The organism is Leifsonia sp. 563, assembly GCF_040545055.1.
GTDB lineage: Bacteria > Actinomycetota > Actinomycetes > Actinomycetales > Microbacteriaceae > Leifsonia.
This window is the reverse complement of the sequence record NZ_JBEPLE010000002.1, coordinates 342807-400477: the sequence shown is the minus strand read 5'-3', so window position 1 is coordinate 400477 and position 57671 is coordinate 342807. Positions and strand designations below refer to the sequence as shown.

The window sequence follows — 57671 nt, the reverse complement described above, 5'->3', positions numbered from 1 at the left end:
GCCCGCGGGCGTGCGGTGGAGGCGGCGAGACGCTGGTCGGTCGCGGTCACTTGTTCAACCTCCTCGCGGCGATGCGGCGGCTCCACAGCCAGAAGGCGACGAAGAGCGCAGCGAGGTACACGACGTGGACGACCGACAGCCAGAGCGGCTCGCTCATGCCGTAGGTGAACACGCGGCTCAACTCGGTGGAGTGCCAGAGCGGTGAGATCCACCCGATCCACTGGAGGAACCACGGCATGGAGGACAGCGGGAAGAACGTCCCGGAGAACAGGCTCATCGGCAGCAGCACGAACCGCATCAGCATGGCGATCTGGCCGGTGTCCTGCTCCAGCGTCGCCACGTACGCCATGATCGGCGCACCGAAGGCGAGGCCTCCGAGGGTGCCGACCAGGATGCTGACCCAGCCCCACGGGCTCGGGACCGCGCCGAACAGCACCATGAACGCGAAGTAGATGGCGCTCGTGCCCAGGATGCGGGCGACGACGGCGATGACGACGCCGTCGATGATCTGGCCCGGAGAGATCGGCGAGGCGTTGATGCCGTAGAAGGTCGGGTTCCACTTGAACCCGAGCATGATCGGGTAGGTGAACTCCTCGCTCGCCACGGTGACCGCCGCCGTGCAGAGGAGCGCAGGGGCGACGAACGCGAGGTAACTCACGCCGTCCACGGCGTTCGGGCCCATGTTGGCGCTGACCAGGGAGCCGAGCCCGAGGCCCATCGCGAGAAGATAGAGCAGCGGGTTGCCGAACCCGGTGACCAGCACGGTCTGCAGGTACGAGCGCATCACCCGGAAGCGGTGCTCGGCCACGTACCAGGCGCCGAAGCGCCGTGGCCGTGCGGCAGCGGCGAGCGCCTCCCGCGCCTCGGCGCGGGTCTCAGGGCCCGGATCGCCGGCCGCTCCCCCGGCGGGGCCGACTGCAACGCTCATTCGATCAGGCTCCGTCCGGTGAGCCGGAGGAAGACATCCTCGAGGCTCGACCGTCGCACCAGGCTCGTCAGCGGGTGCAGTCCGCGCTCGGCGATGCGGACCAGCTCGGCCTCGCCGTCGTCGCTATAGACGAGGATGCGGTCGGGCAGCACCTCGATGCGGTCGCCGATGCCGTCGAGCCGCTCCGCGACCTCCGCATTGCGCTCCGAGCCGAAACGGACCTCGAGCACCTCGCGGGTCGAGTACTCGCGGATGAGGGCCGCCGGAGAACCCTCCGCCATGATGGTGCCCTTGTCGACCACGACCAGGCGGTCGCAGAGCTGCTCGGCCTCATCCATGTAGTGGGTGGTCAGCACCAACGTCGTGCCCTGCTCCTTGAGGCGGAAGAGGCGGTCCCAGAGGATGTGGCGCGCCTGCGGGTCGAGGCCGGTCGTCGGCTCGTCGAGAAGCAGGATGCGCGGGTCGTTGATGAGCGCGCGGGCGATGGTGAGCCGGCGCTTCATCCCGCCCGAGAGGTCGTCGACCTTCGCCTTGGCCTTGTCCTCGAGCTGGGCGAAGGCGAGGAGCTCGTCCGCCCGAGCGCGCACGCGGGAGGACGGCAGGCCGAAGTAGCGCCCGTAGACGATGAGGTTGTCGCGCACGCGGAGCTCGGTGTCGAGGTTGTCCGCCTGCGGCACGACGCCGAGCTGCGATCGGATCTCCGGCCCGTACGTGTCGGGGTCGAGACCGAGGATGCTGAGCGAACCGGCGGTGCGGGTCGAGACCGCGCCGATCATCCGCATCGTGGTGGACTTGCCCGCGCCGTTCGGCCCGAGGAGCCCGAACGACTCCCCCGGCTCCACCTCGAAGCTGATGCCGTCGACGGCCGGGAAGTCCTTGTACTTCTTGACCAGGTCTCGGGCGGCGATGACGGGCGTCGGCATAGTTCAGCACTGTAGCCGCGACCGGGGACATTGGGAGGGGGTGGCGAAAGTCAATCCAGGTTGACGTTGCACGTGGGGTCAACTATGGTTGACGCCATGGACTCCGGAACACTGCAGACCCTCGCCGGCGACGCCGACTCCGACGACCCGATCGTCGCCCTCCGGGCCATCGCGAAGATGCACCGCGAGCTCGACCGCCTCGAAGGTGTCGCGGTGCGGCGCGCCCGGAACGCCAACGCGACCTGGCAGCTGATCGCGCTCGCCCTCGGTGTCAGCAAACAGGCAGTTCACAAGAAGTACGGTCGGAGTTAGCGCAAAGCAACGATCCCGACGCCCCTCCTCCTCCCCCGAACGGAGACACCGTCATGTCCACCACGTCAGCACCCGCCCGCCGCCGTCGCGGCTTCGGACGGCCCACCGACGACGCCGGCCCCCGCGCGCGGTTCTCGCAGCTGCTCCCGTACCTGCTGGAGCACAAGCGTGTCCTCGCCTTCGTCATCGTGCTCAGCATCCTGGGCGCCGCGGCGAGCCTCGCCCAGCCGCTCCTGGTCAGCCAGGTCATCGAGGTGGTCGGGAAGCAGGAGCCGCTCGGCGGCCTGGTCTGGGGGCTCATCGCCCTCGTGGTGATCTCCGGGATCATCTCGGGGTACCAGCACTATCTGCTGCAGCGCACCGGCGAAGGCGTCGTGCTGTCGTCTCGGCGCAAGCTCGTCGGGCGGCTGCTGCGGCTGCCGATCAGCGAGTTCGACACCCGGCGCACGGGCGATCTGGTCTCCCGGGTCGGGTCGGACACCACGCTGCTGCGTGCCGTCCTGACGCAGGGCCTGGTCGAGGCGATCGGCGGGGCGCTCACGTTCATCGGCGCCCTGATCGCGATGCTCATCATCGACCCGGTGCTGCTCGGGCTGACCGTGCTCGTCGTCGCGGTCTCGATCGTCGTCGTCGTGCTGCTCTCCGGCCGCATCCGCGTCGCGAGCCAGAAGGGGCAGAACAAGGTCGGCGACCTGGCCGCCGCGGTCGAGCGCGCGATCAGCTCGGTGCGGACCATCCGCGCCTCCAATGCCACCGAGCGCGAGATCGCGGCGGTGGACGAGGACGCGACCGGAGCCTGGCGGATGGGCATCCGGGTCGCGAAGATCTCGGCGCTCGTCGTCCCCGTCGCCGGCATCGCCATGCAGGTGTCGTTCCTGGTCGTGCTCGGCGTGGGCGGGTTCCGCGTCGCCAGCGGGGCTATCACGGTCGCGAACCTGGTCGCGTTCATCCTGTTCCTGTTCATGATGATCCTGCCGCTCGGACAGGCGTTCGGCGCCATAGCGGCGGTCAACTCGGCGCTCGGGGCGCTGGGCCGCATCCAGGAGATCCTCGACCTGCCGACCGAGGACCAGCACGACCGCGACATCGCTCCGCTGGCCCTGACCGTCGGTGCCGCAAACGAGGCGCTCGCCCCGGAGGCGCCCGCGATCGAGTTCGTGGATGTGCGGTTCGCGTACCCGGAGAGCGCCGCGCCGGAGGATACGGCGGATGGGTCCCGCCCGGCCAGCGGCGGCGGCCAGCAGCCGACGCCCGAGCAGCCGACACCGGAGCGACTCGCGTTCGAGGCGCTGACCGGAGCGGACGTCGTCGCCGAGGCGGAGGCTGCGGCCGGAGCCGGCTCGGACGAGGGCACGCAGCGGCACGGCGGAGTGCTGCAGGGCGTCAGCTTCCGGGTTCCGCGCGGCAAGCGGACGGCGCTCGTCGGGCCGTCCGGTGCGGGCAAGTCGACCATCCTCGCGCTGGTCGAGCGGTTCTACGACCCGCAGGCGGGCGAGGTGCGCTTCGGCGGGATGGACGTGCGCACCCTCGACCGCGTCTCCCTCCGCTCCCAGATCGGCTATGTCGAGCAGGATGCGCCCGTGCTGGCCGGCTCGCTGCGCGACAACCTGACGCTGGCGGCGCCGGACGCGACCGACCAGGAGTGCGTCGACGTCCTGCACGCCGTCAACCTGACCGAGGTGCTGGAGCGGAGCGAGCTCGGCCTTGGCGCACCGGTCGGCGAGGACGGCATCATGCTCTCCGGCGGCGAGCGACAGCGTCTCGCGATCGCCCGTGCGCTGCTTGCCGCTCCGCCCGTCCTGCTTCTCGACGAGTCCACGTCGAGCCTCGACGGGCGCAACGAGCAGCTCATGCGGGAGGCGATCGACGCCGTTGCGGAGGACCGCACGCTGCTCGTGATCGCGCACCGGCTGTCCACCGTGGTCGACTCCGACCAGATCGTGGTGCTCGACCACGGTCGCGTCATCGGCAGCGGCACGCACTCCGAGCTCGTCGAGACCACGCCGCTCTACCGCGACCTCGCCAAGCACCAACTCCTCGTCTAACCTCCACCCCGCCCCGACGCCAACAGCTCCTGAGTTTTTCCGCCCAGATCGACCGAAAAGGGCGAAAAACTCAGGAGCTGTTGGCTTGGGGGGCGGTCAGGCGCGGAGGTGGTAGCGGAGGGACGCGAGCTCGGCGCGGAGGGCGGCCGGGACACGGGAGCCGAAGCGGGCGAAGAACTCGTCCGTCAGATCGCACTCGGCGAGCCAGCTCTCCAGGTCGACCTCGAAGAGTGCCTCCACATCCTGCTCCGGGAGATCGAGTCCCTCCAGGTCCAGCTCCTCCACCACCGGCAACTGCCCGATCGGTGTCGTGACGCTTCCCGCACTCCCCTCTACACGCCGGGCGATCCACTCGATCACCCGGGCGTTCTCGCTGAAGCCCGGCCACAGGAAGCGCCCGTCGTCCCCCGTGCGGAACCAGTTCACCTGGAACACGGCCGGCGCGTGCTCGCCGAGCCGCTCCCCCATCTCGAGCCAGTGCGCCCAGTGGTCGGCCATGTTGTAGCCGCAGAACGGCAGCATCGCGAACGGGTCGCGCCGCAGCTCGCCGACCGTCCCCTCGGCCGCGGCGGTGCGCTCCGACGAGATCGTCGCCCCGATGAACACCCCGTGACGCCAGTCGCGCGCCTGCGCCACAAGCGGGACGTTCGTCGCACGCCGTCCGCCGAACAGGATCGCGTCGATCGGCACCCCGTCGAAGGCATCCCAATCGTCGGCGATGGACGGGCACTGCGCGGCGCTCACGGTGAAGCGGGAGTTCGGATGCGCGGCCGGGCGACCGCTGTCGGGCGTCCAGTCCTTCCCCTCCCAGTCGATCAGGTGGGCAGGCGGCTCGTCGGTCAGCCCCTCCCACCAGACGTCGCCGTCGTCGCGCAGTGCCACGTTGGTGAAGATCGTGTTGCCCCACAGCGTCTCGACCGCCGTGCGGTTCGTGCTCTCGCCGGTGCCCGGCGCGACGCCGAAGAAGCCCGCCTCCGGGTTGATCGCGCGCAGCCGGCCGTCCGGACCCGGGCGCAGCCAGGCGATGTCGTCGCCGATCGTCTCGACCGTCCAGCCCGGGATGCTCGGCTGCAGCATCGCCAGGTTCGTCTTGCCGCACGCCGACGGGAACGCCGCGGCGAAGTGGAAGACGCGGCCCTCGGGCGACGTCACCTTGATGATGAGCATGTGCTCGGCCAGCCAGCCCTCGTCGCGCGCCATCACCGACGCGATCCGCAGAGCGAAGCACTTCTTCGCGAGGATGGCGTTGCCGCCGTACCCCGAACCGTACGACCACACCTCCCGGGTCTCCGGGAACTGCACGATGTACTTGGTCGTGTTGCACGGCCACGGCACATCGTCGCGACGGGTCCCCTCGGCGTCGACGAGGGGGAAGCCGACGCTGTGCACGGTCGGAACCCACGGCTGCCCGGCCGAGATCAGGTCGAGCACGGTCTCGGTGACGCGGGTCATCATCCCGAGGCTCACAGCCACATACGCCGAGTCCGTGAGCTGGATGCCGACCTGCGAGATCGGGCCGCCGACCGGTCCCATCGAGAACGGGACGACGTACATGGTCCGTCCGCGCATGCTGCCCGCGAACACCTCGCGGAGCTCGGCGCGCATCACGTCGGGCTCCCGCCAGTTGTTCGTCGGGCCGGCGTCTGTCTCGTCCGCCGAGCAGATGAACGTGCGGTCTTCGACCCGGGCGACGTCGCCGGGGTCGGTGCGCGCGAGGAAGCTGTTCGGCCGCCATTCGGGGTTCAGCCGGATGAGCTTGCCCTCCGCGACGAGCTGCTTGGTCAGCCGGTCGGTCTCGGCGAGGGAGCCGTCGCACCAGACGACCTCGTCGGGCTGCGTGAGGGCGGCGATGTCGTCGACCCAGGCGCGCACGGCATCCATCCCGTCGGACGGGGCCGTGTCGGTGAGGGTCAGCTCGGCGATGCTCATGACGGAGTCCTTTTCGTCGTAAGAAGTGGAGTCACCTCCAGCATCCGCGAGGTTCCGGGCGTTGTGACCGCGAATTCCCCTGTAAGAATCGCGAATCTTTCGCTATCGTGAAGCGATGAGCACTCCCGTGGACACGGGCGACATCGACGTCGCCACGCTCGGCCACCGCATCCGGCACTTCCGCACCCGGCGCGGCATGACCCTCGACGACCTGGGCGCGGCGGCCGGTGTAGCCGCCAGCCAGCTGTCGCTGATCGAGAACGGCAAGCGCGAGCCCCGCATCTCGCTTCTGAGCTCGCTCGCGGCCGCGCTCGGCGTCCAGCCGGCCGACCTGCTGTCGGCCGAGCCGCCGGACGAGCGCGCCGCCCTCGAGATCGAACTCGCCCGGGCGCAGCGCGGGCCGCTGTACGCCTCGCTCGGGCTGCCGACGGTCAAGCCGACCAAGGGCACCCCGACCGAGACGCTCCGGGCCATCGTCGGCCTGCACCGCGAGCTGAGCCGGCGGGCGAGCGAGGCGATCGCGACGCCCGAAGAGGCCCGGCGGGCGAACACCGAACTGCGCGAGCGGATGCGCGCCCAGCACAACTACATGCCCGAGATCGAGGAGCTCGCGGAGCAGCGGGTCCGGGCGTCGGGCCATGTCCGCGGAGCCCTGACGCACCGCGAGGTCAGCGTCATGGCCGAGCAGCTGGGCTTCGAGCTCATCTACGTCAACGATCTCCCCCGGTCGGCGCGGTCGATCACCGACCTCGAGAACGGGCGGATCTACCTGCCGCCCGCGTCCATCCCCGGTGGCCACGGCCTCCGCTCGATGGCACTCCAGGCGATGGCGCACCGGCTGCTCGGGCACACCCGCCCCGCGTCGTACGCGGACTTCCTCCGGCAGCGGCTGGAGATCAACTACTTCGCGGCCTGCTGCCTCATGCCGCGCGAAGCCGCCGTCGCATTCCTGCAACAGGCGAAGAAGGACAAGGACCTCGCCGTCGAGGACTTCCGCGACGCCTTCGGTGTCACGCATGAGGCGGCCGCGCTCCGGCTGACGAACCTGGCGACAAGCCACCTCGACATGACGATGCACTTCCTCCGCGTCGGCGACGACGGAGCGCTGTACAAGGGCTACGAGAACGACGGGCTCCCGCTGCCGACAGATGTGACGGGATCCATCGAGGGCCAGGTCGTCTGCCGGAAGTGGGGAGCGCGGACGGCGTTCACCCACACCAACCGGACCACGGAGCTGTACCAGTACACCGACACCCCGGCCGGCACCTACTGGTGCGCGACGCAGACCGGGACGACCGCGGAGGGCGGCTTCTCGATCAGCGTCGGCGTGCCGTTCGATGAGGCGAAGTGGTTCCGCGGCCGCGAGACGACCGTGCGCGCCGAGTCGCGCTGCCCTGACGAGTCGTGCTGCAAGCGTCCGCCCGCGACGCTGTCAGGACGGTGGGCGGGCAAGGCGTGGCCGAGCGCGCGGCTGCACGCGCACATCCTGTCGCCGCTGCCGTCCGGGTCGTTCCCGGGCGTCGACGACTCCGACGTGTACGCGTTCCTGGAGGCGCACTCGGGCGCGTGACCCGCGTGCCTATTGCGCGAGATTTGCGCCAAATCGTGGGATTGGGCCGCCCTTTGCCGCGATTTGGCGCAGATCGCGAGGCGGACCCGACTACTTGGGCTGCATCCGGATCGCGCCGTCGAGGCGGATCGTCTCCCCGTTGAGCATCGGGTTCTCGACGATCGCGCGCACCAGCGCGGCATACTCCGCCGGCCGGCCGAGCCGCGAGGGATGCGGCACCTGCGCGGCCAGCGAGTCCTGCGCCGCCTGCGGCAACCCCGCCATCATCGGGGTCTCGAAGATCCCCGGTGCGATCGTCATCACGCGGATGAGACTGCGCGCGAACTCCCGCGCCAACGGCAGCGTCATGGCCGCGACCCCGCCCTTCGACGCGGAGTACGCCGGCTGGCCGATCTGGCCGTCGAACGCGGCGACCGATGCCGTGTTGACGATCACGCCGCGCTCCTCGCCGACGGGCTCGGTCTGCGCGATCGCCGCCGCGGCGAGCCGCACGACGTTGAACGTGCCGATCAGATTCACGCGGATCACGCGCTCGAAGTGCTCGAGCGGGATGACGCCGTCGCGACCCAGCACCTTCTCGGCAGTGGCGATGCCGGCGCAGTTGACGACCACGCGCAACGGGGCGAGACCGGATGCGGTGTCCACCGCCGCCTGCACCTGCGCCTCGTCGGTGACATCCGCGGCGACGAACCGGGCGCCGGGGCCGAGGGCGATCGCGGCCTTCTCGCCCTCCGAGCTGGGGAGGTCGAGGATGACGACACGGGCGCCCGCCTCGGTGAGCGCGTGCGCGGTGGCGTTTCCGAGTCCGCTGGCTCCGCCGGTGACGATGGCCGAGCATCCGTCGAGCTGCATGGTTCTCCTTCGTGTCGTTCTGTGGGCCGTTGCGTCGATGCGCGGTCAGCGCAGGACTTCGATGAGGGTCGCGTTGGCGGTGCCGCCGCCCTCGCACATGGTCTGCAGGCCGTAGCGTCCGCCACGCGACTCGACCTCGTTGAGCAGCGTCGCCAGCAGGCGCGTGCCGGACGAGCCGAGCGCGTGCCCGAGCGCGATCGCCCCGCCGTGCGGGTTGAGCCGCGACGGGTCCGCGTCGAACTCCTCGCGCCAGAGCAACGGGATGGGCGCGAACGCTTCGTTGACCTCGTACGCGTCGATCTCGTCCATCCGCACCCCGCTGCGGTCGAGCAGCTTGCGGGTGGCGGGAAGGATGCCGGTCAGCATCAGCAACGGGTCGCTCCCGGCGACGGCGAACGAGTGGAATCGGGCGCGCGGACGCAGGCCCAGCCGCTTGGCCGCATCGGCGCTCATGATCAGGGCGGCGGAGGCGCCGTCGGTCAGGGGCGACGAGTTGCCCGCGGTGATTCGCCACTCGAGCTGCGGGAAGCGCTCCGCCAGGCGGTCGGTGCGGAACACCGGCTGCAGCTGCGCGAGCTTCTCGACGGTCGTCCCCGGACGGATGGTCTCGTCCGCAACGACGCTGCCGGAGTCGGGCGTCGGGACTCCGACAAGCTCCCCCTCGAACGCGCCGCTCGCCGCGGCCCAGGCGGCGCGGCCGTGCGAGTCCGCGGCGTAGTCGTCGAGCTGCGCCCGGCTGAAACCCCAGCGGTCGGCGATCAGTTCGGCGGCGACGCCCTGGTTCACCAGTCCGTCCGGGTACCGCGTCTTCAGCAGTTCGCCGCCGAGGGATGCGCCCTGCACGTTCGACCCCATCGGCGCGCGGCTCATCGACTCGACACCGCAGGCGATCACCACGTCGTACGCCCCCGACATCACGCCCTGCGCCGCGAACGCCGCGGCCTGCTGGCTGGAGCCGCACTGCCGGTCGATCGTCACGGCCGGCACGCTCTCCGGGAACCCCGCGCTCAGCACCGCCGTCCGGGTGATGTTGCCGGCCTGCTCGCCCGACTGGGTGACGCATCCACCGATCACGTCGTCGACGATGGCGGGATCGATGCCGGTGCGTCCCACCAGTTCGAGCAGCACTCCGGCCAGGAGGTCGGCCGGATGGATGTCAGACAGCTCGCCGTCCGGCTTGCCGCGCCCGGAGGGGGTGCGGACGACGTCGACGATGACCGCTTCGGACAGCGCCATGTCAGGCTCCGAACGGGTTCGGGGTGAGCGTGTACTTCGTGTTCAGGTACTCGTGGATGCCCTCGAAGCCGCCCTCGCGTCCCAGCCCGGACTGCTTCACACCGCCGAACGGGGCCGCAGCGTTGGAGACGACGCCGACATTGAGGCCCATCATCCCGGTCTCGAGGCGTTCGATCATCCGCTGGCCGCGGGCCAGGTCCTTGGTGAAGACGTAGGAGACGAGCCCGTACTCGGTGTCGTTCGCGAGCCGCACCGCCTCGTCCTCGTCGGAGAAGCGGATGATGGACAGCACCGGCCCGAAGATCTCCTGGCGGAGGATCTCGCTGCCCGGACGTACATCGGTCACGACCGTCGGCTCGAAGAAGGTGCCCGTCCCGCCGACGCGCGAGCCGCCGGTGAGCACGGACGCGCCACGGCTGACCGCATCCTGCAGCAGCTCCGACGCCTTGTCGATCGCATCCTCGTTGATCAGGGGGCCGATGGTGACGCCGTCGTCGGTCCCGCGGCCGACCTTCAGGCCGTTCACGCGCTCGGTCACACGTCGGGCGAACTCGTCGGCGACGTCCTCGTGCACGATGAACCGGTTGGCCGCCGTGCAGGCCTCGCCGATGTTTCGGAACTTGGCCAGCATCGCGCCGTCGACCGCCTTGTCGAGGTCGGCGTCGTCGAATACGACGAACGGCGCGTTGCCGCCGAGCTCCATGGACGTACGGAGCACGTTCTCGGACGCCTGCTGCAGCAGTTTCCGGCCGACCTCCGTCGAGCCGGTGAACGACAGCTTCCGCAGCCGCGGGTCCGCGATGATCGGAGCCGACACCTTGCCGGAGGTCGTCGTCGTGACGACGTTGAGCACGCCGCCGGGGAGCCCCGCATCCTCCAGCAGTTTGGCGAAGTAGAGCGTGGTCAGCGGTGTGAGCTCCGCCGGCTTGATGACGACCGTGCAGCCCGCGGCGAGCGCCGGAGCGATCTTCCGCGTCGCCATCGCGAGGGGGAAGTTCCACGGCGTGATCAGGAAGCAGGGGCCGACGGGATGCTGCGAGACGATCATCCGCCCGGTGCCTTCCGGGTTGCTCCCGTAGCGGCCGGAGATGCGCACCGCCTCCTCCGAGAACCAGCGCAGGAACTCGCCGCCGTAGGTGACCTCGCCGCTCGCCTCGGCGAGGGGTTTGCCCATCTCGAGCGTCATCAGCAGCGCGAACTCGTCACGCCGCTCCTGCAGCAGGTCGAAGGCGCGGCGGAGGATCTCGCCGCGAGTCCGGGCAGGCGTCGCGGCCCAGGCATCGGCTGCGGCGACGGCGGCGTCGAGCGCACGGATGCCGTCCTCCGGCGACGCGTCGGCGATGTCCATGAGCTTGTCGCCCGTCGCCGGGTCGTACACCGGGAAGGTACCCGCCGATCCGGTCGTCCACTCCCCTCCGATGTAGAGTCCGTCCGGCACACGCTCCAGCAGAGCCTTCTCATCCATCAGCCGCGTTCCTCCTCGTTCTTCGCGTCGTTCTGCGCATCGTTCTGGGTGTCGTCGCTCTTCGTGTCGTCGTCGGGGGCCACCGCCGCCTGGACGAGCGGCACCGCTCGGTGGTCGATCTTGGTGGCGAGGGCGATGACCGTGGACGTCCGCATGATGCCCGGATCGCTGACGATGCGGTCGATCACCCGCTGCAGATCGGTGTTGGAGCGGGCGACGGCGCGGATCATCAGGTCACCGGCACCCGTGATGGTGTGCACTTCGAGCACTTCGGGGATGGCCTGCAGGTGCTCGACGACGGTGACATCCCGGTCGCCCTGGGCGATCTCCGCGGTCACGAAAGCGGTCACCGGGTACCCGAGCCGGTCGGTGTCGATCGTCGGCGCGAAGTCGCGCACGACCCCGGACCGCTGGAGCCGATCCAGCCGCGCCTGCACGGTCCCCCGCGCCACCCCGAGACGCCGCGAGGCCTCGAACACGCCGAGCCGCGGCTCCTCGGTGAGCAGCGCGATCAGATCGGCGTCGAGCTTGTCGATCATGCGGCCTCCTTCGGTCCTCGCACATCGTACGACGCAGGGTACGCGCCTACGGCACGCTGACCGAAGCTCCCAGGAAGGGCAGAGCAGCCTGCTTGAAGCCGCGGGCGCTCAACGTGGTGGAGTCTGTGGTCCGAGGATCTCGGAAATAGCTGCAGCAGCCTCCTGAGCCCAGGCATACTCGGCGACGAGGAAGTCGCTCGAGGGATGGCTCACCCGGATCGGGAGCGTGACCTTTGCTCCCACGACTTCGCAGGAGAGGTACCAAGCGGTGTAAGCGCCGGGACCGGCCACGCCCGCCCGGATGGATCGGAACTCTGCGGGATGAACAATCGTGAGCCCCTGGTCGCCTCGATGCCCGTGAACGATGGACAGACCTTCGCTCGACACAGCGACGACGAAGTGGGGGCTCACCCGCGGGGGTGTGCTCTCGCCACGGAGCTTCGCGATCTTCTTGACCGCATATATGGTGTCCAGCCCCCAGACGGCATTGAACGTCTGCGCCGCTCCCACCAGATCTCGGACATTCGACGTTCGTGCCGGCTCACCGTCGCGCCAGGTGCGTCGGGTGACAAGGGCGTGGGCGACAGCCGCTGAGAGCACGCCGAGCAGTACGACTGCAACAGCGATGAGGGCGACCCCGTTGTGCTCGACCATCGGATTCATCACCGCGCTTCCGCTTTTCACGATCGAATCCGGCGCGGGCGAATGGGCGGGGCGGGCGGGGGCACATCCCTGCTCACGCCCCACACGCGTTCCAGGGCGGCCACGAGGTCACCGACGTTCTTGGATCGTCCCTCTTCCGTTCGCCAGCTATGGACCTGGAAGGGCAGAAGGATCTCATCTTCGCCGCTCCTGACGGTGAGGACGAGAACCTGCCTGCCGCCGATGGTGGTCAGCTCGGAGCCCATCCAGATGCCGACGATCTCCGATGCGGCCAGATCGAGGATGACGCCGGGCCACAAGTAACCGGGCAGGATGCGAATGCCTTCGGGCGACACGTCCACTCGGGCAGTCGAGCTCGTAAGTGGGTCCGGGTCTTCGACGCCGAGGAGCATGGCGCTTACGAAGAGCCACTGGTCCCAATCGGTCCGGATGGACAAGCGCAAATGCGGTGCTCCGCTTTCTCGCTGGCTGACGACGAGGTTCTTCCAGTCTGACTCGGGGTCAGACCCGGCCCCGAGCGACCGTCGGCGTTCAGCCAGCGAGACCTGACGCGCGACCGCGTCCTCGTAGCTCAGCCTGGAGATCATGAAGTAGCCGGGTTCGTTCGTCCACATCACCTGCAGCCACGCGGGTACGGCCAAGAATCCCGCACAGACCACAAACGCGAGCCAGGGTACAGCGAAGATGCCCGGCAACATGAGGTTCACCAGAACCAAGATGACGGGAACCGACAACGCCCACGCAGCCAGCTTGGCCGCGAAGAAAAATCGCTTCCGTGCCTGCCAGTCCCAGTCATCAAACATCGGTTTTCGCCACTTCCCGCTGAACCTTGGACTGGATGGTCAGAGATGTCACGCACCCACCGCATCCCGGATCAGCGTCGTCGTGCCGCTCACCTCTGTGGTCTCCCCCGCCGGGTTGTAGCCGAACCGGTCGGGGTTCCGCCCCACCGATCGCGAGACCCGGTTACCCGCGGGCATCGAAGCGAGACTCGAGGGTTGTGTCCACGTGCGATCCAGGCCTGGAAGCTCTCTACGGTGTCCGCCTTCGAGTTCGATCAACGTGGACAGCCAAGCTTCGTCTGTACCTTGCGGACGACCTCTCCAGTTTGGGCCTCGTTCATGAGCGACCAAGAGTTTCGCGACTTTCCCCCGCCGAAAACGAAGTGCAGTTCTCCGATGGTTCCCCCGACATTCAATCCGACCTTCATTGAAGGCTTGGCCGCAATCGGTGTCGCCTGGTGCTCGCTCAGCGAAATGGAGGTAATTGATGTCTTTGGAAGCAGAAAGGCCCGTCGAGGCCGCACAGAACCTACCCACCCTTGAATGGAATCGGAAACCACAACGATCGACACGCTTGGCCGCCCGAGTCGTCGTCTGGACACAAGGTTGGGGTCGCTGACAAGACTGCGAAACCGATACAGCTGATTACCCGGCTGGTCGTTGACGTTTTCGATCACAGCCTCCGGGAACATTCTCGTCAGAGCCTCTGTCCTCGCCGCACGCGACCGCCCGATCAGGGACACCCCCGCGAGACAGCCACCGGCTACCACTGCGAAGCAACTGGGGAGCGCCAGAAGAACGGTCGTGGCGTCAACCCCCGCCACCGAGGCCTTGTAGAAAACTCCGACGACGTCAACACCTACAAGGAGCATGCCAATCGTGACGGGAACCACCACCCTGATGGAGCGTTTCTTCACCATACGTACTTTCATGAGAATGAGGAGGTTATCCTTCGAGCTGGTCTCTCAAACCCGCGAAGAACCCCACCAGGTCACCTTTGATGCCAAGGATTGCAAGGCCTTTGTCCAAGACCCGCGACGCGTCTTGAAGAGCTTCGATTGCCGCCCTGAACGCACTTGCGCTGATGCCTAGAACTGAGCCAATAGCGCCCAGCACGCAGCCAAATAGCGATTCTGTGGTCTGCCCGGCCGGGTTGTAGCCGAACCGGGTCGCGGTCCCACCCACCGACTGCGAGACCCGGTTGCCAGCACGTCCCACAGATGCTGCGAAACTCGCTCGTTTACTCGTCATGCGGTCGGGACCGCGTTCATTGCAGCAGCACGCTAAGCACGACAGCGCCCACTCCAACGACCAACAGAAAGCCAGAATTGAGGGCAATCGCCACCACAGCTTGACTTAGTGACAGCCCAGACCTTGCGAGGATCCGCTGGACAGCCCTGCGCCAAACGATGAGAGCGGCGCCCATTCCGAGGGAGAGCAGGCCGACGGCCAGGATCATGGCCAAGGTCAGCGGGTCATGCATCAACTAAGCAACCCGATTAGAAGTCTGGCAGCGTTGAAAACGCCGATAGCAACCGCGGTCCAACCGACGAATGCCACAGTTCGCGGTGTTGCGGCCTTTGCGAAAGGGTCGCCGAGGCTCCCCGCCATGTTGAACACATTGCGATACCAATGCGCAATTCGATTCCGCCAGATGATGAGTATGGCGCCGGACAGGAGCGCAACGGACGCCGAAACTGCCAGTCCAATTGTGGCTTCGAAAGTCATCACCAAGTCCAAACGATCGGGCCCCTGCATCCGGGCGAAACACTCGAGGTGGTCTACTCGAGCCGCGTGGCCTCAACACGCTCACGAATCGCGGACGCAAAGCGGTCGCGCTCCATCGCAGTCGCGTTCCAGACCCCCTTGGCATTTGCGACTCTGAGTTGGAGGTCGAATGTGCGCCCATTCACCGCCACACCGAAGAAAATCGTCGGGAAGGTGCTATTTCCGAAACTCGTCGTTCCGGAGCCCACATCCCGAATTGATTGGAGTGGAAAGCGCGCAATCAGTAGGGGGTCCTCGGCACCGCGCCACCACGTCATCGCATCGCTGTCTACGATTACAGTGAACCGTAACCCCGTAGGAGTGAAAGCTCGATTTTCAGCCCGAGCTATGCGCTTCAATACGAAGTTGGTTTGTGACCCGTAAATACCGGTCAGAACAATCGCTTGACCCTGAACGCCTAAAGCACAACGCCGGGCGCGATCCTGACGCATTACACGCTTATTTACGACAAGCGTAATGATCAAGGCGACTGCTACGAATCCCGACACGATCAATAGCCCGAGGACTCCGCCGTTCACAGTATGAGCCTCATTCCTGGTTCTTGCCTTCCGTACAACGCTGCCTGCATCGAGGCCGTCAGCGAAACCGCTCGTAGGGCGCGCGGTACGTCTCGCCAGCCTCCCGAACGATTTTGCCCGTCCGCGGATGCACCTGCGAAAGGTCTCGGTACCGATTCGGCAACGTGGTGTAACCGGCTCGCGCCTCCCTTGAAGCGAGGAGTCGCCCACCGAGATAGCCGAGAACTGCCAGGCACAGAGCGCCCAGAATCACCGCACTGCCAGCCTGGATGACGACAGGCACAAGGACAGCCGGAAACAGGAGCGACACAGCACCCAACAATGCGGTCGATACGCACACGAGCAGTGAAGCGATTGCAACTCGGAGCAACGACCTTGCCGAAGGACGGAGCAATTTACCAGGAAACCGAGAATCAGGCGCTCGGACTTCATCGCGGGTGGCCATTATTTGCCCGAAACCTTGCTGATCAGTTTTCCACCGTTCTCACCGACCGCTAGCCCGCTGCCCGAACTACTGATTGCCTGCACCGCGCCCCTGACCATGTCAATCACCATCCCCCTAATCCAGTTCTTGAGCACCAGGGGTATAAACGGAACCGCCGTGAGGACAGCTCCAATGATGCAGTCTGCCCAGTCTGGAGCGGTCGGTGACGAGAACGCGCTCAGACATGAGATCGCTGTGCTCACGAGGCCCGCCGCAGCTGAGATTGCTGCAAAAACCGGGCCCGCATACGGCACCCAGAAGAACAGTCCCGCGACTCCCGAGACCACGCCGAATATGGTTCCGATGAGTTCCCAGTCGACGTCATGCCGATCTTGGATGTTGTTCTGCGAGTTGGGTCCGACCGCCTTCGACTTGCTGTAGTCGATGGGCTTGCCGCCCTTGTCGAAGACGGGGACCGGTGGCGGCGGGTTGGCGGGGACCGGGCGATTGGTCGACGGGAGCAGCGGCGGGTGCCACGGCTGGGTTCCGGGTCGCTTGAAGATGTCCGAGATCGGCGCGAAGCCGAGCAGGTCGGTCAGCGTGGCCGGGTTGTTCTCGACGTAGGCGTAACGGTTCAGCGACTGAGGTCGCACTAGCAGACCATGCCACGGGTCCTGGCTGGTCCAGGCGGCGGCCGACGGGTCGTAGGCGCGCGCGTAGTAGTGGTTCAGGCCCTGGGTGGGGTCGGTGGTTTCACCGGTGAAGTTCTCCGGGGCGGACCAGCCGGTGGTTTCGAACTGCTGAGCACCCCAGTCGTCGTAGGACGACAACTGAGTGATCGACGCACCGGTCGCACCGGCGACGGTGGAACCGAGCCGGTCCAGCAGATCCCAGGTCGCCTCCCCGTTCGCGGAGACATGCTCGGCCAACGCACCCACCGCGTCCCGGATCAGCGTCGTCGTGCCGGCACCCGCGGTGGTCGACTGCACGGGATCCAGACCATCGAAGCTCGTGCGCGTGGTGGAGGTGCCGTACCGGGTCTCCTCCGTCGCCATGGTGCGGCGACCCAGACCGTCATAGCGCGATGCCATCCTGAGTGCGGTTGCCGTCGGTAGCTCAGTCCGCACTTTCAGGCCCTAATTGCGCCGCGATCAGACCAGCAATCGTTTCCGCCCATTTGAAATTGGCGTTGAGAAAGTCGCTGGATGGGTCACTCACTCGGACGGGAAGGGTGATCGTCTGGTCTCGGATCACGCACTTGATAAACCAGGCAGTGAACACGGAGGGACCCAAGGTGCCGGTTTCGATCGACCTGAATTCCTCCGCGTGCACGGCCGTCATCCCTCGGTCTCCGCGCGCTCCGTGGACCAACCAGAGACCCTCGCTCGACACCGCCAACACAAAATGCGGGCTCACTTTTGGTCTCACAGCCTCGTCTCGCAACCGCGAGATCTTGGTCACGGCACGCTTCGTGTCAAAGCCCCAAACCACGTTGTAGGTCTGAACCTCGCCGAGTAGCTGGCGTACGTTCGCTCTGCGAAGAGCAGCACCCTCTTTCCACTGACGCCGAGTGCCGACAGCGTGTGCAACAGAGAAGGCCACTACGAGTGCCGGCACCATCAGTGCCACCAAGATCGGTTCCACGGTTAAGGCCCTACCTTTCCCTACCGCAAGGGCACGAGGCCATCGGCACTCTTCCATGCCCCTAGGCCGCCTATGGCTGCTCCTGCGGCATCGATAGCTGCACGAACGATGGGCGTCAGGATTTTTCTGAGGCCCAGGGTTACCGCAGATGCGCCAGCAGGCACCAAAGCGAGGATCACGTTGACAATGCAGTCGACGTTGACTCCAGAGGCAAGACATCCCAGAACCGCTCCCGCGATTCCCAGAACTGCAGACGCAATGGCGCCGATTATCGCGCCCCCTGGACCTGCAAACAGTGCCGCGAAACCAAGTGCACCGCTGATAACCCCCAAGATATTGCTCCAAGTCTGGAGTTGCTTTCGAAGTTCTTTTGCCTCTGGAGCGTGGCGTGCCTGCTCGTCGTTCTGGCTGTTGGGCCCGACCGGCTTCTGCTTCTCGGGAGACGGTTGGATGCGCGGAGGTTGCGGTGCGACGGGCGGTTTGTCGAATCTCACTGCCACCTGCGCTGGTTCACAATGTGGACGAGATCCTTGACGGCATCCCTGTTCCTTGGCTGTCCCTTCCCGCGCATGATTTCGAACGGCAACAGAACCCGATCCTGGCCAGTATCGACAACGAGGACGAGCACACGTCCAGAGTCGATCGTCGCGATCTTCCTGCCGTCCCACACCCCGACGATGCTCGATATCGGAAGCTCGAACACAGTGCCCGGCCGCCAGCGACCGGCCGAAAGCGTCACAGCGTCCGCACTGATATCGAGACGTGCAGCCTGGGTCGTGTGCGGCATTGGTCTCCCCGGCCAAAGGATGCTGCTGGACACGAGTAGGTACTCCTCCCACACCACTCGGGCCGAAGTGACGTTCTGCTGACGCGACTCGTGATTGGGCGCCGACGGCACCTCGGCAGCGGTCCGCAAGTCGTTCGGCAAGGAGGGAACACCGTAAGGGTTTCCACGATTGCTGTTCCGCGAAATCTGAGACTCAACCAGGTCGCTGGCGTACAAACGGCGAATTCTGTTCGACATGAAGAGGTAGCCCGGGAAATGAATCCACGCAATGTGGATCCAGGCCGGGGGAACGACGAAGGCCGCGATCACCACGAAAAACAAAAAGGGGTGGGCCGGGAGGAGCGGCCAACGCAACAGAGCGGCCGCCATGCCGACAACAACGAAGACGGACCAGGTCACTACTGCAATGATCCGAACTCTCTGGCGCCTTTGCGTCCACGTCCAACGATCAGGCATTCGAAACCAAGCCTCCCAGGGTGAGAAGGAGCCTGCCAGATCGAAGTTGACTCCCACACCGGCGGCTACTCGTTCGAAGGCTCGAACCGCATCCAAGGTTTCCCGCCGCGTCAATCCTTGGATGAAGTCCTTCGCCAGAGACCGCCTTACCCCAATCGCTGCAGCGATCGCGCCAAGTGGGCACCCAGCAATACTGAAGCCATTGAAAGTGCTGAAGGCCGCATCGGCAGGGCTGGCAGCGCCACACGTCTGCAACCCCACTTAGATGGCGCCGACGATTGCGGCAACAATGAACGCAAGCGACGCGCCTATCGAGATCAGGCAGATAGCAATCACGAATGCCAGGCCGTTGCCTTTCCGCCCAACCACCTCACCGCCGTTCAACGTCAGGGCACGGTGCCATCCCGTCATCACTGAACCGCGGACCTGCGCGATGTGCAGGCGCTCCTGAATCTGACGCAAGTGGTCCAGCTGACGCTCAGTCGGGAGAGGCGTGGTCCAGTTGCCATAGACGGACAGTACGTAGGGCTCTTCGGCTCCGAGAAGGGTGATCACAAGCGAGCCCAGCACCGTGAACCTGCAAGTGACGCGGGATGCCGGAGATCGGAATACAAGGCCGCGATCGTTTCGCAGCTCGAGCATCCCCGCTTCGAGAGTCAGGATGCAGGATTCCCACCGTGCGCCGTTCAGCTTGCTCTTGTTCCAGAGGATTATCGAGGCGAAGTCCATCAGTGCTTACAGCTCCCGGGCTCGATGGTGCAACCCATTCCCGTTATCAGGTTGAATAGGTCGGTCGAATTGCCAAGCGCGCTCATCCCGCCGTCGAAGGCTTGAAGCAATATTGGAACCAACTGCCCCAACGCCTTCTTGACCGCGACAGCGACACCGAGACCAAATCCCGCGCCCGCCACAGCAGCGCCAATGATGTTGAGTATGCACGACGCATTGATGGTCGGCGTGCACGCCAAGAAGGCGGAAACTGCGCCTGCAATTGCGCCGACAACCTTCGCAATTAGGCCGACTGGACCGGGCGCGTATCCAAGGATGCCCGCAACAAACCCGACGATCCCAAGGACGTTGGAGACAACCGCTTTCCAATCTACGTCATGCCGATCCTGGATGTTGTTCTGCGAGTTGGGCCCGACCGCCTTCGGCTTCTCCACCTTTGGGGTCTCGCGGGGGTACTGCGGTGCGACGGGTGGTTTGGAGCGGTCTGCGACGTTGGTGTGCGCCTGCACAGGAGTCGCACCACAGCCCACCGGGAGGGCATCGGATTTCGGGTTGACGCGTGCGCAGAGGTTGCCGTCGATGTCGAGGTTGCTGGTCGGGTTGTTCCAGGCGTACCCGTATCGGTGCTGCGACCGCGGCTCATCCGTGGTCCCATGCCACGGGTCCTGGCTTGTCCAGGCAGCCGCAGACGGGTCGTAGGCGCGCGCGTAATAGTGGTTCAGGCCCTGGGTGGGGTCCGTGGTTTCACCGGTGAAGTTCTCCGGGGCCGACCAGCCGCTGGTCTCGAACTGCTGAGCACCCCAGTCGTCGTAGGACGACAACTGAGTGATCGACGCACCGGTCGCACCGGCGACGGTGGAACCCAACCGGTCCAGCAGATCCCAGGTCGCCTCCCCGTTCGCGGTGACATGCTCGGCCAACGCACCCACCGCGTCCCGGATCAGCGTCGTCGTGCCCGCACCAGTCGTGGTCGACTGCACGGGATCCAGGCCGTCGAAGCTCGTACGCGTGGTGGAGGTGCCGTACCGAGTCTGCTCCGTCGCCGTGGTGCGGCGACCCAGACCGTCGTAGCCGTACGAGGTGGTCCGGCCCTCCCGGCTCACCTGCGTGGTCTGGCCGGCCGGGTTGTAGCCGAATCGGGTCGCGGTTCCGCCCACCGACTGCGAGACACGGTTGCCGGCGCCGTCGTAGGAGTACGACGCGATCCCCGCCGCGACGCCCCGACCGCGGCCGGCCGTCTCGGATTGGGTCAGTTGGTTGGCGTCATTGAACGTCGCCTGCTGACGGAAATCGCCATCCTTCGCGCCCGAGCGCGACCACCCGGTGCGATTCCCAGCCGGATCGTACGCGTACGTGTTCTTCTCACCCGACGACGACCTGGACGCAGTCAGCCGGTCCAACGAGTCATACGCATAGGTCACCGTCGACTTCTTCACCGAGACCGGCTTCACCGGCACGTCGGAGCCGGCCTCCGCCAACTGGTTCGGCGCCGACTGGATCGACCGCGATGCCGCGACAACGTTGCCGTTTCCGTCGTAGGTGTACCCGTACGAGAGCGAGCCGCCGTCAGCCACCGGATGTGCGGGAGCGGGCACCGCCCGACCGTTCAGGTAGGCGTCGGTGCTCTCACAGAGCGGGGCCGAGCTCGTCGACCGGGCGCGCGCACCGAGGTAGCCCGCGACGCCCGTGCACTTCGTTGCGGATGCATCACCCTTCGCATAGGGCGCGGCGGTCGGAGTCGGCGACGGCGTGGACGGTTTTGCCGGCTGCGGTGTCGTGTGGGTGATCCCGGTCACCCGGTCGGCGGCGTCATAGGCGTACCGACTGGTCACGCCCGTCGAGCGTGTCTGCTCCGTCAGAAGCCCTGCCGCATCCCACCGGTAGGACAGGGAGCCCCACGGCGACGATTGCGACGTCGCGTTGCCCGCCTGGTCGTAGGTGTACGCGAGCTTCTGGCCCGTGGGCAGCGTCACCTGAGTGGTCTGACCTGCCTTGTCGTAAGCGGTCGACAGCCTGCCGCCCTGCTGGTCCACCTGCGTCGTCGTGCGCCCGTCCTCGTCGTAGACGAAGCCGGTGACGCCACCCGGGTCCTTCACCGCGATGAGATTCTGATCGGCGTCGTATTCGAAGGTCGCTACGGCGCCGGCCGCGTCCTGCCGTGTCACGCTTCCGCGACGGTCGTAGCTGTACGCCGTCGTCGCGCCGGTCCCGGCGACGACCGACGCCGTCCGGCCCGCCGCGGTGTAGGTGGTCCTGGTCGTGTTGCCGACGGCGTTGCGTTCACTCGTGACCCGGCCGGCGGCATCCACCGTGTACGTGGTGGCATGACCGTTCGGATCGGTGACTCGGGCCAGATTGCCGTCGGGGTCATACGCGTAGCCGGTTGTGACGTTCGCGGTCGGAGTGGTCTTCCCGCCCTTCGAGTAGGCCTCGACCACCGCGGTCAGTTGGCCCGTGGGGTCGTAGCTGTAGCGCGTCGTGCTGCCATTCGGCGTCGACACCGAGGTCTGCTGGCCGGCGGCATCGTAGCCGTATGAGGTGACGGCGCCGGTCGGGTCGGTCACCGATATCTGCCTGCCGTCTGCATCGAACGCGAACCGCGTCGTGTGACCGTTGGGATCGGTCACCGACGTCGGCTGCCCGGCGGCGTCGTAGTCGTAGGTCGTGACGTTGCCTGCAGGGTCGGTCGTGGACGCGACCTGGCCCGTCGGCGTGTAGGCGGTGCTCGAGATCCGGCCCAGCGGATCGGTGGTCGTGGTCAGGTTTCCCGCCGGGTCGTACGCGAAAGAGGTGGTCTCGCCGAGGGGCGACGTGGATGCGGTGATGCGACCGGCCGCGTCGTAAGCGAAGACCGTGGCATGACCATTGCGGTTCGTCACCGACGTGAGGTTGCCATCGACGTCATACCCGTAGTCCGTGTGCTTGCCCAAGCCGTCCGTGATCCGGGTGACCCGATCCAGCACGTCGTACGTGTAACGGGTCCGGACGCCGTCCGGATCGACCTGCTGAACCATTCGGCCGACAGCGTCGTAGCCGTAGCGCGTTGTCGCGCCGGTCGCGTCCTTCTGCTCGGTGAGGTTGCCCATGGCGTCGTACCGGTAGGTGGTCGTCGCGCCGCTCGGTGACGTGACCGACGTCACGTTCCCTACGCCGTCGTATGCCCGGGTCCAGGTCCCGCCGTTGGCATCGGTCGTCGTGGTCACCCGGTCCTGGCCGTCTGTCGCGTACGTCGTTGCGGCGCCGAGGGGATCCTTCTGGCCCAGCAGAGAGTCCTCGGAATCGTATGAATAGGCGATCGACCCTCCGCCCGGGCTGGTCGACGACGTGAGATGGAAGAGCGCGTCCCACGCGAACGTGCTCTTCGCTCCGAGGGGATCGGTGACCGCGGCGACGTGATCGTTCGGCTCGTAGCTGTAGGCGGTCACGCCGCCTGCGGCGTCGCTTACCTGCGTCAGCCGGTCGCCGCTGTCCCACACGTAGGCGGTCGCCTGGCCGTTCGGGTCCGTCACGGAGGTGATGCGGCCGGCACCGTCGTACGCGTAGCGGGTGATGGCTCCGGTTGGGTCGGTGACCGTCGTGACGTTGCCCGACGCGTCGTGGCCGTAGGTCGTCGCGGCGCCCGACGGCTGCGTGACGGAGACGAGGTTGCCGCTCGCGTCGTACCGGTTCGTGACGGTGGTTCCATCGGGCTGATGGATCGCCGTGAGGCGACCGGCCCCGTCGTATTCGTATGCCCACGTCCGGGCGGCACCCTTCGCACCGCCGGGGTCCGTCTTCGTCGCGACACGACCCGAGGGTGTGTAGGTGTACGTGGTCACTCGGCCGTTGGGGGCGGTCTCGGTCAGGATGTTGCCGGAACCGTCGTACGTGTACGTCGTGGTGTGCGCGTTCTCGTCCGTCGAACGCGTGACGTCATTCTGGCCGTCGAAGCGGAACGATGCCGTCGAGCCGTCAGGATGCTTCACCTTCGTCACCCGGAACGAAGCGTCGAAGGAGTAGACGCTGACCCGTCCGAGGGTGTCGGTATAGGTCGTCTGGCCCGGGGTGGAGTAGTCGAGCGTCCGGAGCTTCCCCGCTGCATCCCACTGTTTGGTGATCCTGCCGGCGGAGTCGTACTCGTTCTTCAGATACTGCGTGCCTGTCGCATCGATCGCCGTCACCAGCTGATGCGTGGCGTCGTAGCCGAAGCGATGCGTCCGCCCGTCCGGGAGAGTCACGGTGGTGAGGTCACCCGCCGCGTCGTACGACAGCGACCACCGGTCTCCGCCGGGTCGGACGAAGGCCGCCACGCGACCGACGGCATCCGATTCGACCTGAATCACCTGGCCTCCGGGGACGGTGATCGAGCTCAGCGGCGCGAACTGGTGCACCTCGGGATTCGCCGGGCCATAGCTCAGCGCGGTGGTGTTCCCGCTCGCGTCCGTGTGAGAGATCAACTCGCCGATGCCCTCGATGTCGCCGGCATCGAAAACCCACGACTCGCCGGAGACATCCTTCAGCTGCAGGTGTCCGCCGGGTTGTTCGGAAAGTGTCTGATGCAACCCCGGTTCCGCGGAGTAGCCTCCGTGGCCGTCCGGCGCGAAGACGAAGCTCGCTCCGTCGCCCCGGACCACCATCACGCTGCCGTCGCTGAACCGTTGGGCTCGCGCGCCCAGACCGAACGACCATCCCGCCCCGACGCGGGAGAGCCGGCCGTCCTGCGAGTTGTAGAAGAGAGTCAGTTCGGTGGTGGATCCGCCGAGCCCGGGCAAGGAGAAGAGCTTCTCCTGCTCCACGAGATTGCCGGTGGAGAAGGAGAACGGTTCGCCGCCGTAGGTGAGGTAGTTCTGCAGTCCGAGCATGCGCCAGCGGGCGATCTCCGCGGCCGTCGGCGGCGCGGGCCAGCCGCCGGTGACGGGGTCGGTGCAGTCGAAGCCCTGCGTCTCGAGCCATTTACCCAAGCCGGTGAGCACTCCGCTTGCGATGTAGGAGAAGCCGGCATCCGCCATCGCGCGGTCGAGGTTGTTGTCGAGGAACAGGGCTTCGAGATGCGTGAACGCCCCGGGCACGCCGTCGAACTCGCTGCCGGGGAAGTTGCCGTTGTTCCCCATGTTCTTCGCCGGTCGCGTCGTATAGGTGGGCAGGTTCCCGACAAGCGAGTTCGACAGCGCGTCGTCAGGAGCCCTTCCGCGCGAGTAGACCTGAGAGCCGCCCAGCGCGGGATCGGCGCCACCCCACGATTCGCCGTCGAGAGTGTTGAAGCCGATGCCCAACGTCGCAACCGGGCTCGACGCCGTGATCATGCCGGCTCGCGTCTCCCGGCTGATGAACGGGACGGACGGATCTTCACGGGTGATCACGACCGAGGCGCGGCAGTCCTGCCGCAGAAGCGCTGCCACCTGCTGGGCCAGCCGGATGTTGTATCCGAGCTCTGAGACGGGCGGCGCCGGCGTCGTCACATGGCCCTCATCATTGTCCGGGTCGAGAACGACGACCGGGCCCGGCGGCGGGACGAACTTGATGCCGATGACGACGAACTGCGAGAGGTGCGTGGACTCCCCTCGCACCACACCCTTCTTCTCGTCGTAGTACGACGGCAGGGCCGCCCAGGGCTCGCCCGCCTTCTCACGGGTGTAGATCTTCAAGCTCGACGGGTCGACGCCCTGCGCCTCGATCGCATCCGTGTCCGGTGCGATGGAGAGCGCGACTCCGGGGACGATGTTGGAGACGATCGGGCCTTTCTTCCCACCGCCACGAGTGTGAACGCGCTTGGCCGGGAAAGCGGTGTGGGGTTCACCCGCCGCGTCGGTCGCGCTGATCTGAACCGGCTCGGAGACCGGGATTCCGCCTCCTGGCTGCTCCGCCCGCGCGGACACGAGGGCGTCTCGTGCGGCCGCGCCGACGGAGACGGACAGTTCTCCGGGCAGATCGTTGCCGGAGAACGTGGCCGAGACACCCGCGTCCTTTGCGGAGATCGTCACTTCTGCGTCCGGTCGGACGGTGCCCTCGGTCTCGGGCGCCGGCGGCTGCGTCGCGGCCGCGATACGGACCGCGGATTCCGTCGCCGCAGCGCGGACCTCGGCGAGCGTCGCGGCGGCGGTACGCCGCGCCGTCTCCCAGGGCGACGCCTCTGCGGGGGTCGCCGTGCCGCTGACGGTCAGCGCGGTGATCGCCGTCGCGGCCACGAGGCCGCGCAGGATGGTTGCGCGCATCAGACGACCGCGTCCGTGCGAACGGCGGCGGCGAACAGGTGACGCTTGCGCGCCAGAACCAGCCCCGTGGCGATCAGCCCGGCGGCAAGTGCGGCGATCAGCCAGATCGCGATGGTCGCCCCCGTGCTGGCCAGACCGTCTCTTCCGATCACACAGGCGGCCAGTTCGATCGCGTCGGACACACCGTCGGCGTCGTAGTCCTCATGCCCGGTCGCGCACGCGGTCGTACCGCAGATGACGACCGACGCCCAGCGCGGAACTCCGTTGCCGTTGAGGTCGGCGTTGCCCGTGTAGCACGTTGAAGACCCGCACACGATCTGGCGGGCGAAGTCCGGGATGCCATCGCCGACGGAGTCCTTCGTCGGGGATGCGCACGCGGTCGTGCCGCACGCCAGGACCTCGACCCAGTCGGGGACGCCGTCATCGTCGCGGTCCTCACGACCGGATGCGCAGGTGGCGGATCCGCAGACGGCCCGTTCCACGGTGTCCGGGACGGTGTCGCGATCGGCGTCGCAGGCGGAGACGTCCGCCGTGGCGGGACATGGCGCCGCCGCGGATGTGATTGCCGTGGCCGCGAGCGGCGCAGCAGCCAGCGTCAGCCCGGCGCAGAGCAGCGCCGTGGCGAGGACGGAGAGAAGCAGCCGGGAAGCTGCGGAGGGGAGATGAGAAATGCGCCGCACACTAAGTACGACGCACCTCGTTCGCGTTCATGACGCGAATATCAGATAGAAGATTACGGCACGCTGACCGAAGCTCCCAGGAAGGGCAGAGCAGCCTGCTTGAAGCCGCGGGCGCTCAACGTGGTGACGTGGTTGCGGCGCGGCAGCACGACGAGCTCGGCGCTCAGCAGACGCGCGGCCTCGTCGGCACCGTCCGCCACGGGATCCGCATCGCCGACGACGAGCATCGTGGGGACGGAGCTCGCCAGCGGGAGCGGATGCGCGGCCATCCCCGCGGCGCAGGCCGCGAGCGCCTCGCGATCGACGCCCGGAGCCTGGCGGAGGGAGGCGAGCAGCGGTGCCAACGGGCTGGCGGGGTCGAGCGCGGAGGCGTCGTCATGGAGGGCGGACTGCACCGCCGAGACGCCCCAGTGACCGAACTGCTCGACCGTGCCGACGCCGCCGATCACGAGCCGGCGCACGCGGTCGGGCGCGAGTGCGGCGAGCGCGAGCGACACCCAGCTGCCCATCGAGTAGCCCATCACATCCACGCGTTCGACATCCTGCTCGTCGAGGACGGCCAGGAGGTCGCCGGCGAGGATGTCGGGCGAGTACGCGTCGGCGTCGTGCGGCGCCTCGCTGGCGCCGTGACCGCGGAGGTCCGGGACGATCGCGCCGCGACCCGCCTCGGCGAGCGCACGGATCCAGCCGGTCGCGTCCCAGGTGAGCGAGCCGGTCGACGCGAAGCCGTGGACCAGCAGCACGGGGTCGTCGCCCGGGTGCCTGTCGACGTGGATGCGCATCCCGGGTCAGTCCTCCGGCAGCGAGAGGCGGACGCGGCGGCGCGGGGCCTCCTCCGTCGGGACGGTGCCGACGATGCCGGCCTGGTCGTCCTCGACGGTGAACGTCACGAGAGGGGCGCCCACCTCGAGCGCCTCGCCCTCGGCGACGTGGAAGCGCGCGACCACACCGGACTGCGGGGACGGCAGCTCGACGGCCGATTTGGTCGTCTCGACCTCGACGAGGGGCGCGTTGCGCTCGACGTGGTCGCCCTCGGCGACCAGCCACTCCAGCACGGTCGCCTCCTGCAGGCCCTCACCCAGGTCGGGGAGGTCGAAGGTTCGTTCAGCCACGGCGGTACTCCAGGGTCTTCTGGACGGCGTCCAGGATGCGGTCGATGGACGGCAGGTACTCATCCTCCAGCACCGGCGACGGATAGGGGACGTCCCACCCGGTGACGCGCTGGACGGGTGCCTTCAGGTCGTCGAAGCAGCGCTCGGTGATGAGGGCGCTCACCTCGGCGCCGAGCCCGGCGGTGAGCGGCGCCTCGTGCACGACGACGGCTCGGCGGGTCCGTGCGACGGAGGCGGCGAGCCCGTCGGCGTCGATCGGCTTGAGCCAGCGCAGGTCGACGACCTCGATCTCCACGCCGTCCTCGGCGCCGAGCTCCGCCGCCTGGAGGCAGCGGGCGACCATGGCACCCCACGCCACCAGGGTGACGTGCTTTCCCGGACGGACGACGCGAGAGGTTCCGACGGGCAGGCGCTCCTCCGGCTCGTCCAGCGAGACCGGCTCCTTGTGCCAGTAGCGCGACTTCGGTTCGAGGAAGATGACCGGGTCCGGGTCGTCGATCGACTGCCGCAGCAGCGTGTAGGCCTCAGCCGGCGTCGAGGGCGCCACGACCTTCAGGCCGGGGACGTGCGCGAACAGCGCCTCCAGACTTTCGCCGTGGTGCTCGGGCGCGCGGATGCCGCCGAAGCTCGGCAGTCTCAGCGTGATCGGCATCCCGAACGCGCCGCGGCTGCGGTAGTGCATACGCGCCACCTGGTTCACGATCTGGTCGACGGCGGGATAGGAGAAGCCGTCGAACTGGATCTCCGGCACCGGCCGCCATCCGGCCATCGCGAGCCCGACCGCCATGCCCATGATCCCGGACTCGGCGAGCGTGGTGTCGAACACGCGGTCGCCGCCGTACTTGGCCTTCAGGCCGTCCGTGACCCGGAAGACGCCGCCGAGGGTTCCGACGTCCTCACCGAAGACGAGGGTGCGGTCGTCGGCGGCGAGCGCGTCGTCGAGCGCGCGGTTCAGGGCGCGCTGCATCGTGCTGAGCTCAGCCAAGGCGAGACTCCTCCCAGGCTCGGCGTTGCCCGAGGAGGGCGGCGGGCGGGTCGGAGAAGACGAAGTCGAACATCTCCTCGGCGGGGCGTCCTCCGAGGGCGGCGACGTCGTCGCGCACCCGGTCGGCGAGGGCGCCGGCGGTGTCGGCGACCTCGGCGAAGAACTCGTCCCCGACGGTCCCGGTCTGGCGCAGCTGCTGCTCGCACAAGGCGAGCGGGTCGCGCGCGAGCCAGCTCTGCTCCTCGTCGAGGGTGCGATATCGACCGGGGTCGTCGGACGTGGAGTGCGGGCCCATGCGGTAGGTCATCGCCTCGATGATGGTCGGTCCGCCGCCGGTACGGGCGCGCTCGAGGGCTTCGGTGGTCGCGTCGTAGACGGCGAGGACGTCGTTTCCGTCGATGCGCACGCCCGGCATCCCGTATCCGGCGCCGCGCGCCGCGACGGACCCGCCGGCGACCTGCTGCTCGGTGGGCACGGAGATGGCCCAGCCGTTGTTCTGGCAGAAGAACACGACGGGGAGCTGCGAGACGGCCGCGGTGTTCATAGCCTCGTGGATGTCGCCCTGCGAGCTGGCGCCGTCGCCGAAGTAGGCGATCGCCACTCCCCCGGTGCGGTCGAGCTTCGCGCCGAGCCCCCAGCCGACGGCGTGGGTGACGGCGCCGCCGACCACGGCGTTGATCGGGGCGAGCCGTGCGGTAGCCGCATCCCAGAGTCCGCCGTGCCAGGCGCCCTGGTGCGATGCCAGGTACGCCACCGGGTCGACGCCCATGGCGACCGCGACGCCGAGCTCACGGTAGGTCGGGAAGGCGAAGTCGCGGGTGAGATCGAGGGCGGCGGCGCTGCCCACCTGGGCGGCCTCCTGACCGCGCATCGGGGCGTAGCCGGGGATGATGCCCTGGCGCTGCATCGCGACCCCGTCGAGGTCGAGGCGCCGGACGGTCGCCATCGTCCGGTACAGCCGCCGGAGCAGCGCTGCGTCGTCGGGGCGCGCCGCGGCGGCGCGCTCGGTGGTGGTCATGGTCATGACGCCACTTTCGCGCACCGCCCACGATCGAGCAACACGCACAGTCCGAGCTGGTCAGACTGTCCGATCAGGACGAAACTTCGGCCCTCTCGCTATGCATCTTGCTACGCGAGAGCTTCGACGGCCACCAGATGGCGCGGCCGATGTCGTACGACACAGCCGGGACCAGCAGGGAGCGCACCACCACGGTGTCGAGGAGCACACCGAACGCGACGATGAACGCGATCTGCACGAGGAACAGGATCGGGATGACGGCGAGCGCCGCGAACGTCGCAGCCAGCACGATCCCGGCCGACGTGATGACGCTGCCCGTCAGTCCCAGACCGCGCAGGATGCCGGGCCGCGTTCCGATGCGCAGAGACTCCTCCCGCACCCGGGTCATCAGGAAGATGTTGTAATCCACGCCCAACGCCACCAAGAAGACGAACCCGAACAACGGCACCGCCGCATCCGCCCCCGGGAAGCCGAAGACGTGGTTGAAGACGAGCGCCGAGACGCCGAGCGCCGCCGCGTACGACAGCACGACGCTGCCGATGAGGATCACCGGCGCGACGATCGACCGGAGCAGCAGCATCAGGATGAGCAGGATCACCGCGAGCACGATCGGGATGATCTTGATCAGGTCGCTCTGCGCCGTCTTGTTGGTGTCGAGCGCGATGGCGGTGACTCCGCCCACGAGCACCGAGCCGTCGGTCGACAGCGATTCGCGGAGTCCCTTCACGACCTTCTCGGCTTGAGCGGAGTCGGGCTCCGAGGCGAGGGTCGCCTGGATCAGCACGTGGCCGTCCTTCACGACGGGGTCGGCCGGAGCGCCGGGCTGGGGCCGGCCTCCTCCGGTGTAGAAGGCGGCCGAGGCGATACCGTCCGTCTTCTCGGTCGCGGTGAGCACGGCCTCCGCTTCGCTCTCCGGCGCGACGATGAGCACCGGCGAGCCGGAACCCGCGTCGAAGTGCTTGGCCACCACGGCCTGACCGTCGACGGCATCGGACTGCGACAGGATGACGTCGGTCTGCTGCACGCCGTTCGCCTTCAGTTGCGTGAGCCCCAGGGCACACGCCACGAGCAGGACGAACGACACGATCCAGGTGACGCGCGGGCGACGGGCGATGAGACCGCCGACGCGCCGCCATATCCCGCGAACCCCTTCCAGGCCGGTCAGCGTGGTGCCGTCGGCGTGCTTGTGCGCGCGCTCGCCGACGACCGGCCGGAACGGCCAGAACGACGCCCGCCCGAACACGGCGAGCAGGGCGGGGAGGAAGGTCAGCGCCGAGAACAGGGAGAAGACGATGCCGATCGCCGCGATCGGTCCGAGGCTCTTGTTCGAGTTCAGGTCGGAGAAGAGCAGGCACAGCAGAGCCAGGATCACGGTCGCACCGGAGGCGACGATCGGCTCGAACGACGCCTTCCACGCGCGCAGGATGGCCACCCACCGCGACTCCTCGACCTCGAGCGCCTCCCGGTAGCGCGAGACGAGAAGCAGCGAGTAGTCGGTCGCCGCACCGATGACGAGGATCGACAGGATGCCCTGGCTCTGGCCGGACAGCTTGATCCATCCCCAGAGGGCGAAGAGGTAGACGATGAGGATCGCAGCGCACAGGGCGAAGACCGAGGTCAGCAGCACCAGGAACGGCAGGAGAAGGGCTCGATAGACGAGCAGGAGGATGACGAAGACCGCCGCGACGGCGACCAGCAGCAGGATGCCGTCGATGCCCCCGAAGGCGTTCACGAGATCCGCAGTCAGGCCGGCCGGACCGGTGACCCATGCCTGGGCACCCTCGGGCACGGCGTCGTCTGCCACAGTGCGGAGGTCGGCGACCACGGTCTTCAGCTCGTCGGAGTCGGAGATCGGGACGATGTACTCGACGGCGCGCCCGTCCTCGGACGGGATGGGGCCGGCGACGCTCGTGGTCTGCCCCTCGGGTGCCGGCTCCACACCGTCGACTCCGCCCAGCTTCGTGCCGAGATCGGCGTAGGTGGTGCCCAGTTCGCTCTTCGGGATGCTCTCGTCGGCCTCGACGACGACGATCGCCGGGATGGAGCCGGAGTCCGTGAAGCGCTTCTGCCAGTCCTGCACCTCGGTCGACTCGGCACTGGCCGGGAGGAACGCCGCCTGGTCGTTGCTGGAGACACCGGACAGCTTGCCGAAGGTGGGACCGCCGATACCGGCGAGTACGAGCCAGATGAGCACCAGCACGGTCGGCACCACGATGCGCAGCCAGCGCGCCGGCACCCGTGCCGGTGCGGTCCGCTCGGGGGCTTCCTTCGACACTTCGCCTCCTGATTACTAGATGAGCTAGCAATCACAATACCGTGGATGCGGCCGAGCGTCCACGCGGAGGCCCGCGGGCGTCAGTCCACCAGTTCCGCCCCTGCGTGCGCCAGCTCCGCGAGCGCCGCCTGCGACGACGTCTCCGCCACTCCGGCGACCAGCGAGGTCAGCACGCGCACGTGCTGGCCGTGGGCGAGCGCATCCAGAGCCGACGCCCGAACGCAGTAGTCGGTCGCGATCCCCGTCACGTCGATGGTGTGGATGCCGCGCTCCTCGAGGATCTCGTGCACCGTGGAGCCCTCCTCCGTACGGCCCTCGAAGAGCGAGTACGCAGGAACGCCCTGGCCCTTGCGGACGTGGACCGTCACGCGCGAGGTGTCGAACGCCGGGTGATACTCGGCGCCGGGAGTGCCCGCGACGCAGTGCCGCGGCCAGCTCTCCACGAAATCTGGCTCGTCGTCCGTCGCGAAATGGCCGCCGTTGTCATTGTCGGGGTCGTGCCAGTCGCGGCTGGCGACGATCACCTCGTACTCGTCGGCGTGTTCCTGGAGGAAGGCGGTGACGCCCGCCGCGACCGCGGCCCCTCCGTCGACGCCGAGCGCGCCTCCCTCGGTGAAGTCGTTCTGCACGTCCACGATGAAGAGCGCCTTGCCCATTCCCGTCCTCCCGGTGATGGTCGTCGCTGCGCCGGCCGGCTCAGCCGTTGGAGAGGTTGTCACCGCACTTGTAGAAGCCGGTGACGAGCGTGTCGATCGCCTGTTTCGCGTTGTCGCTCACCGGTCCGAGCGCGAACACGGCGAAGGTCAGGGGTGTGCCGTCGGCCGCGTTGATGATGCCGGAGAGGGTGTACCCGTTGTCGATCCAGCCGGTCTTAGCGAACACCGCGCCGCGCGCGACGGAGTTGGCTCCGGTGAACCGGTTGTAGCCGGGGCCGAGCGTTCCCGACTGGCCGGCCACGGGCAGTCCGTCGTAGACGACGCCGAGGCCGTTCTGGCGGTTGAGCACCTTGATGAACAGCTGCGTCAGGTACGACGGCGGAACGGCGTTGTCGCCGCTGAGGCCGGAGCCGTCGGCGATGTGGATCCCGGAGGTGTCGATCCCGTAGCCCTTCAGCCCGGCGAGCACGCCCGCGTTCAGAGCGTCGAAAGTGTTGCCCGCGCCGTTCTTGATGGCGACGAGGCGGGCGAGCTCCTCCATGATCGTGTTGTCGGAGACCCGCATCGCCTGATCGATCAGTGTCGTGACGGGCTGCGACTGGACGACGCCCAGCTGGCGAGCACCGGCCGGCGCGACGCCCTGGCTCACGCCGACGTTGGTGCCGAGGTACTGCTGGAAGTACTGCACGGCACGACCCACCGGGTCGGTGCTGCGCGGCGACTCGACGGCGGTCGGGTCGTCGCGGTCGCCGTCGACCATGAGAGCGGTCATGTACGGGGTCGAACCCTCGACGACGCGCTCCTCGCGCTCGTCCCAGCTCGGCTGCCAGAAGGGAGCTCCGAAGAGGGTCGCGTCCACCACGATCGAGGTGATCTGCTGGCCGCCCATGGCCTGCTTCACCTGATTGGCGAGGTCCTGGATCTTCGGCGCTCCGGTGTAGAAGGACGCCTGGCCGTCGGGCAGCCGGGAGAGGGTCACGTCCCCGCCGCCGACGATGACGACCTGGCCGGGCGTGCTGCCGGCAACCACCGTCGTCGAGACGCGGTAGTCGGGACCGAGAGTCGCGAGGGCTGCGGCCGACGTGAGCGTCTTGAGAACCGAGGCGGTCGGACCGGGCTTCACGCCGTTGCGGTCGAACAGGGTCTGACCCGTCTTGGCGTTGACGACCTGCGCCTCGAGGTTGCCGAGGCGGCCGTCGGCCGCGAGACCGGCGACCGAGCAGGTGCGGATGCGCGTCGCGGCGGCCTGGTTCGCCGGAACGGGACGCGCCGGGTCGACGGTCGGGGTGGGTGTGGGGGTGGCGGTCGCCGTACGGGTCGGCGAGGGAGTCGCGCTGCTGACGGGTCCCGCCGCGGCTGCCGGCGAGCCGACGGTGGCCCCGAGCGCAACACTGCCGCCTCCGAGCAGCAGGAAGACGACGGCGGCCGCTGCGGCCATCCACGTCTTCGGATGCTTCCGGATCGTCGCGAGCACCCCGGCCGCAACACCCGACAGGCCGGCGGCTTTCGCGGGCCGCGCGGCGGCGCGACGGCCGGAACCTGTGGTCGCGGGCGGCTCCGAGCCGGCTGAGGAGTCGGCGAGCGGAGTGGGAGTGGTCGGGAGGTTCGACGGGTCGGGTCCGGTGACCGGCTGATCCGATTCGTGCATCCGGGTATGTTACCTGGGCTTTCTGAATGCTGCTACGCTCCGTCGGCCGGTGGACGCGGCGATTCCCTCAGACCCAAAAGGGAACGATCCGCGCGCCTGCGGACAGTAGAGGGTATGAGCACGGATGGTTTCGAGGCTGACGGGAGCCGTCCGTCACTTCTTCTTGTGGAGCGCGTCCGGCTTGTGCACGGCCTCCTTGCCGGTCTTGTCGCTCTTCACGAGGAACTGCGGGTCGTCCTTCGACGCCCGTACGGTCCGTCCGGCCGCTTCGGTGTCGTCGGTGAGCTTCTTCTCGACCTCGCCCGGCACATCCACGCCGTGCGAGGACCACTCGACATGGTCGCCATGCTTCAGTTCGTCCGCCATGACCGCAGCCAACCACCGACAGCGACCATGCGCGAGGGTCAGGGCACCGCGGTGACGAGGAAGTTGTCGAAGCGCACCGTGACCGGCGTCGCCGTCGCGGAGGCGGAGAGGTACGCACGGAGGCCGACGCCCCCGGCCGACTGCAGACCTGCCGTCGAGTCGGTCGCCGTGACCTGCCACGCGGCCGGCTCAGCCTGGGTCGACGGCCAGACCTTCGCCCGCAACGTCGTCGGCGAGGAGCCGACCGCCTGGACCCGCAGCGAGAGCTGCTGCCCCGCACTGTAGGTCAATCCGCTGACGGGCACCGCCTGCAGCGTCGTCCCGTTGGCGAGCAGCTGCACCTGCACAGCTCCGCTGGCACTGAGCCAGGCACGACCCTCGTACACGGCCGACCCGAGCTGACGGCCGATCGCCGAGACGAATATCCCGCCGCCGGTCGGGGCGAAGTCCGTCGTGAAGGTGACCGTCGTGTCCGTCCGGCTCGACGACACGCTGCCGAGCGTCTCGGTCCGGGTCGAGCCGGCCGGGACGTTCATCCGTGCGGTGCCGGATGAGACCGTGTAGAAGGATGCCGTGCCCGAGGCGGTCCACGCGCCGCCGACTTCCGCAGATCCCCATCCACTGGTCAGCGTCCGCTCGAAGCCGTCCTTCGCGACCGTGCTTCCGCTGGTCGCTGCGACGGTCACCTGGCGCGTCGTCGACGCCGTGGCGCCCACGTTGTCCGCCACGGTCAACGTGATCGTGTAGGTGCCGGCGTTCGCATAGGTGTGTCCGGCGGTCGCCCCGGTGGCCGTGCCGCCGTCTCCGAAGTTCCAGTTCCACGAGGCGATCGCGCCGTCGGGGTCGCTCGATGCGTTGCCGTCGACCGCGACCGCGAGGCCGTTCGTGCCGGCGGTGAAGCTCGCCGTCGGCGGCTGGTTCGCTCCGCCGCCGAGGATCACGACGCGGTTGCCGGTCCGGGCGATCCGATTCCCGTCGGGGTCCGTGACCGTCAGCGTGTACGTGTGCGCGCTGCCGCCGGCGAGCCCGGTGTCGGTGAAGGACATCCCGGGCCGGTTCCAGAAGGTGGAGGTGCGGGTGACCTGGGAGATGGGATGCGCCGTGTCGCCGTCCCGTGCGAGTGCGTACGTGAGGGAGACGTTGTCCTGGTCGTACGTCGCCGTCCAGCTGATCTTCGCCTGCCCGGCCGTCGGCGACGTGGCGTTCGGTGTCAGCGCCGTGTTGTTGTTCGGGCCCGTGGTGCTGCGCACGACCGAATCGGCCGCGAAGCGGGTGAGCCCGTATTGGGCCGTCCCGTTGACGGCCGGGAACTCACCGCCGACGACGAGGTAGCGGCTGTCCCCCGCAACGCTCCATGCCGCCTGACCCTGACCGGTGTACGACCCCGTCACGTAGTCGGGGAACCAGTTGAGGAGGGTCGGCGACGGCTGGCCGCGGAAGTTCGCGTACGACGAGTTGCCGTCGTTGGTCAGCGTCCCGGTGCGAGCTTTCGAGAACGCGATCGTGTGGTGGAACGTACGCGGATTGGTCTCCGGGTAGCCGCCGACATTGCGGCAGTCATGCGGGTGGCCGGCCGCATACAGCGCATTGTTGAGCGGAACGATCGAGTATGTGTCGCCGTGGCAGTCCTCCAGCCAGATCAGGGCGCCCGTCACGCCGTCCGCCGCGAAACTGCCCTCGAGGTTGCCCCCGCTGCCGAACACGTAACCGGAGCCGTAGACCCGGTCGCTGGTCGCCTGGAGGGAGGTGATGCTGGCGTTCGCTCCGGCATCCCGGACTACGCTGTTCGCGGGGAAGGGCAGAGCCGAGCCGTTCGAACCGCTCAGCATCGCGAGCCCGTAGTGCGCGGATCCGTTGACGTTCTTGAAGCGACCACCGGCGTAGACGCGGTTCCCGTCCGGGCTCACCGCGAGCGCGTCGACCACGTTGTCGGCCGATGCCGACCAGGAGGTGACGAGCGACCCGTTGGAGGCGTCGATCTTGGCGATGTATCCGCGCGAGACGCCGTTCACGCTGGAGAACGTGCCGCCCGCGTAGACGGCCGTGTTCGTCACCGCGAGTGCACGGACCTGGCTCTCCATGACAGGCCGGAAGGAGCTGATGGGTTGGCCGGTGGCCGTGCTGATCGCCACGATGCGGTAGTAGGTGGCTCCGGCTGCCGACGTGAAGTCGCCGCCGATATACACGCGGGAACCGTCGGGGGATGCCGCGATCGCGAGCGCCTGCCCGTTCAGCGGCACGTTGATGCTCGTGATGAGGGCGCCCGTCGTGATGTTGTAGGCGAGGAAGTTGCTCCGCGGGGTGGTGTTCGATCCGGCGGGCGAACCGGCCGGGCGCGCAGTGCCGAACTTGCCCGCGACGTAAACCGTGTCGCCGACGACCGTCTGCGCCCAGGCGACACCGTCGATCTGGACGGTGGGCAGCGCGGTCGCCCCCACGGTGGGCGGAGAGGCGGGATCGTTCGGATCCGGAGGCATGGTGTCCGCCGACGCCGGGCCCGCGACACCTCCCCCGATCAGCAGCAGCGCGCTCAGCACCGCGGTGAACAGCCCGAGCGCACGCGCCCGGCGGGACTTCGATGTTGCATCCATGACAGCCTCGGGCAGACTTGATTGATCCTCAGTTTGTGCCCTCAGGCTACTCCGAGGGGCGCGCATGTGCACGAGGATTCTGTCCGGATGTTCGGAAGAAAGGAAGTGATGGAGCCGCCCAAGGGAATCGAACCCTTGACCTTCTCATTACGAGTGAGATGCTCTGCCGACTGAGCTAGGGCGGCGTGGGCCGGACTTCCGTCCGACGCACAGGAAGATAGCTTACCCGATCATGCGGGGTGCTGCCGACCATGCCGGGACGGGGTCAGCGGACCTGCGTTCCGAGCGCTGAGAGCTGCTCGAACGAGCTGCGCAGGCGGTCGGAGAGCGGCTCGACACCGCCGTGGTCGGCCCAGCAGGACCACGCGTGCCGCATGCCCGCGAACGCGACGTAGGTCACCAACCGGGCGCGCTGGTGCAGGGCTTCCTCGTCGGCGGCAAGAGCCGGGTCGTCGTGTGCGAGGCGGCGCTGGACGACGCCGCTCAGCGCATCCTCGAACTTGTGCATGCTGGCCATGCGAAGCGCGAAAAGCTCCGGGTTGTCCTTGAGGAGGGCCCGGCGGAGGGTGTGCAGCCGGTGGACGCTCTCGGGCGCCTGCGGCGCTTCGGCTTCCCCGTCCACGGTCTCGCCCAGGTCGATCGCGGCGACCAGCAGGGTACTGATTCCGTCGAGGATCGGCTGGCTCGGCCCCGCGGAGATGAACTCCTCGATGGTCTCCTCGTCCGGGAGCTCCGGGAGCTCGCCGATGATGGCGGACTCCTTCGAGGGGAAGTAGTTGAAGAAGGTCCGCGGCGAGACGTTCGCGACGTGACTGATCTCGTCGATCGTCACGCGGTCGAATCCGCGCTCGCTGGCGAGCTCGACGGCGGCGAGCTGGATCGCGCGACGGGTTGCGATGCGCTTCCGTTCGCGGAGTCCGAGCTCGTTCAGCGTGGAATCGGGGGCCACTGACACGACGTCGATTATTTCACTCCCTGCAAAATTGCACCACTCACCCGAACGGCGGACGCCGACGGATCAGCAGGTCTTCCCGTCGGTTGGAACGGTGCCGTTGACGAGGTAGTCGTCCACTGTGTCGTTCACGCAGGAGTTGGACTTGTTGTACGCGGTGTGCCCCTCGCCCTTATAGGTGAGCAGGTGTCCGTTCTGCAGCTCGGAGGCGAGGTTCTTCGCCCAGACGTACGGCGTCGCCGGGTCGTTGGTGGTGCCGACGACGAGGATGGGCGCGGAGCCGTCCGCGGAGATCGGACCGCGCTGCCCGGTCGACTGGTACGGCCAGTTGGCGCAGCCGATGTCGCCGTAGGCCATGTACGGCCCGATCACGGGGGCCGCCTTGGCCAGTTCCGCCGCCTGCTGGCGCATCAGCGCGGGATCGGCGTCGTAGGTGTAGTCCAGGCAGTTGATGGCGACGAACGCCTCGGTGGAGTTATCCGAGTACGTGCCGTCGGCGTCGCGGTTGTTGTAGGTGTCCGCCAGCGAGAAGGCGACGGACGCACTCCCCTTCATGACCGACTCGAACAGCTTGTCGAGGTACGACCACGCGGTCGCGTCGTACAGCGGTGTGATGATCGCCGTCACGAGGGTGTTCGCGCCGAGCTCGCGACCGTCGGAGTTGCGGATCGGGCTCTTCTCGACCGACGCGAGCAGCTGCCCGACCGTGCTCATCGCGTCGTCCACCGTGCCGGTGAACGGGCAGTCCTTCCGGGTCAGGCAGTCGGTCAGGTAGGCGCGCAGCGCGCTCTCGAATCCTTTGGCCTGCACCTCGGTCACGTCGAAGTTCGAGGCGGCGGGATCGAGCGCGCCGTCCAGCACGAGCCGCCCGGTCTTTCCCGGGTACAGCCCCGCGTACACGGCGCCCAGGTAGGTGCCGTACGAGTAGCCGAGGTAGTTGAGCTTCTTGTCGCCGAGCGTCGCCCGGAGCAGATCGAGGTCGTGCGCGGCGCTGACCGTGTCGACCTTCGGCAGCGGAGCGCCGGTGTTCTTCTTGCACGCCTCGCCGAAGTCCTTGGCGATGGTGGTGTTCTCGGCGATCCACTGGTCGGAGCCGCGCTCACCGGGGGTGATGCCGTACAGGTACTGGTCCATCTGCTCGGCGTCGTAGCACTTCACCGCGGTCGACCGGCCGACACCGCGGGGGTCGAAGCCGACGATGTCGAAGTGCTGCTGGAGGGTGTCGTCGGCGACGAAGTCGACCGAGTCCTTGACGAAGTCGAAGCCGGATGCGCCGGGGCCGCCGGGATTGGTGAGCAGCGACCCCTGCTTGGTCCCCTTCGCGGGCTGACGGATGAGCGCGAGCTCGACGTCGCCCTTGCCGGGGTGGTCCCAGTCGAGAGGGGCTTTGACGGTCGTGCACTGCTTGCCGCCGCTGCAGTTCGTCCAGTGCAGCACCTGGCTGTAGTACGGCTGCAGCTCGGCGGAGACGTCGTCAGGAGCGGGAGTGGACGTCGTCACAGTCTTCGCGGGCAGGAACCAGGTCACGCAGCCGCTGAGGGTCAGGGCGACGACGGCGGCGAGCGCGACGGCCGCGGTGCGGGCGGTGCGCCGTCTCGCGGCCTGGTCGCGTACCGGGGCACGGCCGGGTCGGGTGATCACAGGTCGGTCCCCTTTCGAGCGGTCGTGCCGCGCAGGATGGTGGTCAGCATGGCCTCGAGGGCGAGGGCCGGGGCGACGTTGCCGTCGATGCGTTCGCGCGCGGTCGCGACGGCGTCCATCGCGGCGAGCGTAGCGGCCGGAGTCGTGTGGGTGCTGAGAGCATCCAGTTCGGCGCGCAGCTCGCGGTTCACCAGTTCGCTGTCGCTGCCGAGCTGGATCATCATCACGTCGCGGTACAGCGAGAGCAGGTCGACGAGGATGCGGTCGATGCCGTCGCGGAGGCTGCGGGTCGCTCGGCGCTTCTGGTCCTCTTCGAGCTGGCGCAGCTGGCCGCGGAGCGCCGGCGGGATCGTCCCGCCCGGCTCGATTCCGAGCGAGCGGAGGGCGTGCTCGCGCTCCTCCGCATCACGCTCCTCCGTGATCGCCTTCGCGTCGGCGCCGGCGATCTCCAGCAGGGTCGCCGCCGCAAGGACGGCGTCGGAGACCGAGCGGATTCCGAGGGCCAGCTCGAGCGTCTGCTCGCGTCGGCGGCGGGCCTCCTCGTGGGTTGCGAGGCGATGCGCCATGCCGATGTGGCTCTGTGCGTGGCGGGCAGCGCGCTCGGCGGTCTCCGCATCCACCCCGTCGCGTCGCTGGATGAGGCGGGCGACATCGTCGACGCTGGGCACGCGCAGTCGCACGGTGCGGACGCGGGAGCGGATGGTCGGGAGAAGGTCGGCGTCGCTCGGCGCGCAGAGGATCCAGACGGTCCGCTCCGGCGGCTCCTCGAGCGCCTTCAGCAGGACGTTGGAGGTGCGTTCGGTCATCCGGTCGGCGTCTTCGATCACCATCACGCGGTATCTGCCGACCGACGGCGCGAACTGCGAGCTGGCGACGAGGGCGCGGACCTCGTCGATGGAGATGATGACGCGCTCGGTGCTCAGGACGGCGAGGTCGGGGTGGGTGCGGGCGTCGACCTGACGCCGCGTGGCGAGGTCGCCTTCGGGCGTGCCGGGGCTGAGCAGCGCTGTCGCGAAGGCGTATGCGAGGTTCGATCGGCCGGAGCCGGGCGGGCCGGTGATGAGCCAGGAGTGCGTCATCCCGCGGCCGGGAGCACCGGCTCCGTTGCCTGCGGCGGAGCCGATCGCGGCAGCGCGGACGACCTCGATCGCCTCGTCCTGCCCCGTGAGCTCGTCCCACACCGTCATGGTGTCCAGGCTAGCTGGCACGACGGACACGCTTCCTCGGTCTCCGCACGACGGTCCTCAGACGCGCGCGGCGAGGCGGTCGCGGATCTCCGCGGCGATCTCCTCGACGGGCCGGCTCGCATCCACGACCAGGAAGCGCTCGGGCTCCTGTTCGGCCAGCGCGAGGTAGCCGGCGCGGACGCGGGCGTGGAAGTCCGAGCGTTCCGCCTCCAGGCGGTCGTACCGGGTGCGCGCGGAGTCGAGCCGGGTGCGCGCGGTGTCCTCGTCGAGGTCGAGCAGGATGGTGAGGTCCGGCAGCAACCCCTCGGCCGCCCACAGGGAGAGGTCGCGGATCTGCTGGGCGTCGAGGACGCGCCCGGCGCCCTGGTAGGCGACGGAGGAGTCGATGTAGCGGTCCTGGACGACGATGTCGCCGCGGGACAGGGCCGGACGGACCACCGTGGCGATGTGGTGCGCCCGGTCGGCTGCGTAGAGGAGCGCCTCGGCACGCGGCGCGATGTCTCCGCGGTGGTGGAGGACGATCTCGCGGATCTCGACGCCGGCGTCCGTGCCGCCCGGCTCGCGGGTGCGCACGACAGTGCGGCCTCGCCCGGTGAGCCACTCCTCCAAGAGCGCCGCCTGCGTGGACTTGCCGACCCCGTCGCCGCCCTCGAGCGTGATGAAGAGGCCCTCGCTCACTCGGCGGACTTCTTCGCCGCGGCGGTCGTGGACTTCTTGGCCGCCGGCTTCTTGGCCGTCGTCTTGGCGGCCGTCGTCTTGGCTGCAGCGGTCTTCCGCGCCGGCTTCTTGGCCGGTCCCTTCGCTCGCTTGTCGGCGAGCAGCTGGACCGCGCGGTCGAAGTCGACCTCGTCCACGGTCTCGCCGCGCGGGATCGTGGCGTTGGTCTCACCGTCGGTTACGTACGGGCCGAAGCGGCCGTCCTTCACGCGGATCGGCTTGCCGCTGACCGGATCGGCGTCGAACTCCTTGAGGGCGCTCGACGCCCGGCGGTTGCCGTACTTGGGCTGAGCGAACAGTTCCAGCGCGCCCGGCAGGTCGATGTCGAAGATGTCGTCCTCGCTCGGGAGCGACCGGGTGTCGGCGCCCTTCTTGAGGTACGGGCCGTAGCGGCCGTTCTGCGCCTGGATCTCTTCCCCGCTCTCCGGGTCGGCTCCCACGACGCGCGGGAGGTCGAGCAGTTTGAGCGCGGTGTCCAGGTCGAGGGTCGCCAGATCCATCGACTTGAAGAGGGATGCCGTCCGCGGCTTGGCGGCGGCGGCCTTCTTGGTCTTCGCCGGCTCCTTCACCTCGCCGGTCTTGGGATCGGCTGCCGCTTCGTCCTCGGGGTCGGCCTCGGTGACGTACGGTCCGAAGCGGCCGTCCTTGGCGAGGACGAGCTTGCCGTTCTCGGGGTTCGTCCCGAGCACGCGGTCGGTCTGGACCGGCGCCTCGATCAGCTCGTGCGCCTTGGCGGGAGTGAGCTCGTCGGGAGCGAGCTCCGGCGGGATGTTGACGCGGCGCGGCTGGGCGTCGGGACCGGCGTCGGGCTCGGACACCTCGAGGTAGGGGCCGTATTTGCCGATGCGGAGCGTCACTCCGTCGTCGATGGCGATGGAGTTGATGCTGCGGGCGTCGATGTCGCCGAGGTTGTCGATGACCCGTCGGAGGCCCTTGTGCTTGTCGCTGCCGAAGTAGAAGCTGTTCAGCCAGTCGATGCGCTCGGCCTCGCCGTCGGCGATGCGGTCGAGGTCGTCCTCCATCTCGGCGGTGAAGTCGTACTGCACCAGGTCGCCGAAGTAGTCCTCGAGCAGCCGGACGACCGAGAAGGCGACCCAGCTCGGGACGAGGGACTGACCGCGCTGGGTCACGTATCCGCGGTCGATGATGGTGGAGATGATGCTCGCGAAGGTGGAGGGGCGCCCGATCCCGAGCTCTTCGAGCGTCTTGACGAGGCTCGCCTCCGTGTAGCGCGGTGGCGGGGTGGTCTCGTGGCCGTCGGCGGCGATGTCGCGGACGGTCAGAGCCTGCTTCTCGGTGAGCGGCGGAAGCTTGGCCTCGGCCGAGTCGTTGCTGTTGCGCTCCTCGTCCCGGCTCTCCTCGTAGGCGTTCAGGAAGCCTCGGAACGTGATCACGGTGCCGCTGGCCGTGAACTCGGCCACGGTGCCGTCGAGCGGTCCTTCCGAGACGCGCGCCTCGACGGTGACGGATGCCGTCTGGCCTTTCGCGTCGGCCATCTGGGAGGCGACGGTCCGCTTCCAGATCAGCTCGTACAGGCGCAGCTCGGGTCCGCGCAGCGAGCGCTCCAGCTCGGCAGGGGTGCGGAAGGTCTCGCCCGACGGACGGATCGCCTCGTGCGCCTCCTGCGCGTTCTTGCTCTTGGATGCGTAGGTGCGCGGCTTGTCGGGGACCGTCTCCGGGCCGTACAGCTTCGCCGCCTGCGTCCGCGCAGCGTTCGTCGCCTGCTGCGACAGCGACGCGGAGTCGGTGCGCATATAGGTGATGTACCCGTTCTCGTAGAGAGTCTGCGCGACACTCATCGTCTGCCGCGCGGAGAAGCGGAGCTTGCGCGCCGCCTCCTGCTGGAGGGTCGAGGTGGTGAACGGCGCGGCGGGACGCCGCGAGTAGGGCTTGGAGTCGACCTTGGAGACGGCGACGGCCGTGCTCGGCTGACGGATCGCCGCCGCGAGCGTGGTCGCGGAGGCCTCGTCGAGCGTCCGGGCTTTCGTGGTGAGGCGGCCGTGGTCGTCGAAATCGCGGCCGGTGGCGACGCGGTCGCCGTCGATCCGGGCGAGGCGTGCCTCGAAGGCGTTCGCGTCTTCCGGAGCCAGCTGTGCGGTCAGTCCCCAGTACGAGGCCGGGACGAACGCCAGGCGCTCGCGCTCGCGGTCGACCACGAGCCGGGTGGCCGCGGACTGGACGCGGCCGGCCGAGAGGCCTGGTCCGACCTTGCGCCAGAGGACGGGCGACACCTCGTAGCCGTAGAGCCGGTCGAGGATGCGGCGGGTCTCCTGAGCGTCGACGAGAGCCGTGTCGATCTCGCGGGTGTTGTCGCGAGCCTTCTCGATGGCCTCGCGGGTGATCTCGTGGAAGACCATCCGCTTGACGGGCACCTTGGGCTTCAGCACCTCGACGAGGTGCCAGGCGATGGCCTCTCCTTCGCGGTCCTCATCCGTTGCGAGGAGGAGTTCGTCGGCGTTCTTGAGAGCACGCTTGAGGTCGGCGACCGTCTTCTTCTTCTGGTCGGACACCACGTAGTAGGGCTCGAACTCGTTCTCGACGTCGACGGAGAACTTGCCCAGCGACCCCTTCTTGAGCTCGGGCGGCAGGTTCTTCGGCTCGATGAGGTCGCGGATGTGCCCGACCGAGGCCATGACCTCGTAGCCGTCGCCGAGATACTGGGCGATCGACTTCACCTTGTTCGGAGACTCGACGATGACGAGCTTCTTCGTGTCAGGCACCTGACTCCTCTTATATATGCACACACTGTGTCGCCACAGCTCACGGTTGTCGTCACGACTGGACCGGCGTGGCGCGCTCCCCCTGAAGGCGCCGATCCATTGTTGGGATGGTCCGTGCGGCCGACAGGCAAACCATACACACCTTCGCCGCTTGTCCGCCTAATCGAGTGTTCGGCGTTCGCCGTCGGCGCAGCCCCAGGCGGACGCCCTCCCGCGCCGGACCGAACAGACGGCCCCAGGGACGGAGCACCCGCCGACCCTATGCCGACGATCCCGTCGGGAGGACAATACGTGTATGGCAACGACGATGATGTACACCGCCAAATTGATCGACGGACCCCTGGAGGGCAAGACGATCTCGACCGGTTTCCTCGACTCCGGCGACGCCCGCCCTCGCCTGGAGATCTCGGCACCCGTGGGCTCCAAGCACTACCTCTATGTGAGAGCGTCGGGGGCCGAGTTCGAATACGCTTCCGATGACGGCCGCGGGCAGCGCCCCACCGCCGTCTCATACCGCTACCTCGAGACCGTCTTCGACTGACCGGAACCCGTCGGCGTCGCGCGGACACCTCCGGCTTCGGAACCTACCCGCCGGGCGGTCCGGCACGCGCCGATGCCGTCGAGGCGAAGGCGAGGTACGGGGTGGATGTGGTCACGGTGACCACCGTCCCGTTCTGATCGCAGTCGGTCATCGCCGCTCCGTTCAGCTGCGCGATGCTCTGGGCCACGTCGCAGGGCACCCCTCCCGCACGGCCGCTCGCCACGTCGGCGCCGGCCAGCGCCGCCAGGTCGGCCGCCATGGCTGCGCGCGCGTGCGCCGCTCCGGCTCCGACCACCGCGACTCCGCCCGTCGCCACGGTGACGATCGCGCACACCGCTGCGAGCGCGAGCACCGAGCCGCTCCCCCGGTCCGAATGCAGCGCAGCCACGACCGCCGACCGGCAACCGGGCGACTCGGACACCCTCCCTTTCATCCCGCCTCCGCCTCGTCCAGGGCGCACGCCCTCGCGCTGAGCAGGACGCCGAGACGGCTGAGAGCCGTGTCGCCTGCCGCCGTCAGTCGAACGCATACGGTCCGCCCCTCCCTCTCGACCATCGCTGTCGCTCCAGCCGGGATCGAACCACCCGGGTCGTCTCCCCTCCCCTCCAACCGCGCTGCTGCGGCCGCCCCGGCCACGAGTGATCCGTACTGAACCGCTCCATGGAGAGCGCCGATGCAGAGCGCGAGACACGCGAGCACCGCCGGGAGTGCGACCGCGAACTCGGCCGTCACGCTGCCCCGCTCGTCGCGGAGCTCTCGGACGGACGTGACGCGGACCGTCATCCGCCCGACAGCGCACGATGCACCAGGTCGGAGAGGATTCCTTTCACTTCATCGCCCTTCAACAGGGCGACAAGGAGCCCGGCGAACCCGACAGCGGCCAGGATCGTGATGGCGTATTCGGCGGTCGCCGCGCCCCGGTCGTCGGCGAGTCGTCGCCGGAACGGTCGGCCGAATCGTCGGCCGAATCGTCGCCCGAGTCGCCGCAGCGGGGATCGCCCGTCGGTGCCGAGGGAACGCGGAACGCCCTCGCCCGTTCGTTCTTCGATCGTCATGTGCTTCATGACTCCATCCTTCGGTTCGGGGCCGCCCGGCGGATGCGGGACGGCCGATCTGTGGACAGTCATCGCAGACCCGCAGTTGTGGACGACAACAGGGACAGCACCAGCGGCGCCACGGCCAGCAACAGGAAGCTGGGGAGGACACAGGCGCCCAAGGGCACCATCAGCCGGACGCCGAGCGTGGTTGCGCGTCGACGACCCTCGGCCCTGGCCATTCGGCGCTGCTGGCGCGCGGCGGCGGTCAGCAGCTCGCCGGCGGGTGCCCCGGCCGCGGAGGCCAGCCGGAGTACTCGTGCGGCACCTCGCTCATCCAGCGAGCCAAGCCCGGATTCCTCCGCGGCCTCCCTCACGATCTCCCGCGCCGCGCCGATCGACACGCCACCGGCCAATCCGACGGCGATGAGCTCCTCCGCAAGCCCCTGCGGCAGCGGGCGGGCGACCGCGCGCGTGACCAGCGCGCGCATCCACCACCGACCGGCCAGCATGAGCAGAACGCCAGCACCGACGGATATCGCGCCGGGTGCCGACCCCAGTGCGCCCACGAGGTCCGCTCCGAGCGCTCCAGCCAGTACCGCCCCGACCGCCGGCAACCACGAGACGAGCCGCGCCGTCGCGCGGGGACCGCTCAGGGCGACGTCCACCTCCCGTTCCGTCTCCGCCGCGTCTCTCAGCGTCTCCGCCATCGCACGCAGCGCGTGGCCCAGCGGTGCGCCCGTCCGTTCGGCGACCCGCCACGCCACCGCGAGCATGCGGACGTCGTCGGTGTCGGCTGCCTGCAGAAGAGCGGACGCGCACGACGGCTGATGCCTGAGGGCATTCGCGACCCGATCCGCCAGAGGATGCGCTCCGTACCCGGCAGCGGCCTCCCAGGCCGACCGCGGGGGCAGTCCTGCGTCGAGCAGCACGGCGATCGACTCGGCGAGTGCGGCGACAGCATCCGGCTGGGCTCCGGCCGGTGCGCGCGCTCGTCTCACGGTCCCGACCCGGCGCGGGCGGCATCGTCGTCGCCGCCCACACCGCCGCGGGCGCCGAGCGGCGTGATCGCCAATCGGCCCGCTCCATCCAGGTGCAGCCGTCCGAAGCCCGAGACCTTCCTCACGCCGTCGGCCCTCGACAGGTGCACGACCAGCCCGATCGCACTCACCGCCTGCCTCGCTAACGCGTGGTCGTCCAGCCCGGCCAATGCGCCCAGCGCTTCGAGCCGGGCGGGAACGTCCTCCAGCGAGTTCGCGTGCAGAGTCCCGGCGCCACCGTCGTGGCCGGTATTGAGCGCGGCGAGAAGGTCACGCACCTCCTCACCCCGGCACTCGCCGAGTACGAGCCTGTCCGGGCGCATCCTCAGGGCCTCGCGCACCAGCCGGCGCAGATCGACGCCGCCGGCACCTTCGAGGTTCGGCTGCCGGGTCTCAAGACCGACGACGTGCGGATGATGGATGCGCAGCTCCGCGACATCCTCGATCACCACGATCCGCTCATCCGGAGGGGCGTTCCCGAGGAGCGCCGCCAGGAGCGTGGTCTTGCCCGCGCCACCTGCGCCGGTGATCAGCAGGTTCGTCCTGGCGCGGACGGCCTGCAGCAGCCGATCCCGTTCGAGCGGCTCCATACCGCCGCGGGCGACCAGCTCGTCCAGAGTCGGCTGCTCCCGCGCTGGCACGCGGATCGACAGCAGCGCGCCCCCGGTCGACACCGGTGGGAGGACCGCATGGACCCGCACGCCGCCGGTCAGCCGGACATCGACGAACGGAGTCGCCTCATCGATGTGGCGACCACCCGCGGCGATCAGCCGCACCGCCAACTCGCGCGCGCTCGACCGGTCGGCGCGCCAGCCGCCCTCCCGCCGTAACCCGTCCGGTGGCCCATCGCTCCACAGCTCCCCCGATGCGGTCACGAAGAGGTCGGTGACCCCGGGGCGCAGGAGGTAAGGAGCGAGTGGTCCGAAGGTGCGCCAGAGTCCGGGAGACTCGTCGCCGCGCTGGTGGTTCGTCATGCGACGACGCTAGAGATGGCATACCCACGGCCGGCGACTCTCCATCACATCGGTGGAGAAGTCACCGCGGCATCCGGCTGTGAACAACCGCCCGGAGGAGTCGACCTGCCGGTTAAAAAAGGGGGGCCGCACCTATTGGGGGGAACAGGTGCGGCCACTGCGGCGCAGGATTGGGGGGAATCGATTGCGCCGCACGCACGAATTTACATTCGGCCGGGGTCCAGTTTACGCAGAATCGATGCAAACGCAAGTCTCCTGGGGCGGTCGCTCGAGCAGGTTGTAGAGTCAGGCATTGTCGCGCCACGACCCGTATCGACCGCATCGCAAAGGAGCGAAAAGACTCCCCATGAGCAACACAATCGACAACCTGCTGCATGAAGCCCGCCGGTTCCCACCGAGCGACGAGTTCGCCGCGAACGCGATCGCCGACGCGGGCCTGTACGAGCGCGCGGCCGCCGACCGGCTGGGATTCTGGGCCGACCAGGCTCGCGAGCTGCTGCACTGGCACACGCCGTTCACGCGCACGCTCGACTGGAGCGAGCCTCCCTTCGCCAAGTGGTTCGACGACGGCGAGCTGAACGTCGCCTACAACTGCCTCGACCGGCATGTGCTTGCCGGCAACGGTGACCGTGTCGCGATCCACTGGGAGGGCGAACCGGGCGACACCCGCACGATCACGTACGCCGAGCTGACGGCCGAGGTGAAGAAGGCGGCCAACCTGCTCACCAGTCTGGGCATCCGCGCGGGCGACCGCGTGGCGATCTACCTCCCGATGATCCCCGAGGCCGTCATCGCGATGCTCGCCGTCGCACGGATCGGCGCCGTGCACTCCGTCGTCTTCGGCGGATTCAGCGCCGAGAGCCTCCGCTCGCGTATCGACGACGCGGAGGCGAAACTCGTCATCACCGCGGACGGCGGCTGGCGCAAGGGCCGCGTCTTCCCCCTGAAGGACGCGGTGGATGCGGCGCTCACCGGCGACGCGACAACGGTCGAGCACGTGCTCGTGGTCAAGCGCGGCGAGAACGAGGTGGCCTGGACCGAGGGCCGCGACCTGTGGTGGCACGACGAGCTCGCGCTTGTCGACGCCGATCACGTGGCGAAGGCGTTCCCGGCCGAGCAGCCCCTCTTCATCCTCTACACGTCCGGCACGACGGGTAAGCCGAAGGGCATCCTGCACACCACCGGCGGGTACCTGACGCAGGCCTCGTTCACCCACAAGTTCGTCTTCGACCTCCACCCCGAGTCCGACGTCTACTGGTGCAGCGCCGACGTGGGATGGATCACCGGCCACACATACGTCGTCTACGGGCCGCTCGCGAACGGCGCGACCCAGGTGATGTACGAGGGCACGCCCGAGACGCCGCACCCCGGCCGCTGGTGGGAGCTGATCGAGAAGTACAAGGTCTCGATCTTCTACACCGCGCCGACCGCTATCCGCTCGTTCATGAAGCTGGGCCGCCAGCACCCTCAGCAGTTCGACCTGTCGAGCCTGCGCGTCCTCGGCTCGGTCGGTGAGCCGATCAACCCGGAAGCGTGGATGTGGTACCGCGAGGTCATCGGCGGCGACACGACCCCGATCGTGGACACCTGGTGGCAGACCGAGACCGGCGCGATCATGGTCTCGGCCCTCCCGGGGGTCACGACGCTGAAGCCGGGGAGCGCCCAGGTGCCCCTGCCGGGCATCTCGATCGACATCCTCGACGAGTCGGGCACACCCGTCGGCAAGGATCAGGGCGGCCTGCTGGTCGTCACGGAACCGTGGCCGAGCATGCTGCGCGGCATCTGGGGAGACCCGGAGCGCTTCAAGGAGACCTACTGGTCGAAGTTCGGCGACAAGTACTTCGCCGGCGATGGCGCGCGCTACGACAAGGACGGCGACATCTGGCTGCTGGGCAGGGTGGACGACGTCATGAACGTCTCGGGCCACCGCCTGTCGACGGCGGAGATCGAGTCCGCCCTGGTCGCGCATCCCTTCACGGCGGAGGCTGCAGTCGTCGGCGCGAACGACGAGACGACCGGACAGGCCGTCGTCGCGTTCGTGATCATCAAGCAGAACCAGCTGGAGCAGGCCGGCGCGATGGATGTCGCGGCCGAGCTGCGCAAGCACGTCGCGGAGCAGATCGGTGCGATCGCGCGCCCCCGTGACATCTTCATCGTCACGGAGCTGCCCAAGACGCGATCGGGCAAGATCATGCGGCGCCTGCTGCGGGATGTGGCCGAGGGCCGGGAGGTCGGCGACACCACCACCCTGGCGGACACCGCGGTGATGAGTTCGATCCAGGCCAAGCTCTCCTAGCCGGAGACGACGAAGGGGCGGCACCGGTCGGTGTCGCCCCTTCGTCGTATCCGCGCTCAGTCGACGGCGAGGATCAGCTCCACCTCGACCGGCGCGTCGAGGGGCAGCACAGCGACGCCCACGGCGGAGCGGGCGTGGACTCCGGCGTCGCCGAAGATCTCGCCGAGCACCTCGGACGCCCCGTTGATGACCGCAGGCTGGCCGGTGAATGCGGGATCGGACGAGACGAAGCCGACGACCTTCACCACACGGGTCACTCGACCGAGGGAGCCGAGGACGCTCTTCGCGGCGGCAAGCGCGTTCAACGCGCAGATCCGCGCGTACTCCTTGGCATCGGCGGGCGCGACGAGGCCGGCGCCCTCACCGACCTTGCCGGTCGCCGGAAGAGCTCCGGCCACCATCGGCAGCTGCCCCGAGGTGTAGACGTGGTGCCCGTCGAGCACCGCCGGCGTGTATGCCGCGACCGGCGGGACCACGTCCGGCAGGTCGATCCCGAGCTGGGCGAGACGCGCCTCGACGTCCGCCATCAGGCCTGCTCCCCATCCGTCACGGGGCGCTTCAGGTAGGCGACGAGTCCGCCCTCCGGACCGGTGACGATCTGCACGAGCTCCCAACCCTCCGACCCCCAGTTGTTCAGGATCGCTGCGGTGTTGTGGATCATCAGCGGGGTGGTCAGGTACTCCCAGCGCGGCATCGTGCTCCTCGGATCGGGGGATTTTGCAGGTTCATCACCTACTCTGATCCTATGTCTGCGCAAAAACCACAGGCTAGAGGTGTGCTCGGCGCCGCCGGTGCGTTCATCGGCATGAGTGTTGTGGCCGGTCTTCTGGTCACCGCCGCTGTCACGCCTGCGATCGCTGTGACGGGGATGGCGGCCAATAACAGCATCGGCGTGTTCGAGGGACTCCCGGAGTACCTGAACGTCGACCAGCTGGCTCAGCCGACCACCATCTATGCCAAGAACGGCGACCAGGACGTCCCGCTCGCCACCTTCTACTCCCAGAACCGCCTGCCGGTCGCGTTCGACCAGATCTCGCAGGCGGCGAAGGATGCCGCGATCGCGGGTGAAGACCCTCGCTTCTACACCCACGGCGGTGTCGACATCCAGGGCACCGTGCGCGGTGTGCTCTCCACCGTCGCCGGTGGGGGTGTTCAGGGTGGTTCCTCGATCACCCAGCAGTACGTGAAGAACGTGCTGCTGCAGAAGTGCGAGGCGCTCCCGGTGAAGTCCAAGGAGCAGAAGGCCAAGTACCAGCAGTGCGTAGATGACTCCACGGGCGTGTCTCCCGACCGAAAGGTCAAGGAGATGAAGTACGCGATCGGCATCGAGAAGAAGTACACCAAGGACCAGATCCTGGTCGGGTACCTGAACATCGCAGGCTTCGGTGGCACCGTCTACGGCATCGAGGCCGCAGCGCATTACTACTACAACACCACCGCGGCAGCGCTGACGCCTGCGCAGGCGGCCAGCCTGATCGCGATCGTGAACGAGCCGACCAGCCTGAAGATCGACAACCCCGGTTCGGAGACCAACGGCGCCGCGAACGGCTACGCGAAGAACAAGGAGCGCCGCGACTACATCCTCCAGAAGATGTACCAGTACAAGCGCCTCACGAAGGCGCAGTACGAGGAAGCGGTCAAGACCCCGATCCAGCCGGCGATCACCCCCTCCGAGCGCGGCTGCCAGACCGCGGGCGGGTCGGCGTACTTCTGCGACTACGTCCAGAAGATCATCCTCAACGACCCCACCTTCGGCGCCGACGAGGACACTCGCGCCTCCAACTTCAACCGGGGTGGTTACAAGATCTACACCAGCCTCGACCTCCAGCTGCAGCAGGTCGCCGAGGAGACCATCAACTCCTACGTGCCCCAGGTGTACGACAGAGCGAATATCGGCGGTGTGCTCGTCGGAGTCGAGCCCGGCACCGGACGCGTCCTCTACATGGCGCAGAACAAGACGTACAGCCAAGATCCCGAGGTCCTGAACCAGGGCAAGCAGTTCACCTCCGTCAATTACGCCACCGATCAGAATTACGGAGGCTCGAACGGCTTCCAGGTGGGATCGACGTACAAGGTGTTCACCCTTGCCGAATGGCTCAAGCAGGGTCACTCGCTGAACGAGACGGTGAACGCGAATGTGCGCACCTACACGAAGTTCAAGAACTCGTGCACAGGTGACTGGAGCGGCACCTGGAAACCCACCAACGACTCAGGCGGCGAAGAGGGTATCCGGAGCGCCCAGAACGCGACGACCAACTCGATCAACACCGCCTTCGTCGCCATGGCGAGCCAGCTCGACCTGTGCGAGATCAAGAAGGACGCGGAAGCCTTCGGAGTCCACACCGCGACCGGTGGCGAGTTGAACTCCGACCCGGCTTCGGTCCTGGGTACCAACACGGTCTCGCCCCTTACCATGGCCACGGCGTTCGCGGGCATCGCGAACAACGGCATGACCTGCTCCCCCATCGCGATCGACAAGATCGTCGACGGCAACGGCAAGGCGGTCCCGCCCCCCGCGACGAAGTGCGCTCAGTCCGTCGACCCGGCCATCGCGAACACGATGGCGAAGGCCCTGCAGGGCCCGATCCAGAACGGCACTGCGGCCGGCATGAACCGCACCGGCAAGGACATGCTCGGCAAGACGGGTACCACCGACGGCAACGAGCAGCTCTGGCTGGTCGCGTCGACGACGAAGGTCGCCGGCGCCTACTGGGTGGGCAACATCTCGGGTCATGTGGACATGCGCCGCATCTACCCGACGCACGGAACCACGCCCGCGATCGCCCGAACGGCCGTCATGCGAACGATGATGACGGCGGCGGTCGGCAAGTACGGCGGCGACGACTTCCCGGCGGCTCCCGACAAGCTGACGCGTGGCGTCCAGGTGGCCATCCCCGATCTGACCGGCAAGACGCCCGACGAGGCGAAGGCGATCCTGACGGGTCTCGGACTGGACTCGGCCGACGGCGGCCCGCAGGACTCGGTCGCCCCCGCCGGAACGATCTCGGCAACGGATCCGCCCGCCGGTACGCAGGTCAGCAAGGGCACGCCCATTACCCTGTTCACCAGCAACGGGTCCCTCGTAGCCGTCCCGAACGTGGTGGGCCAGAAGTACGGCGACGCTCTCGCGACGCTGACTGCCGCCGGATTCAAGGTGAAGACCGCGGGCGGCAACAGTCCGACCGCGACCGTTCAGGCTCAGGATCCCGCCGGCAATGCCCCTGCCAAGCCGGGAACCCAGGTGACCCTGACCCTGACCGCACCCGCCGTCCAGCCGACACCGGGCACGGGCGGATAGTGGCGCGCGGAGTCCTCCGACCGGCGGCGTCCGCCCTGGCGTTCCTCGCCGGGGCGGGCGCCGCCGCGTTCGCCTATGGGTCGCTGGTGGAGCGTCGCGCGTACACGCTGCGCGAGGTGAGCGCGCCGGTCCTTCCGGCCGGGGCGCAGCCGATCCGCGTGCTCCACCTGTCCGACCTGCACATGGCGCCCTGGCAGCGCGACAAGCAGGAGTGGATCCGCTCCCTCGCCCGGCTGAAGCCGGACCTGATCGTCGAGACCGGAGACGTGCTCGGCCATGCCCGGGGCCTCGAGGGCGTCCGTGCCGCCTACGACGGCTTCCGCGGCATCCCGGGCGTCTTCGTGCACGGATCCAACGACTACTTCGGCCCGCAGGCGAAGAACCCGCTGAAGTACTTCCTCGGCCCGTCGAAGAAGCGCCCGTCGACCGCCCCGCGGCTCGACACGGCCGCCCTGACGGCGTACTTCCGCGATCTGGGCTGGACCGACCTGGACAACCGGGCAGCCGGCCTGGAGATCCGGGGAACGCACCTCGAGTTCTTCGGTGTCGACGACCCGCACATCCGTTTCGACCGGGTGGAGGCCATCCCCGGCGCTCTGGACCAGCTGCGCGAGGACGACCCGTTCTCGGACGACAACGCCTGGCCGGATGAGGGCCCGAGCGAGCAGCGGCAGGCGGTCACCATCGGTGTCACGCATTCGCCGTACCGTCGCATCCTCGACGCCTTCGTCACCTACGGTGCGTCGATGATCTTCGCGGGCCACACCCACGGCGGTCAGGTCTGCGTTCCGGGGTTCGGCGCGCTGGTCACGAACTGCGACATCCCACGCGCACAGGTGAAGGGGTTGAGCGTCTGGCGCCATGCCTTCCGCTCTGCGTACCTCAACGTGTCGGCGGGCCTCGGCACGTCGATCTTCGCGCCGGTGCGCTTCGCCTGCCGCCCGGAGGCGTCGCTGGTCACGCTGACGCCCGCGCCGTGAAGCGAGGTGCCGAGCAGGGTGCTGTGGTCATGACCACTCCCCCGCTCGTGTATCCTGGATGAGGCCTTCGGGGTGTGGCGCAGCTTGGTAGCGCGCTTCGTTCGGGACGAAGAGGCCGCAGGTTCAAATCCTGTCACCCCGACGTAATGAAAAAGTGAAGGCCCCCGGCTCGCGATGCGAGCCGGGGGCCTTCACTTTTTCATTACTCGCTGGTGTCTACCGGGGTCCCCGCCCGCGAGGGGCCCCGGGCGCCGCTCCGAGCGCCAGCGAGGACCGGCGTCCGGGGTAGCGGGTGGGGCGCACCGCGCGACTTCCGTGGAGAAGTGGTGGCCTAGAACGCGTCGGGCCGGGCGAACTCCACCTCTGCCACCCGCAGTTCCGGATCGATCCGCGAACGCACCAGAGGCAACGTCCGCGCCACAGCGGTGTCAATGCGATCCCGCAGGTCCTGGGAGCGAATCTCGTAGTCCTCGAAGTCGCTCTCGGCCGCGTAGATGCCCAGGGGCAGGGTCAGCGACTGGAAGAACCCGAACAGCGGACGCATCTGGTGCTCGACCAGCAGCGCGTGCCGATCGCTGCCTCCCGTCGCCGTCAGGACGACCGGCTTGTCGACCAGGGCGTACTGGCCGACGTGGTCGAAGAACAGCTTGAACAGGCCTGTGTACGTGGCGCGGTAGGCGGGTGACCCGACCACGAGGATGTCCGCGTTCTCGACCGCCTCCAGGGCCTCGGTGACCGTCGGGCTGAGACTGCTCCGGAAGGGACCGGCGCCGAGCTCCGGCAGAAGAGGCGCCAGCCGGATCGTGCGGGCGATGCCCCCGGACGCCTCGGCATAGGCGCGCGTGACCTCGTCCACGAGCACGGTGGTGCGCGACGGGTGGGTCGGGCTTCCGCTCACTCCGACCACGTTGAGTGGATGCGACATGTGGGAACCGCCTTCTGGCTGGGGACCGGGATTTCGCCCAACGGTACCCGGAGCCGCCCCGCATCGCTCGGGGCGGCGTCACGGTCCGTCATGCTGCGGGGTACAGCTCCCGGACGATCTCCAGCGAGCGGATGCGCCCCTCCAGCGTCGCGGCGCCGGACGAGACCATCAGCTCGTCCACCTGGGTGGAGGCCAGAAGCGCCTCGAGTCGCGCCTTCACCTCGTCGGGCGTCCCGATCGCCTGACGGGCGTTGCGGGCAGCGATGAACTCCTCCTCCAGCGGGGTGAACTCGTGGGCGAGCGCCTCCTCCACGCTGACCGGCTCGGGCTTCTGTCCCTGACGCATCCGCAGGAAGGACAGCTGGCCGGGAAGGGACAGGGCGCGCACGGTCTGCGGGTCCTCGTCCGCGATGACGTTGACCGCGATCATCGTGTGCGGCTCGGCGAGGGTGTCACTCGGCTCGAATCGCGAGCGGTACAGGTTGAGCGCGGCCTCGGTGTTCTCGCCTGCGAAGTGATGGGCGAACGCGAACGGGATGCCGAGGGCGGCGGCCACCTGGGCGCTGTAGCCGCTCGAGCCCAGCAGCCAGATCTGAGGCGCGTCGCCGAGGCCGGGGATGGCGGTGATGCCGTGCAGAGGGTTGGCGTCGCTCATGCCGCCGTAGAAGAAGCCGTACAGGTCGAGGAGCTGCTGTGGGAAGTCCTCGACGCCGAGTCCCTCGGGGCTCCGGCGCAGAGCCATCGCTGTGGCGCCGTCAGTTCCCGGCGCGCGGCCGATGCCGAGGTCGATGCGATCGCCGTACAGGGCGCGCAGGGTGCCGAACTGCTCGGCCACGACCAGCGGCGCGTGGTTGGGGAGCATCACGCCGCCGCTGCCGACCCGGATGCGCTCGGTCGCTGCCGCGACTCCGGCGATGAGAACAGCCGGAGCGCTCGACGCGATGGCGGGCATGCCGTGGTGCTCTGCGACCCAGAACCTCTCGTATCCCAGCCGCTCGGCCGCTTGCGCGAGCTGGATGGTGCCGGCGACGGCATCGGCGTTGGTGCCCCCGGCGGGGCGGCTGGCGAGGTCGAGGACGTTGAGGGGGATGCTGCTCACCCCAGGTGCAACGCAGCCCCGGACACAGCGATTCCCGGTCGGCGCGAGGCCGACCGGGAATCACCGGGTAGGGATTGTCAGGACGCCTTGAGCTTGCGCACCCAGCCGACGATCGCCAGGGCGATCAGTCCGAGGATGACGAGCGAGCCGCCCATCCATGCCGCCCAGGTGGCGACGACGGAACCGGTGTGGGCCAGTCCGTCGCTGCTGCCCGGGTCGAGGACGGTGCTCGCCTGGTCGGCCGGCACGACGGTCAGGGAGGCGGGGCACTCGTGGCCGCTGCTCTGTCCGTGTCCGACCACGCTGTAGGTACCCGAGGCGCTCGCGGGGAGCGTCACGGTGAGGACGTCGCTGCCGTCCGCGTTCGCGTGCTTCACGAACGAAAGACTGCTGTCGGCGGTGCGGAGCGAGGCGAGCTTGAAGCCCGCGCCGTCCTGGCCGGTCACGGTCCAGTTGATCGCCTCACCGGGCGACCACGTGCCCGGGATGCAGATGAGGGTGGCCGTGCCGCCCGCCTCTGCGACGCTGACATCGAACTTGCACTGGGCGCCGTCGGTGTAGTTGACGGCGTTCGCCGCGGCCGGAGCCGCAAGCAGCAGCCCCGCGGTCACGGCGATAGCCGCCAGAATCTTCTTGAACATCGGCCGCCTTTCTGTTGGGGCCCGGCTCACGGTCGGGTTAGTTGAGTAATACTCACTTTACGACGGACGAGCACTGTACGACAATGGGCGCGACGGCGTTGCGTGCCCCCACATCGGGGGTCGTACCGTCCCCCGGAAGCGTCGGCGTGGTCACGACGCTGAGGTCCGACGACGTCTGCTGGTCGTTCAGGAACTGCACCGTGACGGTCTTCGACTCCCCCGGAGCCAGTTCGACCGTGTACAGACTGACCGGCCGCGAGCGATCGACGCCCGCAACGGTGGTGTAGTTCTCCCCGCCGCTCAATGTCGCGGCCAGGAGTCCTCCCGTCGGCCCGTAGACGGCCACCCGCGTGCGGATGTTGCCGGGAGTCACGCCGTACGTGCCACCGCCGGTCACGTAACGAGGCAGGGTCGTCCCGGCGTCTGCGGGGGCCCGGTTGGTCAGCGTGACCGTGACGACCGTCGAGGGCTTGCCGTCCGCGCGGCACACGGCGGATCCGGCAGCGACCGAGGT

General features: G+C 68.2%; 51 protein-coding genes and 2 tRNA genes (1 of these 53 only partly in view). 8 read left to right on the top strand and 45 right to left on the bottom strand.

The window, feature by feature from the left end; genetic code table 11:
- Positions 1–46: 46 nt before the first annotated feature.
- Together ABIC47_RS08865 and ABIC47_RS08860 are read right to left on the bottom strand one after the other, a co-directional pair.
- A complete protein-coding gene (locus tag ABIC47_RS08865; protein WP_018189975.1) occupies positions 47–928 on the bottom strand; it encodes an ABC transporter permease in 882 nt (293 codons plus the stop codon).
- Positions 925–1851 (bottom strand): ABC transporter ATP-binding protein, encoded by a 927-nt coding sequence (locus tag ABIC47_RS08860; RefSeq protein ID WP_018189974.1) that lies wholly within the window; start codon positions 1849–1851, stop codon positions 925–927. The genes ABIC47_RS08865 and ABIC47_RS08860 overlap by 4 nt, the downstream gene beginning before the upstream one ends.
- A 96-nt stretch (positions 1852–1947) precedes the next feature.
- Here ABIC47_RS08860 and ABIC47_RS08855 point away from each other — a divergent pair, with 96 nt between their 5' ends.
- Both ABIC47_RS08855 and ABIC47_RS08850 read left to right on the top strand, forming a co-directional pair.
- A complete protein-coding gene (locus ABIC47_RS08855) occupies positions 1948–2163 on the top strand; it encodes a hypothetical protein (protein ID WP_354479517.1) in 216 nt (71 codons plus the stop codon).
- A 53-nt stretch (positions 2164–2216) separates the two neighbouring features.
- Positions 2217–4208: an ABC transporter ATP-binding protein gene (locus ABIC47_RS08850; protein WP_354479514.1), complete on the top strand. Its 1992-nt coding sequence runs from the start codon at positions 2217–2219 to the stop codon at positions 4206–4208.
- A gap of 96 nt (positions 4209–4304) precedes the next feature.
- Here the strand turns inward: ABIC47_RS08850 and ABIC47_RS08845 are convergent, their stop codons facing one another.
- Entirely contained in the window at positions 4305–6137 is a 1833-nt protein-coding gene (locus ABIC47_RS08845) for a phosphoenolpyruvate carboxykinase (GTP) (RefSeq protein ID WP_354479511.1), read from the bottom strand.
- A 115-nt stretch (positions 6138–6252) separates the two neighbouring features.
- Between ABIC47_RS08845 and ABIC47_RS08840 the strand changes: the two genes are divergently transcribed.
- Positions 6253–7707 carry an XRE family transcriptional regulator gene (locus ABIC47_RS08840; RefSeq protein ID WP_089874722.1) on the top strand — a complete coding sequence of 485 codons (1455 nt, stop codon included), beginning with the start codon at positions 6253–6255 and terminating at the stop codon, positions 7705–7707.
- A 90-nt stretch (positions 7708–7797) separates the two neighbouring features.
- Here the strand turns inward: ABIC47_RS08840 and ABIC47_RS08835 are convergent, their stop codons facing one another.
- The 31 genes from ABIC47_RS08835 to topA all read right to left on the bottom strand — a co-directional run bounded on the left by ABIC47_RS08835 (position 7798) and on the right by topA (position 44329).
- Positions 7798–8559, bottom strand: coding sequence for a 3-hydroxyacyl-CoA dehydrogenase (locus tag ABIC47_RS08835; protein WP_354479508.1), 762 nt, complete (start codon positions 8557–8559; stop codon positions 7798–7800).
- 45 nt (positions 8560–8604) lie between these two features.
- A complete protein-coding gene (locus tag ABIC47_RS08830; RefSeq protein WP_502910228.1) occupies positions 8605–9795 on the bottom strand; it encodes a thiolase family protein in 1191 nt (396 codons plus the stop codon).
- 1 nt (position 9796) lies between these two features.
- The gene (locus tag ABIC47_RS08825; protein WP_018189967.1) at positions 9797–11260 is read right to left on the bottom strand and encodes an NAD-dependent succinate-semialdehyde dehydrogenase; all 1464 of its coding nucleotides are present in this window, start codon (positions 11258–11260) and stop codon (positions 9797–9799) included.
- Positions 11260–11799 carry an Lrp/AsnC family transcriptional regulator gene (locus ABIC47_RS08820; RefSeq protein ID WP_354479504.1) on the bottom strand — a complete coding sequence of 180 codons (540 nt, stop codon included), beginning with the start codon at positions 11797–11799 and terminating at the stop codon, positions 11260–11262. The genes ABIC47_RS08825 and ABIC47_RS08820 overlap by 1 nt, the downstream gene beginning before the upstream one ends.
- Before the next feature lie 108 nt (positions 11800–11907).
- A complete protein-coding gene (locus tag ABIC47_RS08815) occupies positions 11908–12453 on the bottom strand; it encodes a hypothetical protein (RefSeq protein ID WP_089874713.1) in 546 nt (181 codons plus the stop codon).
- A gap of 26 nt (positions 12454–12479) precedes the next feature.
- Positions 12480–13265, bottom strand: coding sequence for a hypothetical protein (locus ABIC47_RS08810; protein WP_354479501.1), 786 nt, complete (start codon positions 13263–13265; stop codon positions 12480–12482).
- A gap of 48 nt (positions 13266–13313) precedes the next feature.
- Entirely contained in the window at positions 13314–13442 is a 129-nt protein-coding gene (locus ABIC47_RS08805; protein WP_354479498.1) for a hypothetical protein, read from the bottom strand.
- Between the two features lie 77 nt (positions 13443–13519).
- Positions 13520–14176, bottom strand: a complete 657-nt coding sequence (locus ABIC47_RS08800; protein ID WP_354479495.1) for a hypothetical protein — start codon at positions 14174–14176, stop codon at positions 13520–13522.
- 849 nt (positions 14177–15025) lie between these two features.
- Complete coding sequence (locus tag ABIC47_RS08795; RefSeq protein WP_354479492.1) at positions 15026–15550, bottom strand: hypothetical protein; 525 nt, start codon at positions 15548–15550, stop codon at positions 15026–15028.
- Between the two features lie 444 nt (positions 15551–15994).
- Positions 15995–17065 (bottom strand): RHS repeat-associated core domain-containing protein, encoded by a 1071-nt coding sequence (locus ABIC47_RS08790; RefSeq protein ID WP_354479489.1) that lies wholly within the window; start codon positions 17063–17065, stop codon positions 15995–15997.
- Positions 17066–17090: 25 nt separating this feature from the next.
- On the bottom strand, positions 17091–17618 hold the full coding sequence (locus tag ABIC47_RS08785; RefSeq protein ID WP_354479486.1) for a hypothetical protein: 528 nt from the start codon (positions 17616–17618) through the stop codon (positions 17091–17093).
- 20 nt (positions 17619–17638) lie between these two features.
- A complete protein-coding gene (locus ABIC47_RS08780) occupies positions 17639–18112 on the bottom strand; it encodes a hypothetical protein (protein WP_354479483.1) in 474 nt (157 codons plus the stop codon).
- Positions 18109–18804, bottom strand: coding sequence for a hypothetical protein (locus ABIC47_RS08775; RefSeq protein ID WP_354479480.1), 696 nt, complete (start codon positions 18802–18804; stop codon positions 18109–18111). Before ABIC47_RS08775 ends, ABIC47_RS08780 begins: the two co-directional genes overlap by 4 nt.
- Positions 18805–19122: 318 nt before the next feature.
- Positions 19123–19590: a hypothetical protein gene (locus ABIC47_RS08770; RefSeq protein WP_089874705.1), complete on the bottom strand. Its 468-nt coding sequence runs from the start codon at positions 19588–19590 to the stop codon at positions 19123–19125.
- Positions 19590–25781, bottom strand: coding sequence for an RHS repeat-associated core domain-containing protein (locus tag ABIC47_RS08765; RefSeq protein ID WP_354479476.1), 6192 nt, complete (start codon positions 25779–25781; stop codon positions 19590–19592). The genes ABIC47_RS08770 and ABIC47_RS08765 overlap by 1 nt, the downstream gene beginning before the upstream one ends.
- Complete coding sequence (locus tag ABIC47_RS08760; protein ID WP_354479474.1) at positions 25781–26461, bottom strand: hypothetical protein; 681 nt, start codon at positions 26459–26461, stop codon at positions 25781–25783. The genes ABIC47_RS08765 and ABIC47_RS08760 overlap by 1 nt, the downstream gene beginning before the upstream one ends.
- Positions 26462–26514: 53 nt before the next feature.
- Positions 26515–27243: an alpha/beta fold hydrolase gene (locus ABIC47_RS08755; RefSeq protein WP_354479471.1), complete on the bottom strand. Its 729-nt coding sequence runs from the start codon at positions 27241–27243 to the stop codon at positions 26515–26517.
- Positions 27244–27249: 6 nt separating this feature from the next.
- A complete protein-coding gene (locus ABIC47_RS08750; RefSeq protein WP_018189959.1) occupies positions 27250–27573 on the bottom strand; it encodes a biotin/lipoyl-containing protein in 324 nt (107 codons plus the stop codon).
- Positions 27566–28540, bottom strand: coding sequence for an alpha-ketoacid dehydrogenase subunit beta (locus ABIC47_RS08745; RefSeq protein WP_354480128.1), 975 nt, complete (start codon positions 28538–28540; stop codon positions 27566–27568). The genes ABIC47_RS08750 and ABIC47_RS08745 overlap by 8 nt, the downstream gene beginning before the upstream one ends.
- Positions 28541–28550: 10 nt before the next feature.
- Positions 28551–29582 carry a thiamine pyrophosphate-dependent enzyme gene (locus tag ABIC47_RS08740; protein WP_089874701.1) on the bottom strand — a complete coding sequence of 344 codons (1032 nt, stop codon included), beginning with the start codon at positions 29580–29582 and terminating at the stop codon, positions 28551–28553.
- A 67-nt stretch (positions 29583–29649) separates the two neighbouring features.
- Complete coding sequence (locus ABIC47_RS08735; RefSeq protein ID WP_354479468.1) at positions 29650–31851, bottom strand: MMPL family transporter; 2202 nt, start codon at positions 31849–31851, stop codon at positions 29650–29652.
- An 80-nt stretch (positions 31852–31931) separates the two neighbouring features.
- Positions 31932–32507, bottom strand: a complete 576-nt coding sequence (locus tag ABIC47_RS08730; RefSeq protein ID WP_354480125.1) for an isochorismatase family protein — start codon at positions 32505–32507, stop codon at positions 31932–31934.
- A gap of 40 nt (positions 32508–32547) precedes the next feature.
- Positions 32548–34155, bottom strand: a complete 1608-nt coding sequence (locus ABIC47_RS08725) for a D-alanyl-D-alanine carboxypeptidase/D-alanyl-D-alanine-endopeptidase (RefSeq protein ID WP_354479465.1) — start codon at positions 34153–34155, stop codon at positions 32548–32550.
- A 153-nt stretch (positions 34156–34308) separates the two neighbouring features.
- The gene (locus tag ABIC47_RS08720; RefSeq protein ID WP_354479462.1) at positions 34309–34521 is read right to left on the bottom strand and encodes a hypervirulence associated TUDOR domain-containing protein; all 213 of its coding nucleotides are present in this window, start codon (positions 34519–34521) and stop codon (positions 34309–34311) included.
- A 38-nt stretch (positions 34522–34559) separates the two neighbouring features.
- The gene (locus tag ABIC47_RS08715; protein WP_354479459.1) at positions 34560–37112 is read right to left on the bottom strand and encodes a PKD domain-containing protein; all 2553 of its coding nucleotides are present in this window, start codon (positions 37110–37112) and stop codon (positions 34560–34562) included.
- A gap of 109 nt (positions 37113–37221) precedes the next feature.
- Positions 37222–37297 (bottom strand) — tRNA-Thr (locus ABIC47_RS08710).
- An 80-nt stretch (positions 37298–37377) separates the two neighbouring features.
- The gene (locus tag ABIC47_RS08705; protein WP_231371085.1) at positions 37378–38067 is read right to left on the bottom strand and encodes a TetR family transcriptional regulator; all 690 of its coding nucleotides are present in this window, start codon (positions 38065–38067) and stop codon (positions 37378–37380) included.
- Between the two features lie 63 nt (positions 38068–38130).
- A complete protein-coding gene (locus ABIC47_RS08700) occupies positions 38131–39705 on the bottom strand; it encodes an alpha/beta hydrolase (protein ID WP_354479455.1) in 1575 nt (524 codons plus the stop codon).
- Complete coding sequence (locus tag ABIC47_RS08695; protein WP_018189949.1) at positions 39702–40892, bottom strand: DNA polymerase III subunit delta'; 1191 nt, start codon at positions 40890–40892, stop codon at positions 39702–39704. Before ABIC47_RS08695 ends, ABIC47_RS08700 begins: the two co-directional genes overlap by 4 nt.
- Positions 40893–40949: 57 nt before the next feature.
- The gene (gene tmk / locus ABIC47_RS08690; protein ID WP_309856934.1) at positions 40950–41570 is read right to left on the bottom strand and encodes a dTMP kinase; all 621 of its coding nucleotides are present in this window, start codon (positions 41568–41570) and stop codon (positions 40950–40952) included.
- Positions 41567–44329, bottom strand: a complete 2763-nt coding sequence (topA, locus tag ABIC47_RS08685; protein ID WP_354479450.1) for a type I DNA topoisomerase — start codon at positions 44327–44329, stop codon at positions 41567–41569. The genes tmk and topA overlap by 4 nt, the downstream gene beginning before the upstream one ends.
- 295 nt (positions 44330–44624) lie before the next feature.
- Here topA and ABIC47_RS08680 point away from each other — a divergent pair, with 295 nt between their 5' ends.
- The gene (locus ABIC47_RS08680) at positions 44625–44870 is read left to right on the top strand and encodes a hypothetical protein (protein ID WP_354479447.1); all 246 of its coding nucleotides are present in this window, start codon (positions 44625–44627) and stop codon (positions 44868–44870) included.
- A gap of 43 nt (positions 44871–44913) precedes the next feature.
- Here ABIC47_RS08680 and ABIC47_RS08675 read toward each other — a convergent pair whose 3' ends face one another.
- The 5 genes from ABIC47_RS08675 to ABIC47_RS08655 are packed head-to-tail and all read right to left on the bottom strand — an operon-like array spanning position 44914 to position 47918.
- Positions 44914–45291 (bottom strand): Rv3654c family TadE-like protein, encoded by a 378-nt coding sequence (locus tag ABIC47_RS08675; protein ID WP_354479444.1) that lies wholly within the window; start codon positions 45289–45291, stop codon positions 44914–44916.
- Positions 45292–45299: 8 nt separating this feature from the next.
- Positions 45300–45653 carry a hypothetical protein gene (locus tag ABIC47_RS08670; RefSeq protein WP_354479441.1) on the bottom strand — a complete coding sequence of 118 codons (354 nt, stop codon included), beginning with the start codon at positions 45651–45653 and terminating at the stop codon, positions 45300–45302.
- The gene (locus tag ABIC47_RS08665; RefSeq protein ID WP_354479439.1) at positions 45650–45934 is read right to left on the bottom strand and encodes a DUF4244 domain-containing protein; all 285 of its coding nucleotides are present in this window, start codon (positions 45932–45934) and stop codon (positions 45650–45652) included. Before ABIC47_RS08665 ends, ABIC47_RS08670 begins: the two co-directional genes overlap by 4 nt.
- 59 nt (positions 45935–45993) lie before the next feature.
- Positions 45994–46905 (bottom strand): type II secretion system F family protein, encoded by a 912-nt coding sequence (locus ABIC47_RS08660; protein WP_354479436.1) that lies wholly within the window; start codon positions 46903–46905, stop codon positions 45994–45996.
- Positions 46902–47918 (bottom strand): TadA family conjugal transfer-associated ATPase, encoded by a 1017-nt coding sequence (locus ABIC47_RS08655; RefSeq protein ID WP_354479433.1) that lies wholly within the window; start codon positions 47916–47918, stop codon positions 46902–46904. The genes ABIC47_RS08660 and ABIC47_RS08655 overlap by 4 nt, the downstream gene beginning before the upstream one ends.
- A gap of 346 nt (positions 47919–48264) precedes the next feature.
- Here ABIC47_RS08655 and acs point away from each other — a divergent pair, with 346 nt between their 5' ends.
- Positions 48265–50214 (top strand): acetate--CoA ligase, encoded by a 1950-nt coding sequence (gene acs / locus ABIC47_RS08650; RefSeq protein WP_354479430.1) that lies wholly within the window; start codon positions 48265–48267, stop codon positions 50212–50214.
- 56 nt (positions 50215–50270) lie between these two features.
- Here acs and ABIC47_RS08645 read toward each other — a convergent pair whose 3' ends face one another.
- On the bottom strand, positions 50271–50741 hold the full coding sequence (locus ABIC47_RS08645; protein ID WP_354479427.1) for a RidA family protein: 471 nt from the start codon (positions 50739–50741) through the stop codon (positions 50271–50273).
- Positions 50741–50908: a Sp36 family protein gene (sp36, locus tag ABIC47_RS08640; protein ID WP_157694628.1), complete on the bottom strand. Its 168-nt coding sequence runs from the start codon at positions 50906–50908 to the stop codon at positions 50741–50743. Before sp36 ends, ABIC47_RS08645 begins: the two co-directional genes overlap by 1 nt.
- A gap of 81 nt (positions 50909–50989) precedes the next feature.
- On the opposite strand from sp36, the gene ABIC47_RS08635 reads away from it, so the two are divergent.
- From ABIC47_RS08635 to ABIC47_RS08625, 3 genes are all read left to right on the top strand, one after another.
- Positions 50990–53512, top strand: coding sequence for a transglycosylase domain-containing protein (locus tag ABIC47_RS08635; protein ID WP_354479424.1), 2523 nt, complete (start codon positions 50990–50992; stop codon positions 53510–53512).
- Complete coding sequence (locus tag ABIC47_RS08630) at positions 53512–54492, top strand: metallophosphoesterase (RefSeq protein WP_354479421.1); 981 nt, start codon at positions 53512–53514, stop codon at positions 54490–54492. Before ABIC47_RS08635 ends, ABIC47_RS08630 begins: the two co-directional genes overlap by 1 nt.
- Before the next feature lie 68 nt (positions 54493–54560).
- A tRNA-Pro gene (locus tag ABIC47_RS08625) sits at positions 54561–54634 on the top strand.
- 189 nt (positions 54635–54823) lie between these two features.
- Here the strand turns inward: ABIC47_RS08625 and msuE are convergent.
- The 4 genes from msuE to ABIC47_RS08605 all read right to left on the bottom strand — a co-directional run.
- A complete protein-coding gene (gene msuE, locus ABIC47_RS08620; protein WP_018189935.1) occupies positions 54824–55417 on the bottom strand; it encodes an FMN reductase in 594 nt (197 codons plus the stop codon).
- 88 nt (positions 55418–55505) lie between these two features.
- A complete protein-coding gene (locus ABIC47_RS08615) occupies positions 55506–56516 on the bottom strand; it encodes an LLM class flavin-dependent oxidoreductase (RefSeq protein WP_020075508.1) in 1011 nt (336 codons plus the stop codon).
- A gap of 77 nt (positions 56517–56593) precedes the next feature.
- Positions 56594–57157: a hypothetical protein gene (locus tag ABIC47_RS08610; protein ID WP_354479416.1), complete on the bottom strand. Its 564-nt coding sequence runs from the start codon at positions 57155–57157 to the stop codon at positions 56594–56596.
- A gap of 52 nt (positions 57158–57209) precedes the next feature.
- On the bottom strand, positions 57210–57671 hold the end of the coding sequence (locus ABIC47_RS08605) for a DUF4012 domain-containing protein (protein WP_354479414.1). 1416 nt of this gene lie beyond the right edge of the window; the window shows 462 of its 1878 coding nt (coding positions 1417–1878); its start codon lies off the right edge, out of view; the stop codon is at positions 57210–57212.

Bases quoted from the DNA above. Each gene is read 5' to 3' on its own strand.
- ABIC47_RS08680 (WP_354479447.1), top strand. From the start codon at position 44,625: ATGGCAACGACGATGATGTACACCGCCAAATTGATCGACGGACCCCTG.
- ABIC47_RS08745 (WP_354480128.1), bottom strand. From the start codon at position 28,540: ATGCAGCGCGCCCTGAACCGCGCGCTCGACGACGCGCTCGCCGCCGAC.
- ABIC47_RS08810 (WP_354479501.1), bottom strand. From the start codon at position 13,265: ATGTTTGATGACTGGGACTGGCAGGCACGGAAGCGATTTTTCTTCGCG.
- ABIC47_RS08825 (WP_018189967.1), bottom strand. From the start codon at position 11,260: ATGGATGAGAAGGCTCTGCTGGAGCGTGTGCCGGACGGACTCTACATC.
- ABIC47_RS08655 (WP_354479433.1), bottom strand. From the start codon at position 47,918: ATGACGAACCACCAGCGCGGCGACGAGTCTCCCGGACTCTGGCGCACC.
- ABIC47_RS08805 (WP_354479498.1), bottom strand. From the start codon at position 13,442: ATGCCCGCGGGTAACCGGGTCTCGCGATCGGTGGGGCGGAACCCCGAC.
- acs (WP_354479430.1), top strand. From the start codon at position 48,265: ATGAGCAACACAATCGACAACCTGCTGCATGAAGCCCGCCGGTTCCCA.
- ABIC47_RS08610 (WP_354479416.1), bottom strand. From the start codon at position 57,157: ATGTTCAAGAAGATTCTGGCGGCTATCGCCGTGACCGCGGGGCTGCTG.
- ABIC47_RS08860 (WP_018189974.1), bottom strand. From the start codon at position 1,851: ATGCCGACGCCCGTCATCGCCGCCCGAGACCTGGTCAAGAAGTACAAG.
- ABIC47_RS08855 (WP_354479517.1), top strand. From the start codon at position 1,948: ATGGACTCCGGAACACTGCAGACCCTCGCCGGCGACGCCGACTCCGAC.
- ABIC47_RS08765 (WP_354479476.1), bottom strand. From the start codon at position 25,781: ATGCGCGCAACCATCCTGCGCGGCCTCGTGGCCGCGACGGCGATCACC.
- ABIC47_RS08850 (WP_354479514.1), top strand. From the start codon at position 2,217: ATGTCCACCACGTCAGCACCCGCCCGCCGCCGTCGCGGCTTCGGACGG.
- ABIC47_RS08770 (WP_089874705.1), bottom strand. From the start codon at position 19,590: ATGGACTTCGCCTCGATAATCCTCTGGAACAAGAGCAAGCTGAACGGC.
- ABIC47_RS08695 (WP_018189949.1), bottom strand. From the start codon at position 40,892: ATGACGGTGTGGGACGAGCTCACGGGGCAGGACGAGGCGATCGAGGTC.
- ABIC47_RS08815 (WP_089874713.1), bottom strand. From the start codon at position 12,453: ATGGTCGAGCACAACGGGGTCGCCCTCATCGCTGTTGCAGTCGTACTG.
- ABIC47_RS08740 (WP_089874701.1), bottom strand. From the start codon at position 29,582: ATGACCATGACCACCACCGAGCGCGCCGCCGCGGCGCGCCCCGACGAC.
- ABIC47_RS08725 (WP_354479465.1), bottom strand. From the start codon at position 34,155: ATGCACGAATCGGATCAGCCGGTCACCGGACCCGACCCGTCGAACCTC.
- ABIC47_RS08730 (WP_354480125.1), bottom strand. From the start codon at position 32,507: ATGGGCAAGGCGCTCTTCATCGTGGACGTGCAGAACGACTTCACCGAG.
- ABIC47_RS08800 (WP_354479495.1), bottom strand. From the start codon at position 14,176: ATGAAAGTACGTATGGTGAAGAAACGCTCCATCAGGGTGGTGGTTCCC.
- ABIC47_RS08835 (WP_354479508.1), bottom strand. From the start codon at position 8,559: ATGCAGCTCGACGGATGCTCGGCCATCGTCACCGGCGGAGCCAGCGGA.
- ABIC47_RS08820 (WP_354479504.1), bottom strand. From the start codon at position 11,799: ATGATCGACAAGCTCGACGCCGATCTGATCGCGCTGCTCACCGAGGAG.
- ABIC47_RS08670 (WP_354479441.1), bottom strand. From the start codon at position 45,653: ATGACGGTCCGCGTCACGTCCGTCCGAGAGCTCCGCGACGAGCGGGGC.
- ABIC47_RS08665 (WP_354479439.1), bottom strand. From the start codon at position 45,934: ATGAAGCACATGACGATCGAAGAACGAACGGGCGAGGGCGTTCCGCGT.
- msuE (WP_018189935.1), bottom strand. From the start codon at position 55,417: ATGTCGCATCCACTCAACGTGGTCGGAGTGAGCGGAAGCCCGACCCAC.
- sp36 (WP_157694628.1), bottom strand. From the start codon at position 50,908: ATGCCGCGCTGGGAGTACCTGACCACCCCGCTGATGATCCACAACACC.
- ABIC47_RS08715 (WP_354479459.1), bottom strand. From the start codon at position 37,112: ATGGATGCAACATCGAAGTCCCGCCGGGCGCGTGCGCTCGGGCTGTTC.
- ABIC47_RS08830 (WP_502910228.1), bottom strand. From the start codon at position 9,795: ATGGCGCTGTCCGAAGCGGTCATCGTCGACGTCGTCCGCACCCCCTCC.
- ABIC47_RS08840 (WP_089874722.1), top strand. From the start codon at position 6,253: ATGAGCACTCCCGTGGACACGGGCGACATCGACGTCGCCACGCTCGGC.
- ABIC47_RS08845 (WP_354479511.1), bottom strand. From the start codon at position 6,137: ATGAGCATCGCCGAGCTGACCCTCACCGACACGGCCCCGTCCGACGGG.
- ABIC47_RS08790 (WP_354479489.1), bottom strand. From the start codon at position 17,065: ATGGCATCGCGCTATGACGGTCTGGGTCGCCGCACCATGGCGACGGAG.
- ABIC47_RS08865 (WP_018189975.1), bottom strand. From the start codon at position 928: ATGAGCGTTGCAGTCGGCCCCGCCGGGGGAGCGGCCGGCGATCCGGGC.
- ABIC47_RS08720 (WP_354479462.1), bottom strand. From the start codon at position 34,521: ATGGCGGACGAACTGAAGCATGGCGACCATGTCGAGTGGTCCTCGCAC.
- ABIC47_RS08755 (WP_354479471.1), bottom strand. From the start codon at position 27,243: ATGCGCATCCACGTCGACAGGCACCCGGGCGACGACCCCGTGCTGCTG.
- ABIC47_RS08645 (WP_354479427.1), bottom strand. From the start codon at position 50,741: ATGGCGGACGTCGAGGCGCGTCTCGCCCAGCTCGGGATCGACCTGCCG.